At 57.0% G+C, this 51917-nt stretch carries 75 protein-coding genes, 3 tRNA genes and 1 pseudogene (1 of these 79 only partly in view); 34 read left to right on the top strand and 45 right to left on the bottom strand.

Annotated elements, in window-relative coordinates; all coding sequences use genetic code 11:
* The 20 genes from CEW89_RS08440 to CEW89_RS08535 all read right to left on the bottom strand — a co-directional run.
* Window positions 1-15 carry the 5' end (the start) of a head-tail connector protein gene (locus tag CEW89_RS08440; RefSeq protein WP_096805585.1) on the bottom strand. Its footprint begins 561 nt before the window's first position, so only the first 15 of its 576 coding nucleotides appear in the window; the start codon lies at window positions 13-15; its stop codon lies beyond the left edge, outside the window.
* Window positions 15-197 (bottom strand): hypothetical protein, encoded by a 183-nt coding sequence (locus CEW89_RS08445; RefSeq protein ID WP_096805586.1) that lies wholly within the window; start codon window positions 195-197, stop codon window positions 15-17. Before CEW89_RS08445 ends, CEW89_RS08440 begins: the two co-directional genes overlap by 1 nt.
* Before the next feature lie 54 nt (window positions 198-251).
* On the bottom strand, window positions 252-704 hold the full coding sequence (locus CEW89_RS08450; RefSeq protein ID WP_096805587.1) for a hypothetical protein: 453 nt from the start codon (window positions 702-704) through the stop codon (window positions 252-254).
* 70 nt (window positions 705-774) lie between these two features.
* Window positions 775-2061 carry a phage major capsid protein gene (locus CEW89_RS08455; RefSeq protein WP_096805588.1) on the bottom strand — a complete coding sequence of 429 codons (1287 nt, stop codon included), beginning with the start codon at window positions 2059-2061 and terminating at the stop codon, window positions 775-777.
* Between the two features lie 91 nt (window positions 2062-2152).
* A complete protein-coding gene (locus CEW89_RS08460; protein ID WP_096805589.1) occupies window positions 2153-3058 on the bottom strand; it encodes a S49 family peptidase in 906 nt (301 codons plus the stop codon).
* Window positions 3048-4373 (bottom strand): phage portal protein, encoded by a 1326-nt coding sequence (locus CEW89_RS08465; protein WP_096805590.1) that lies wholly within the window; start codon window positions 4371-4373, stop codon window positions 3048-3050. Before CEW89_RS08465 ends, CEW89_RS08460 begins: the two co-directional genes overlap by 11 nt.
* On the bottom strand, window positions 4373-5998 hold the full coding sequence (locus CEW89_RS08470) for a terminase large subunit (protein ID WP_244906175.1): 1626 nt from the start codon (window positions 5996-5998) through the stop codon (window positions 4373-4375). The genes CEW89_RS08465 and CEW89_RS08470 overlap by 1 nt, the downstream gene beginning before the upstream one ends.
* 97 nt (window positions 5999-6095) lie before the next feature.
* Window positions 6096-6641: a helix-turn-helix domain containing protein gene (locus CEW89_RS08475; protein WP_096805592.1), complete on the bottom strand. Its 546-nt coding sequence runs from the start codon at window positions 6639-6641 to the stop codon at window positions 6096-6098.
* An 84-nt stretch (window positions 6642-6725) separates the two neighbouring features.
* Complete coding sequence (locus CEW89_RS08480; protein WP_198403519.1) at window positions 6726-7085, bottom strand: HNH endonuclease; 360 nt, start codon at window positions 7083-7085, stop codon at window positions 6726-6728.
* Window positions 7086-7328: 243 nt separating this feature from the next.
* Window positions 7329-7913 (bottom strand): transcription termination/antitermination NusG family protein, encoded by a 585-nt coding sequence (locus CEW89_RS08485; protein ID WP_157779794.1) that lies wholly within the window; start codon window positions 7911-7913, stop codon window positions 7329-7331.
* Window positions 7914-7966: 53 nt separating this feature from the next.
* Window positions 7967-8569, bottom strand: coding sequence for a hypothetical protein (locus CEW89_RS08490; RefSeq protein ID WP_096805594.1), 603 nt, complete (start codon window positions 8567-8569; stop codon window positions 7967-7969).
* Window positions 8570-8740: 171 nt separating this feature from the next.
* The gene (locus CEW89_RS08495) at window positions 8741-9370 is read right to left on the bottom strand and encodes a hypothetical protein (protein WP_244906176.1); all 630 of its coding nucleotides are present in this window, start codon (window positions 9368-9370) and stop codon (window positions 8741-8743) included.
* Window positions 9358-9783 (bottom strand): hypothetical protein, encoded by a 426-nt coding sequence (locus CEW89_RS08500; RefSeq protein WP_096805595.1) that lies wholly within the window; start codon window positions 9781-9783, stop codon window positions 9358-9360. Before CEW89_RS08500 ends, CEW89_RS08495 begins: the two co-directional genes overlap by 13 nt.
* The gene (locus CEW89_RS08505) at window positions 9780-10238 is read right to left on the bottom strand and encodes a hypothetical protein (protein WP_096805596.1); all 459 of its coding nucleotides are present in this window, start codon (window positions 10236-10238) and stop codon (window positions 9780-9782) included. The genes CEW89_RS08500 and CEW89_RS08505 overlap by 4 nt, the downstream gene beginning before the upstream one ends.
* On the bottom strand, window positions 10235-10543 hold the full coding sequence (locus CEW89_RS08510; RefSeq protein WP_096805597.1) for a hypothetical protein: 309 nt from the start codon (window positions 10541-10543) through the stop codon (window positions 10235-10237). Before CEW89_RS08510 ends, CEW89_RS08505 begins: the two co-directional genes overlap by 4 nt.
* Entirely contained in the window at window positions 10540-11316 is a 777-nt protein-coding gene (locus tag CEW89_RS08515) for a DNA-methyltransferase (RefSeq protein WP_096805598.1), read from the bottom strand. Before CEW89_RS08515 ends, CEW89_RS08510 begins: the two co-directional genes overlap by 4 nt.
* The gene (locus tag CEW89_RS08520; RefSeq protein ID WP_096805599.1) at window positions 11316-11771 is read right to left on the bottom strand and encodes a hypothetical protein; all 456 of its coding nucleotides are present in this window, start codon (window positions 11769-11771) and stop codon (window positions 11316-11318) included. The genes CEW89_RS08515 and CEW89_RS08520 overlap by 1 nt, the downstream gene beginning before the upstream one ends.
* A gap of 286 nt (window positions 11772-12057) precedes the next feature.
* The gene (locus CEW89_RS08525) at window positions 12058-12528 is read right to left on the bottom strand and encodes a hypothetical protein (RefSeq protein WP_096807173.1); all 471 of its coding nucleotides are present in this window, start codon (window positions 12526-12528) and stop codon (window positions 12058-12060) included.
* A gap of 222 nt (window positions 12529-12750) precedes the next feature.
* Complete coding sequence (locus CEW89_RS20750) at window positions 12751-13305, bottom strand: hypothetical protein (RefSeq protein WP_157779795.1); 555 nt, start codon at window positions 13303-13305, stop codon at window positions 12751-12753.
* On the bottom strand, window positions 13302-13550 hold the full coding sequence (locus CEW89_RS08535; protein WP_157779796.1) for a ferredoxin reductase domain-containing protein: 249 nt from the start codon (window positions 13548-13550) through the stop codon (window positions 13302-13304). The genes CEW89_RS20750 and CEW89_RS08535 overlap by 4 nt, the downstream gene beginning before the upstream one ends.
* 23 nt (window positions 13551-13573) lie before the next feature.
* Here CEW89_RS08535 and CEW89_RS08540 point away from each other — a divergent pair, with 23 nt between their 5' ends.
* The 22 genes from CEW89_RS08540 (at window position 13574) to CEW89_RS08630 (ending at window position 21799) form a co-directional block, all read left to right on the top strand.
* Window positions 13574-13957, top strand: coding sequence for a helix-turn-helix domain-containing protein (locus CEW89_RS08540; RefSeq protein ID WP_244906177.1), 384 nt, complete (start codon window positions 13574-13576; stop codon window positions 13955-13957).
* Window positions 13958-14213: 256 nt separating this feature from the next.
* Window positions 14214-14480 (top strand): hypothetical protein, encoded by a 267-nt coding sequence (locus CEW89_RS08545; protein WP_096805602.1) that lies wholly within the window; start codon window positions 14214-14216, stop codon window positions 14478-14480.
* Entirely contained in the window at window positions 14477-14728 is a 252-nt protein-coding gene (locus CEW89_RS08550) for a hypothetical protein (RefSeq protein WP_096805603.1), read from the top strand. The genes CEW89_RS08545 and CEW89_RS08550 overlap by 4 nt, the downstream gene beginning before the upstream one ends.
* The gene (locus tag CEW89_RS08555; protein ID WP_096805604.1) at window positions 14725-15276 is read left to right on the top strand and encodes a hypothetical protein; all 552 of its coding nucleotides are present in this window, start codon (window positions 14725-14727) and stop codon (window positions 15274-15276) included. Before CEW89_RS08550 ends, CEW89_RS08555 begins: the two co-directional genes overlap by 4 nt.
* On the top strand, window positions 15276-15434 hold the full coding sequence (locus CEW89_RS20755) for a hypothetical protein (RefSeq protein ID WP_157779797.1): 159 nt from the start codon (window positions 15276-15278) through the stop codon (window positions 15432-15434). The genes CEW89_RS08555 and CEW89_RS20755 overlap by 1 nt, the downstream gene beginning before the upstream one ends.
* A gap of 1 nt (window position 15435) precedes the next feature.
* Entirely contained in the window at window positions 15436-15651 is a 216-nt protein-coding gene (locus CEW89_RS08560) for a hypothetical protein (protein WP_096805605.1), read from the top strand.
* Window positions 15648-15908: a hypothetical protein gene (locus tag CEW89_RS08565; protein WP_244906178.1), complete on the top strand. Its 261-nt coding sequence runs from the start codon at window positions 15648-15650 to the stop codon at window positions 15906-15908. The genes CEW89_RS08560 and CEW89_RS08565 overlap by 4 nt, the downstream gene beginning before the upstream one ends.
* A gap of 12 nt (window positions 15909-15920) precedes the next feature.
* Complete coding sequence (locus tag CEW89_RS08570; RefSeq protein WP_244906202.1) at window positions 15921-16217, top strand: DUF2312 domain-containing protein; 297 nt, start codon at window positions 15921-15923, stop codon at window positions 16215-16217.
* A 330-nt stretch (window positions 16218-16547) separates the two neighbouring features.
* On the top strand, window positions 16548-16784 hold the full coding sequence (locus CEW89_RS08575; RefSeq protein WP_096805607.1) for a hypothetical protein: 237 nt from the start codon (window positions 16548-16550) through the stop codon (window positions 16782-16784).
* A gap of 61 nt (window positions 16785-16845) precedes the next feature.
* Entirely contained in the window at window positions 16846-17187 is a 342-nt protein-coding gene (locus CEW89_RS08580) for a hypothetical protein (protein WP_096805608.1), read from the top strand.
* A 200-nt stretch (window positions 17188-17387) separates the two neighbouring features.
* Window positions 17388-17708, top strand: a complete 321-nt coding sequence (locus CEW89_RS08585; RefSeq protein ID WP_157779798.1) for a hypothetical protein — start codon at window positions 17388-17390, stop codon at window positions 17706-17708.
* Between the two features lie 13 nt (window positions 17709-17721).
* Window positions 17722-17892: a hypothetical protein gene (locus tag CEW89_RS20760; RefSeq protein ID WP_157779799.1), complete on the top strand. Its 171-nt coding sequence runs from the start codon at window positions 17722-17724 to the stop codon at window positions 17890-17892.
* Window positions 17893-17909: 17 nt separating this feature from the next.
* Window positions 17910-18152 (top strand): hypothetical protein, encoded by a 243-nt coding sequence (locus CEW89_RS08590; RefSeq protein WP_096805610.1) that lies wholly within the window; start codon window positions 17910-17912, stop codon window positions 18150-18152.
* A 12-nt stretch (window positions 18153-18164) separates the two neighbouring features.
* The gene (locus CEW89_RS08595) at window positions 18165-18380 is read left to right on the top strand and encodes a hypothetical protein (RefSeq protein WP_096805611.1); all 216 of its coding nucleotides are present in this window, start codon (window positions 18165-18167) and stop codon (window positions 18378-18380) included.
* Between the two features lie 19 nt (window positions 18381-18399).
* Window positions 18400-18804, top strand: coding sequence for a hypothetical protein (locus tag CEW89_RS08600; protein WP_157779800.1), 405 nt, complete (start codon window positions 18400-18402; stop codon window positions 18802-18804).
* The gene (locus CEW89_RS08605; protein ID WP_096805613.1) at window positions 18801-19118 is read left to right on the top strand and encodes a hypothetical protein; all 318 of its coding nucleotides are present in this window, start codon (window positions 18801-18803) and stop codon (window positions 19116-19118) included. Before CEW89_RS08600 ends, CEW89_RS08605 begins: the two co-directional genes overlap by 4 nt.
* Complete coding sequence (locus tag CEW89_RS08610; protein ID WP_096805614.1) at window positions 19115-19768, top strand: hypothetical protein; 654 nt, start codon at window positions 19115-19117, stop codon at window positions 19766-19768. Before CEW89_RS08605 ends, CEW89_RS08610 begins: the two co-directional genes overlap by 4 nt.
* A gap of 273 nt (window positions 19769-20041) precedes the next feature.
* The gene (locus CEW89_RS20765; RefSeq protein ID WP_157779801.1) at window positions 20042-20206 is read left to right on the top strand and encodes a hypothetical protein; all 165 of its coding nucleotides are present in this window, start codon (window positions 20042-20044) and stop codon (window positions 20204-20206) included.
* Window positions 20207-20208: 2 nt separating this feature from the next.
* Entirely contained in the window at window positions 20209-20391 is a 183-nt protein-coding gene (locus CEW89_RS08615; protein ID WP_096805615.1) for a hypothetical protein, read from the top strand.
* A 29-nt stretch (window positions 20392-20420) separates the two neighbouring features.
* Window positions 20421-21425, top strand: a complete 1005-nt coding sequence (locus tag CEW89_RS08620; RefSeq protein WP_096805616.1) for a tyrosine-type recombinase/integrase — start codon at window positions 20421-20423, stop codon at window positions 21423-21425.
* A gap of 8 nt (window positions 21426-21433) precedes the next feature.
* On the top strand, window positions 21434-21625 hold the full coding sequence (locus CEW89_RS08625) for a hypothetical protein (RefSeq protein WP_096805617.1): 192 nt from the start codon (window positions 21434-21436) through the stop codon (window positions 21623-21625).
* Window positions 21626-21725: 100 nt separating this feature from the next.
* Window positions 21726-21799 (top strand) — tRNA-Cys (locus tag CEW89_RS08630).
* A gap of 62 nt (window positions 21800-21861) precedes the next feature.
* On the opposite strand, the gene CEW89_RS08635 is transcribed toward CEW89_RS08630, so the two are convergent.
* From CEW89_RS08635 to CEW89_RS08645, 3 genes are read right to left on the bottom strand one after another with little or no spacing between them, the layout of a single operon-like run.
* Complete coding sequence (locus CEW89_RS08635) at window positions 21862-22947, bottom strand: tyrosine-type recombinase/integrase (RefSeq protein ID WP_244906179.1); 1086 nt, start codon at window positions 22945-22947, stop codon at window positions 21862-21864.
* Window positions 22934-23179, bottom strand: a complete 246-nt coding sequence (locus tag CEW89_RS08640; RefSeq protein ID WP_096805619.1) for a hypothetical protein — start codon at window positions 23177-23179, stop codon at window positions 22934-22936. The genes CEW89_RS08635 and CEW89_RS08640 overlap by 14 nt, the downstream gene beginning before the upstream one ends.
* The gene (locus CEW89_RS08645) at window positions 23172-23393 is read right to left on the bottom strand and encodes a hypothetical protein (protein WP_096805620.1); all 222 of its coding nucleotides are present in this window, start codon (window positions 23391-23393) and stop codon (window positions 23172-23174) included. The genes CEW89_RS08640 and CEW89_RS08645 overlap by 8 nt, the downstream gene beginning before the upstream one ends.
* 136 nt (window positions 23394-23529) lie before the next feature.
* Between CEW89_RS08645 and CEW89_RS08650 the strand changes: the two genes are divergently transcribed.
* Complete coding sequence (locus CEW89_RS08650) at window positions 23530-24189, top strand: helix-turn-helix domain-containing protein (RefSeq protein WP_096805621.1); 660 nt, start codon at window positions 23530-23532, stop codon at window positions 24187-24189.
* A gap of 58 nt (window positions 24190-24247) precedes the next feature.
* Here CEW89_RS08650 and CEW89_RS08655 read toward each other — a convergent pair whose 3' ends face one another.
* The 7 genes from CEW89_RS08655 to CEW89_RS08685 form a co-directional block, all read right to left on the bottom strand.
* Entirely contained in the window at window positions 24248-27382 is a 3135-nt protein-coding gene (locus CEW89_RS08655; protein ID WP_096805622.1) for a type I restriction endonuclease subunit R, read from the bottom strand.
* Complete coding sequence (locus CEW89_RS08660; protein WP_096805623.1) at window positions 27375-28553, bottom strand: ATP-binding protein; 1179 nt, start codon at window positions 28551-28553, stop codon at window positions 27375-27377. Before CEW89_RS08660 ends, CEW89_RS08655 begins: the two co-directional genes overlap by 8 nt.
* Window positions 28554-29753 (bottom strand): restriction endonuclease subunit S, encoded by a 1200-nt coding sequence (locus CEW89_RS08665; RefSeq protein ID WP_096805624.1) that lies wholly within the window; start codon window positions 29751-29753, stop codon window positions 28554-28556.
* A complete protein-coding gene (locus CEW89_RS08670; RefSeq protein WP_096805625.1) occupies window positions 29750-31297 on the bottom strand; it encodes a type I restriction-modification system subunit M in 1548 nt (515 codons plus the stop codon). Before CEW89_RS08670 ends, CEW89_RS08665 begins: the two co-directional genes overlap by 4 nt.
* Window positions 31294-31488, bottom strand: coding sequence for a helix-turn-helix domain-containing protein (locus CEW89_RS08675; RefSeq protein ID WP_096805626.1), 195 nt, complete (start codon window positions 31486-31488; stop codon window positions 31294-31296). The genes CEW89_RS08670 and CEW89_RS08675 overlap by 4 nt, the downstream gene beginning before the upstream one ends.
* A gap of 81 nt (window positions 31489-31569) precedes the next feature.
* Window positions 31570-31797: a helix-turn-helix domain-containing protein gene (locus CEW89_RS08680; protein WP_096805627.1), complete on the bottom strand. Its 228-nt coding sequence runs from the start codon at window positions 31795-31797 to the stop codon at window positions 31570-31572.
* Window positions 31769-32020, bottom strand: coding sequence for a helix-turn-helix domain-containing protein (locus CEW89_RS08685; RefSeq protein WP_425321026.1), 252 nt, complete (start codon window positions 32018-32020; stop codon window positions 31769-31771). The genes CEW89_RS08680 and CEW89_RS08685 overlap by 29 nt, the downstream gene beginning before the upstream one ends.
* A gap of 124 nt (window positions 32021-32144) precedes the next feature.
* Here CEW89_RS08685 and CEW89_RS08690 point away from each other — a divergent pair, with 124 nt between their 5' ends.
* The 3 genes from CEW89_RS08690 to CEW89_RS08700 all read left to right on the top strand — a co-directional run bounded on the left by CEW89_RS08690 (window position 32145) and on the right by CEW89_RS08700 (window position 33708).
* The gene (locus CEW89_RS08690; protein ID WP_157779802.1) at window positions 32145-32972 is read left to right on the top strand and encodes a hypothetical protein; all 828 of its coding nucleotides are present in this window, start codon (window positions 32145-32147) and stop codon (window positions 32970-32972) included.
* Window positions 32973-33263: 291 nt separating this feature from the next.
* Window positions 33264-33443 (top strand): hypothetical protein, encoded by a 180-nt coding sequence (locus CEW89_RS08695; protein WP_096805629.1) that lies wholly within the window; start codon window positions 33264-33266, stop codon window positions 33441-33443.
* Between the two features lie 49 nt (window positions 33444-33492).
* On the top strand, window positions 33493-33708 hold the full coding sequence (locus tag CEW89_RS08700) for a hypothetical protein (protein ID WP_096805630.1): 216 nt from the start codon (window positions 33493-33495) through the stop codon (window positions 33706-33708).
* Between the two features lie 65 nt (window positions 33709-33773).
* On the opposite strand, the gene CEW89_RS08705 is transcribed toward CEW89_RS08700, so the two are convergent.
* The 6 genes from CEW89_RS08705 to CEW89_RS08735 all read right to left on the bottom strand — a co-directional run bounded on the left by CEW89_RS08705 (window position 33774) and on the right by CEW89_RS08735 (window position 39630).
* Complete coding sequence (locus CEW89_RS08705) at window positions 33774-35063, bottom strand: type II toxin-antitoxin system HipA family toxin (RefSeq protein WP_096805631.1); 1290 nt, start codon at window positions 35061-35063, stop codon at window positions 33774-33776.
* Complete coding sequence (locus CEW89_RS08710; RefSeq protein ID WP_096805632.1) at window positions 35063-35308, bottom strand: helix-turn-helix domain-containing protein; 246 nt, start codon at window positions 35306-35308, stop codon at window positions 35063-35065. The genes CEW89_RS08705 and CEW89_RS08710 overlap by 1 nt, the downstream gene beginning before the upstream one ends.
* A 100-nt stretch (window positions 35309-35408) precedes the next feature.
* Window positions 35409-36431, bottom strand: a complete 1023-nt coding sequence (locus CEW89_RS08715; protein ID WP_198403520.1) for a hypothetical protein — start codon at window positions 36429-36431, stop codon at window positions 35409-35411.
* A 55-nt stretch (window positions 36432-36486) separates the two neighbouring features.
* A complete protein-coding gene (locus tag CEW89_RS08720) occupies window positions 36487-37143 on the bottom strand; it encodes a hypothetical protein (protein WP_096805633.1) in 657 nt (218 codons plus the stop codon).
* Window positions 37140-38480: a plasmid recombination protein gene (locus CEW89_RS08725; RefSeq protein WP_157779803.1), complete on the bottom strand. Its 1341-nt coding sequence runs from the start codon at window positions 38478-38480 to the stop codon at window positions 37140-37142. Before CEW89_RS08725 ends, CEW89_RS08720 begins: the two co-directional genes overlap by 4 nt.
* Window positions 38481-38832: 352 nt before the next feature.
* The gene (locus CEW89_RS08735; RefSeq protein WP_096805636.1) at window positions 38833-39630 is read right to left on the bottom strand and encodes a helix-turn-helix domain-containing protein; all 798 of its coding nucleotides are present in this window, start codon (window positions 39628-39630) and stop codon (window positions 38833-38835) included.
* A gap of 93 nt (window positions 39631-39723) precedes the next feature.
* Here CEW89_RS08735 and CEW89_RS20770 point away from each other — a divergent pair.
* From CEW89_RS20770 to CEW89_RS21015, 3 genes are all read left to right on the top strand, one after another.
* Window positions 39724-39788, top strand: a tRNA-OTHER gene (locus CEW89_RS20770).
* A 65-nt stretch (window positions 39789-39853) separates the two neighbouring features.
* On the top strand, window positions 39854-40459 hold the full coding sequence (locus CEW89_RS21010) for a hypothetical protein (protein WP_198403521.1): 606 nt from the start codon (window positions 39854-39856) through the stop codon (window positions 40457-40459).
* Complete coding sequence (locus CEW89_RS21015) at window positions 40452-41318, top strand: site-specific integrase (protein WP_198403522.1); 867 nt, start codon at window positions 40452-40454, stop codon at window positions 41316-41318. The genes CEW89_RS21010 and CEW89_RS21015 overlap by 8 nt, the downstream gene beginning before the upstream one ends.
* A 128-nt stretch (window positions 41319-41446) precedes the next feature.
* Here CEW89_RS21015 and CEW89_RS08745 read toward each other — a convergent pair whose 3' ends face one another.
* The 5 genes from CEW89_RS08745 to CEW89_RS08760 all read right to left on the bottom strand — a co-directional run bounded on the left by CEW89_RS08745 (window position 41447) and on the right by CEW89_RS08760 (window position 45475).
* Window positions 41447-41761, bottom strand: a complete 315-nt coding sequence (locus tag CEW89_RS08745) for a hypothetical protein (protein ID WP_096805637.1) — start codon at window positions 41759-41761, stop codon at window positions 41447-41449.
* A gap of 168 nt (window positions 41762-41929) precedes the next feature.
* On the bottom strand, window positions 41930-42880 hold the full coding sequence (locus tag CEW89_RS08750; RefSeq protein ID WP_096805638.1) for a hypothetical protein: 951 nt from the start codon (window positions 42878-42880) through the stop codon (window positions 41930-41932).
* Window positions 42881-42886: 6 nt separating this feature from the next.
* Window positions 42887-42982: transfer RNA gene (locus CEW89_RS20775), tRNA-OTHER, on the bottom strand.
* 120 nt (window positions 42983-43102) lie between these two features.
* Window positions 43103-44143 carry a hypothetical protein gene (locus CEW89_RS08755; RefSeq protein WP_157779804.1) on the bottom strand — a complete coding sequence of 347 codons (1041 nt, stop codon included), beginning with the start codon at window positions 44141-44143 and terminating at the stop codon, window positions 43103-43105.
* Window positions 44144-44953: 810 nt separating this feature from the next.
* Entirely contained in the window at window positions 44954-45475 is a 522-nt protein-coding gene (locus CEW89_RS08760) for a tyrosine-type recombinase/integrase (protein ID WP_244906180.1), read from the bottom strand.
* A 39-nt stretch (window positions 45476-45514) separates the two neighbouring features.
* On the opposite strand from CEW89_RS08760, the gene CEW89_RS08765 reads away from it, so the two are divergent.
* Window positions 45515-45997: a hypothetical protein gene (locus CEW89_RS08765; RefSeq protein WP_198403572.1), complete on the top strand. Its 483-nt coding sequence runs from the start codon at window positions 45515-45517 to the stop codon at window positions 45995-45997.
* A gap of 3 nt (window positions 45998-46000) precedes the next feature.
* Window positions 46001-46435, top strand: a pseudogene (locus CEW89_RS08770) (restriction endonuclease); the annotation flags it as partial.
* Between the two features lie 211 nt (window positions 46436-46646).
* Here the strand turns inward: CEW89_RS08770 and CEW89_RS08775 are convergent.
* From CEW89_RS08775 to CEW89_RS08785, 3 genes are all read right to left on the bottom strand, one after another.
* Entirely contained in the window at window positions 46647-46937 is a 291-nt protein-coding gene (locus tag CEW89_RS08775) for a HipA N-terminal domain-containing protein (RefSeq protein ID WP_244906181.1), read from the bottom strand.
* Window positions 46937-47182: a helix-turn-helix domain-containing protein gene (locus CEW89_RS08780; protein ID WP_096805632.1), complete on the bottom strand. Its 246-nt coding sequence runs from the start codon at window positions 47180-47182 to the stop codon at window positions 46937-46939. The genes CEW89_RS08775 and CEW89_RS08780 overlap by 1 nt, the downstream gene beginning before the upstream one ends.
* 131 nt (window positions 47183-47313) lie before the next feature.
* Complete coding sequence (locus CEW89_RS08785; protein WP_096805640.1) at window positions 47314-47970, bottom strand: hypothetical protein; 657 nt, start codon at window positions 47968-47970, stop codon at window positions 47314-47316.
* Window positions 47971-48083: 113 nt separating this feature from the next.
* Between CEW89_RS08785 and CEW89_RS08790 the strand changes: the two genes are divergently transcribed.
* From CEW89_RS08790 to CEW89_RS08800, 3 genes are read left to right on the top strand one after another with little or no spacing between them, the layout of a single operon-like run.
* Complete coding sequence (locus tag CEW89_RS08790) at window positions 48084-48533, top strand: hypothetical protein (protein WP_157779805.1); 450 nt, start codon at window positions 48084-48086, stop codon at window positions 48531-48533.
* Window positions 48534-48593: 60 nt separating this feature from the next.
* A complete protein-coding gene (locus tag CEW89_RS08795) occupies window positions 48594-50030 on the top strand; it encodes a UbiA family prenyltransferase (protein WP_244906182.1) in 1437 nt (478 codons plus the stop codon).
* Entirely contained in the window at window positions 50027-50449 is a 423-nt protein-coding gene (locus CEW89_RS08800; protein ID WP_096805642.1) for a GtrA family protein, read from the top strand. The genes CEW89_RS08795 and CEW89_RS08800 overlap by 4 nt, the downstream gene beginning before the upstream one ends.
* A 3-nt stretch (window positions 50450-50452) precedes the next feature.
* Here CEW89_RS08800 and CEW89_RS08805 read toward each other — a convergent pair whose 3' ends face one another.
* The gene (locus tag CEW89_RS08805) at window positions 50453-51856 is read right to left on the bottom strand and encodes a dihydrolipoyl dehydrogenase (protein WP_096805643.1); all 1404 of its coding nucleotides are present in this window, start codon (window positions 51854-51856) and stop codon (window positions 50453-50455) included.
* Between the last annotated feature and the right edge of the window lie 61 nt (window positions 51857-51917).

The following is a 51917-nucleotide window of genomic DNA, read 5'->3' on the forward strand; positions in this document are numbered from 1 at the left end:
GACAGAAAGCGACATCAGGCACCCGTCTTATCGGAACCAGAAACATACTCCGCCACGCCACGCGTCACGAAATGCTGTGCCGAGCGTTCCTCGAACGCCTTCGTCAAACCGGCCTCATAGACCGTTGCCTTGTCAGTTCCGGCATGTTCGTCCTGCACCTCGTGGTGCTTGACGAACTTGATTTTCACATTTGCCATTGTGGCCTCCATTCATGAGACCGTGCCACACGAGCACGATCTCAATTTTGATGATCAGAGCGTGACGATTTCGGCGACGGTGCTCAGATCATTGTTCGACGCGGGCTGATAACGGGCATAGTGGCCCATCACGACAGCGCCAGCATCGCAGGCGGCGGTGCTGACCGTGAGGCTGAGACGGGCATAGGCGAAATCGTTTGCAAGATCGAGGTCTTCCGCCCACAGGTCGATGATCGCCTGTTTATTGTCGTCGCTCCCGGCCTTCGTCAGCTGCGTGATGGCCGCATCGGTGACGTCTTTGGCACCCGTGCCGGACGCATCCGTAGCCTGTTCGATTTTTGCGTCGATGGTCGCAGACGCGCCCAGATCACCGGCAAGGACAATGGCTTGAATGGCCTGAAAATCGGACATCGAAATCCAGCCCGTCGTGTAGGTGCCAGCGGCATAAGCGTCCGCGTCGATCACACCGACCACAGCGGCCAGCGCAGAAGGGTTCAGAGTTTTCATCGGTTTATCTCCGTTGATGGGGATGAACCGTGGCGGAAAGAACCTCCGCCACGGAAATCATGCGTCAGGATCAGGCGCGTTCGGCCAGCGTCACGAAATGCGACAGCGTCGTTGCACCATTTTTCGGGGTCACCGGCTTGGAGAGATGCGGCTGACCGCCATAGCGGAACTGCCAGCGGAAGGCCTGCAAGCCGCGATCGAAATAGAGATGGATCGACGAGGCAAACTTGACGCCGGAGGTCCGGCGCACACCGTAGTAACCCTTCGGCGAAATCAGCTGGATATCCCCTTTGTCACCGAGGGTTTCAGCGAACGGGCTGAACCGGACAGGAAGCCCGAGAAGGAAACCACCGGGCGCATCCGCAAGACCGTTCGGCGGCATCCAGATCGGCTTGTCGCCGATGGTCATGAACATGAGTTCCGGCAAACAGTTCTGATTGATCAGCCAGAACGGCTTGTCGCCCGGAATGCGTTGCAGGCGCGCATACATGTTGACGATGTTCTTGGCCACGACGGTATCGGCGGTCTGACCGCTTTCCTTGGCAACCGTGATGATCGCGCTGGACTTCATCCAGCCAAGCGGCTGACCAACCCCGGTGCCTTCGACGATGGCAAGGTTCTTTTTCCACGCAATCGCCATGGCAGCTTTGGTGCCGAGGCGATTGTTGAGACGCGGTGCATCTTCGAGAAGCTCTTCGGTCGCAATCGCCAGCGTGTAAAGCTCATGCAACGGAACGCTGCGGCCCTCGTCGGAAAGCTGGCTCGCGGTCATCTGGGACTCCTCAGCGCGCCAGTACGCCTTGATACCTGCGGTGCCCCACGGCGTCGTCTCATCGGCGGAAAGCTTCACTTCACGCTTTTCGGTCGGCTCTTCGTCGATCAGCCCGCCGAATTCGTCGAAATCATTCACAAGCTCCCACACCGAGTCGCGATAGGCCGGCGGAAGTGCATAGCCCTCACCGGCATCACCGCCGCCGGTGTGAACCCCATCGACCGCCACAAGACGGTCGTCGATGGTCCCGCCACGCATACCTGCCCGCACAGCCCCGTGAACGGCGACGGCGAATTCACCGATATCCTTGAAGCCGCCGGTGGTTTCCGGGTTCAGATCGTTGACAGTGTTTTGCCCAGCGGGAGTGAGCGCGGTCGAACCCTTCATCGAGCGCCGACGCTCATCGAGCTTTTCACGCTCCTTGATGTCCTCTTCGACCTGCGCGATCTCGCTTTCGATCGCTGCGAATTTGGTCTCCTGATCTTCGGTGAACGTGCCGCCTGCGGACTCTGCCGCATCGACCATTTTCATACCCTCGGCCTTCAGTTCGGCGAGGCGCTTTTTCAGTTCTGCAAGCGTCTTCATCAAGCTCGCTCCTATTTGCACCGGGCAAAAACTCTCCGTCGCGATGCGCCCGGCGCGCACCGCTTCGGCGACCAAAGGTCTGTGAAAAATGTCAGATGACGCTCAGGCGCGCCCGCGCCGTGCGCGGCGTCAGGCGGCCCCGTTGCAGCCGCGAAATCGTATCTTCCAGCGTTCCGATCCGATCCGCCATGCCGAGACGCACGGCCTCGCGCGCACGGTAAGCGCGCCCACCACCGAAATGCTCTTTGGCTTCCTCCGGGTCTGCGCGCACCACACTGAGATCGACACCGCGATTGCGTGCCACGGCTTTTGTGAACAGGTCGTAGATGTAACCGATTTCCTCTTCTCGGTGCTTCATCGCGGACTCATCGAGCGGCCCGATTGCACCTTCGGCTTTTCGCGGCCCCTTCTTCATGACCGTGCGACTGATCCCTTTCATTTTCAGCGCCTCGGAAAGATCGTCGTGCATCTGATAGACACCAACGGAGCCAACACGACCGGAAACCGTCACCACGATCTCGTCAGCGGCAGAGGCCAGCCAATAGGCGGCAGAGGCGCAAAGCGGGTTCGCGACGGCAACAATCGGTCGATCGGCGCGACGCGCCTTGAACATCCGTTCGGCAGCTTCCGGCACGAAATCGACAATCCCGCCGGGGCTGTCGATATCCATGACGATTGCCTGTGCAGACGCATCTGAGGCTGCCGCATCGAATGCCTTCATGAACTGGTCCAGTGACGCACCACCCGACATGCGCGACATCATGCCTGAACGCGGCATGACGGTCCCATGCAGTTGGAGAACGTGAATGGGGCCCTGACGCCCTTGCCGTGTCTCAGCCGCATAAACCGGCTTTGCCTCATCTGCGGCCCAATCAATGCCCTGACCGGTCGAGGCGCGCACGGCAAGGACATTCACGATCTCCTGCGCCTTGTCTTCGTCGATCAACCAGATATGGGAGGCGGCAGCTGCCAGAATGCGGTCAATTTCATGCGGCATCTTTTACAAGCTCCAATCTTGGACGTTTGCCACGCGGCGTTTTCACGCTCTCGCGCAGGAAGGAAATGGAATTGTCGATGGAAGCCCGCTGATCGCGCTGGCGCTGATCAGATCCGGTTCCGACAGGAACCATATTGAGTGGCTCGACATAGCGGTCACCTGACGGACCAATGCCGTTTCGGCGCTCCATGCGTAGAATGTCATTGACACTGAGCCAACCCCACTGGCGACCCCGTGAATAGGCTTCGTAGCGTGTCTTGATATCGCCACGCAGAAGGCTTTCGACATTGAACTCGAACTTCATGTCGCTTTCCGCGATCAGGAACTTGTCGACTGAGTCTTCGATCAACTCAAGGATCGGGCGAAGAGCATCCGTAACGAATTCGAGGCTCTGATGTTCGATGTTCGAAAACGTGGCCCGGTCAAGAATACCGACCTTGTGAGGCGGGACGTGAAACAGGCGACAAAGATCAAGCCACAATTCCTTGCGGGTCTCAAGGAACTGTGCCTCCTCAGAGGTCAGCCCGAGACGCTGTGGCTTCATACCATATTCGAGGATGGCCGGTCTGTGACGATTGCGACCAGAGACCCACCTGCTCCACGCCTGCAACCAGTTTTTCTTGCTCTCAGCATCCTTGAAATTGCTCTCCATCGAAAAGGCGTATGGCGGCGTCGCATCGTTGGCAAAAAGGATATTGGCATATCGCTGCAAGGCAATTGCAACGGCCACAGCCTCTTTCCCGTCATCAAGGATTGGAGACGTCCCCTTGATGTCGTCGACCAGCGGAGGAAGCGGGATGTGCCACACCTCATCCTCCAAAAGCACCCGTTCAATGCCCCAACGATCTGTGTGCCGGAAACGCTTTGTCCGATCTGGCAGTTCTTCGACCTGAGTACGACCAGGTTCAAGACGCCAAAGTTCCTCAATCGTATATCCATCATGAGCGAACTTTTTCTCCGCAAAGAAATCACCCTCGGAGTGCAGATCATCGACCATCTGATAGATGAAAGACGTTCCGGTATGGCGCGGATTCGGATTTGTCAGAAGAGTTGCGATCTGATGATTGTGGACACGCTCCACCGTGTCCTCATCCACTTGGCGAAAGACACCGCATTCCAGTCCTGACACCGACCCTGACAAGGTGTGAAGGCAATCTCTGATCACCGGCACCTTGCGTGCCCGCGCCACGCTTACCGTCACGTTGATCTCGCTGCGACGCGACGGGAGACTGTCGAAATAGCGATCATCTGTCGGGTCACGATCAAGGCCATCAGAGGCGATCATCCGAGATCCGAACATGTCAAAAAGACCCATCAGCCCACCACATAGTCAGAAGGAATAACAATCTCTCCGCCACTGCCTGCGACGGGGTTCCAGCTCATGAGCTGTACGGCGTTGAACATCGCCATGAGGGGGTCGATTTTGGCCGTCCCGCTCGCCTGTTTCGTCACGATTACCGCGTTGCCGCGCGCCTCTGCTTTCGCATTGCCGACACACCACGTCATGAGGCGCTGCCCGCAATGGATCATTTTTCCGCTCTTGAGCTTGTTCGGTGCGGTCTTGATCGCCCCGTTCAGCTTATAACCTTGGCTTACTGCCCGGATGTCAGTGATGGCAAACCCCACATCAACAAGAGCATCAATCAGTGCACCTACGCCTTCCGGGTCCATGCCGAGACCATCCGCCTCAGGAAGTTTTCCGGCCTCTCTGATAGAAAGAAATAACTCCGCCAAATCTGGGTAGGCTTCCTCTTCGAGATTGTCGACAAAGACCAGATCACCGATCTTTTCGAGTTCCAGAAGCTCCGGCGCAATGGACTGGCGAAGCGTCATAACATCGCGATCCGCCCAAGCCTTCGCCCAGCCCTGCCAAACCTTTGTTTCGCGGTGACGCCCAAGAATGTAGGCCCCAAGAAGGTCATCGAGGCCGCCACCGTCGACGCCTGCGACAACCACCTCTGACGTCTCAATGATCTCTTCGAGCGTCAGTTTCGGTCGCGCCGCTTTCTCCCAATAGTCGGCGCCAACCCAGCGCCCAGTTTTCAGACCAATACCAACCTGCACGTTGAGGTGCTGGGAGGCAAAAAGCGCCAGCGCCTCTGGTCCATCATTTTCCGCCGCGATCAGGTCATCGGCCAAATCCTGAGCATGGACAGAGCGCCCCAAGTTCGGGTTCACGAGTCCCCATGTTTCGCGGTCGCGCCACTTCTCCGCCTCTGCCATGTCTTCCGGCAACTCATAGAGAACGGCCAAAAGTGGCAAATTCAGATGCCCATCGCGCACGGCACGCGCCCGTTGCAGCTCCTTCTCAAACTGCCCTGTTGGGCGGTCCTTTGATTGCGTCGTAATCTGAAGGAGGAATCCTTCAGGACGTGATTTCAAACCACCACGAAGCTCTAGGAAGACGCCAGGTGCCTTAGCCTTGCTGCCGAGAACGTGGGTTTCATCAATGAGGATGAAACTGGCTTTCGACCCGGTGACCACGTCACCGTCAGCCGAAAGGATTTTAATTTCCGCATTGGTCGTCAGATGCGTGATGCGCTTCAAGTTTGTCTGCACTTTGAAGATTGCAGACAGATCAGGATCGAGGTCGATGATCCCAGACGCCTGTTTAAAGGCGATATGGGAGATTTCTTGTGTCGGCGCGATCAAAAGCAACTCTGCGCCTGGTCGTTCATTCAGAATGGCCGCCGTGACGATGATCGCCGCCGCGATGGCCGATTTCCCGTTCTTCTTTGGAACAAGGAGAAAAAACTCCTTGATCATCCGCCGCTTGGTCTCCGGGTCATAGCTTCCGAAGATCACACGGACGAAATCAAATACCCAATCGTCACAGACCTCGCCATAGGTCGGATTATCGATCAGGTCCGGGACTCTCAGCCGTTTAAAAATCCGAAGTGCCTTCTCAGCCACCTCATCGAAAAGCGGCAAGGTCGGCAAGAGCGACCTCTTGTTCAGAAGGCGAGATTTCCAATCAGGCACAGCCGTAGACCACGCCGGATCGCGCGCGGTCAAACCCGGATCGAGAACCTGCATGTCAGTTCGGGCGCGACTTAAAGCCCGGCGTTAGGTCACCACCCCATAGAGATTGATCACCACCACTTACGGCCTGTTCCGCCGCCGCCCGCGCCGCCTCTTTTTTGCCGAGCTTGGGCACTTTCTTCGCCTCATCTGCTTTCGTCTCTCCATCCCCTTTGAAGCGCATATCAGCCAGCATCGCGTCGTTCTGCTCAATGAGGTTTCCGAGGATACGCATTGCACCGACGTTGCCGTCTTCGGATTTCTCCATCGCCAGCATCAAACGACGCGCCATCAGCATATCGCGAGCAACCTCACGAACTTTCAGCTCGGATCTAAAATAGCGTTTCAAAGTCGGTGTTGAGATCGACTTTCCCGTTCTCGGATCAACAACGACAGACGCGATTCGGTCATTCGTCCATCCCATAGCCAGCAACATACTGACTTTGTTTGAGTTTTCTTTAGTCCACTCAAACGAAGGGCGACCGCGCTTGTCCTTGCGATCATAGACAGGATCGCCAAAGAGGTTGAAACCGATGACCTCGGCGGAATTTTCGTCTGTCATAGAAAAAAAATCTCCGCATGAGGGGGACACGGGTTTCCGGTCTGGAACCTTCCAGACTTTTCACCCCCCCCCTCCCCCCTGGGATCAGACCTCGCCGCGCTTCTCTTGTCCCTGCTTCACCTTGTCGTGCCATTCCTTCGACACCGCGCGAAGGTTGTTCACGTCGAAGAACAGATCACGATTGCCCCTGTGAGGAATGATATGATCCACGATTGCGCTATTGGGTTCCCACTTGCCACCAACCAACGCGACACCGGTCGCTTGACAGGTCCATGCGTCACGCTTCAACACCTCGCGCCGCAGCCTCTTCCACTCTGCCGTGTTATACCAATTGGTTGAGCGTCGATGCACATCGTCACCGCTCACCTCACGCCGCTTCGACACCAGACGGGACTTTGCCCCACCGATCCGAGACGGCAATGCGCGACCAGCCAAACGTCCCATGACAAACTCCAATCGACCCGATTACCCATAACCCAGAAACGCGAAAGCCCCGCACATTGGCGGGGCTTGTAGCTATGAAATCAAAGCGATTATCGTTCCTCAGATCGCAGTGCAGGCGTGTCAGACGTGGCGTTTCTTCAACCCGTCCTCGCCGCCCACCCTATCGGGTATCTGTCCGACCTGCGGAGAGCACACCGATCATGAGGCTATGCCGGGCAAGCTACACCCGACATTTCGAATGGGTCAATACCCTTTCTGACCAAGACCCACCAGATCGCACCCACGCGCCTCCACAAGCGCATCGTGCGAGAACAGCCTGAACCGCACCTTGACGCCACCTTTCGACGTGATCTCGACCACCTCACAATGATGGCCGACGAACGGTCCCGCCCGGAACATCGCCTCTGCCCCAACACGAACACGACGCGCCTGCAACGCCCGTCGCGCCCTCTCCTCCTGATCCGCCTCGCGCCTCTCATCTCGCACCCGCATCTCGTGCAGAGACGCCAGCCGCTTCGGCCCGAGCACACCCCACTCACCATTCGTCAAAGTCAAAGCACCGTGCAGGAACGGTGCGGCCAGCACCCGGTGACAGATCGGATCACCGCCGAAGCGCGCGAACACATACCCCGGCAAATATCGACGGTCATATTCGCGCTCGACACCGCGCACCTTGGACTTGCGTCTGGTGACCGGATGAAACGCATAGACCCCGCGCGCCGCCAACCACCGCTCCGCCTGCACCTCCTGTTGCGGTCGGCACAACAGCGCGTACCAGCGCTTTGCCCCCGGATGGAACAACGCACGATCATCCGAAACCGACTCCACAACGTCACCCACTTTCAAACCGAGGTATGACCCCACAACCGTTCCCATATGCATCACGCCGTCCCCTTTTCCGCAGCACCGTCGCCGCCCATGTTTCCGATCTCTTCACACTTTCGAATGACAGCCAGACGACGGTCGCGCCACGCCGCATCGCCAGACGAGACATCTAGCCCCTGCGACAAGCGTCGCTCAATCTCCCGCATTTTCCGCATCGGATCCTCCGCAGCCTTCTTGATCTGATCGACCTGGAAATTCCGGGGCCACGCCCGCTTTTTCATATTGCGCACCCCGGCAAGAAGCTCAGGAGCCCAACCCTCCGCAATCGCCTCACGCCCGAGACTATGCGCAAATATTGCCCGGATCAGAGGCGATGCACTGTCCTCCGGTTGCTGATACTTCAGAGCACACTCAAGGATTTTCTGCCCGATCGGGAAGCGGTCGTGGTCCTTGCCACCGGCCAAACCCGCCGCCTCTTCCTCAAGAGCCATGAGATTGTCAGCACTCATATAGGCCAGCTTCTGACACAGTTCGCGCTTCATCGCCTCGAACTGATCGACCTTGAGCGCCGTTGGCCTGCCAAACCCACGCCTCTCCAAAGGCTCTACCAAACACGCCATCACCAGCGCCTCACCCTTCGCCTGTTCCTGTGCATCCATCTCACTGGCCCTTTCTCAGCAAAATTCCGACTTATCCACAGCATGCACCGTTTGATCGTCCGGCGATTGCCAATGTCCTTTTCAATGTCTCTGTCTATGTCCCTGTCGTGCAGGACAGTCTGAGAATGTCCTAAGACTGTCATGAACTGTCTTTAGGACACTTTCGGACAGTTATTCTTGCCCGCGAAACCCGAGCTTTAGACGGTGATCAGCCCATGCCCTGATCCCCTTTTCAATCCATCTCGACGCGCGATAACCGATACCCTGCTCAAGGAGCCATTCATCGACCCATCGCACCGCCGCATCATTCTCCGCCATCTTGGCGTCATACCCTGCCATTGAAATCCTGAGACGCTGCAACCGCTTCGCCGCATTGGCCGCCTCGCTCTTTGCGCGATTGTCCTCGCGCCGCGCCATGGCGTCATTCAGCGTCCGCAACACCATCGGGTGAAACAGACGCACCTCGCCACCATCGCACTCGCAGCGTGACCAATTGTGCAATGGCCCGTAAGGCAGACGACACAGGGTCTCGAACCGGTCGCGATCCACCATGAGCATCTTTGCCAGCAACACGATGTCATCCGGCAAAGTCCCGATCGGCGATTGATCGTAGGAAATCCAGATCAGATCTAGGTAATGCGCCCGGCACTCCGCATCGCCCCTCAACCGCATGTCTGAATTGAGCCATCGCCTGCGCTCCCACGGCACGAAATGGTGGCTGTCGAGACGATCCTCGATTCCATAGGGATAGATGGGCAACCCATCCACCTCTTGACCTCCCACCACACTCAGCCCCTGCATCGCATTGCCTCCCCGGCCCGCTGCATCCGGTCGGCGAACCACTCGCTTTGCAGCCGGGTCACATAGCCCCGCGCCGCGTTCGAGATGGCCCGCAATTCCGGCGTGACCACCTCCATGCCAAACGCCCCGCGATAGCGGTCATGCTTCCCCATCCGCCACGCAAGAAGCGCGGGCGCGGCCTTCTGGCCCACGCGCCGAAACTCCTGTTCATCCGCCTTGCGACAGCCCTCGCAGCAATAGCGCTGCCACGGCCTTTGCGGCACGAATGTCGCGGAACAGGACGGATTGAAACAGACCCAGAGCGGCGCACGCCCCGGCACCTCGAAATCCGACCCCACGACCATGTGAAACGGCTCCGGGTCGAACCGAGCGCCGGAATGCGCCGCCGGTGCGTTTTCAAACACCATATTCATGATCCGATCCCCCGCCCGCCGGTCCAAACGGCCTCAGGCGGCATATTTTCGAGAGGGTGCGCAGACAGGCGCTCAAACTCCCCTTCGGGGAATTGCAAGTTTGTCAGATCGCGCATGTCGCGCATCACGCGGCACAAATCCTGCGCCACAAGGGCACTGCTGCCCGGTTCAAGCTCATGATCCAAAACCATGAACCCTCCCCAGCCAGTCAGGCCCCAATAGGCCGCCTCAGACGGGTATATCTTCACCCGCGCCGTGCCATAAATCAGATAGGATTTTCCCACCGCACAGGGCCGCACCTGGGCGGCGCAGAGATCGCGCGCATAGCGCACCATCTTCCCGTTATGCACCACAAAGGCCACGTCATGCCCCAGCATCGCCACCCGCGCGCATTTCAGCAACAGCGCGGCAGTCTGGCCCTTGATCGGATATTCCTCGAACCCGTGATCCCTCATGACACCACCTCGACCGGACGCGAGACAGGACGGGACGGCGCAGGCAGGGCCTCGACCATCTCGATCAGATCAAGCAACGCGCGTGGCTTGCGGATGCGGTAGCGGACAATCGCATCTCCCACCCGCCAATCTGGAAGAGACGCCCAAACAAATGCGCAACACATTCCCGGCGGCGGTGCATCACAGGCGTTTTGAATGCCCTCCTCCTCGCGCCCTGACAGGCTCACAACCGCCATATAGCAGCCCAAAAGCTCAGGACGTGGCGTCCCATCATGCTCAATCCACGGACCCCATTCCTCGCTCATAGCAAAGCCTCCTGCACCTGTGCGGTCAGTTGCGGACCAGTCGCACCGGCAGAGGCCACCGCCTTACGCACGCGCTGAACCGCCATTTCGAAATATTCCGGGTTCTTCTCGATCCCGATCACACGCCGCCCGGTCAAAGCCGCAGCCACCAGCGTCGTTCCGCTCCCCATGAACGGGTCAAGCACAAGACTGTCCGGGGCTGTAAAGTCCAAGATCAGGTCTCGCATCAACCGCCACGGCTTTTCGGTCGGATGCCCTCCATGCCGGTCAGGCGGGTTCGTCAGATGGGTGTAAACCCCACGCTTTCCGCCAGCATTCCAGCACGCATATCCAGACCCACACCACGCTACGACAAAACACTCTGCCCCTTGCGCCGGTCCCTGCCCGTTCAGCTGCGGGGTGCTGTCCGGCTTGATCCAGATGCAGCCCCGCTTGTATTTGATCGGCGACGGGTTGATCACGTCCGCCCACCGCGCAACGCCTTCGATGGTGCAAAACACAATCAACCATCCACGACAGATTTCTGCGGCCAATGCGGTGAATTCTCCGCGCACCTCGTCAATACCAGAGAAATCAAGAGAGCGGAGCTGAACGCCTCCGTCTGTGCGAAGGTTTCGATCCTTGAGACCGTTTTTGACGTCATGCAAAGACTGTTCATACGGCGGGTCCGACACGATATGATCCACCGGGCCAATCTCGCTCATGACCTCCAAAGCATTGCCAAGGATCAACCGACACGGCCCGATCTGCACGTCTTTGACGATCGCACTCATCACGCCCGCTCCACCCGTTCACAACCCGCCAGAACCTCGCGCCCCCGCGCCGTCATCGCGACGAACACACTGGCCCCAGACCCCTTGCTGCGCGTCACAAGCCCACGGGACTGCATATCCCCGGTACACCACATCACGGATTTGACCCGACCGCCCCCAAGCGCCTCGGCAATCTCACCGACCGTCAGACCCCCGACACGCCCGCCAAGCACCGCCAAAATCTGTGCCGCAAGACTGGCATGCTTCACATAATTGGTCGCGCCCGTGCGTGACACCGGAGCCAGACCGCGATGACCATCCGCCACAGCAGCCGCCACCATGCGCTCCCCGATCTCGCCCTCATACATCGAGGCCACACGCACCCATGCCCGCCCGACTTCGCGCCCCATCGAGGATTTCTGCGACACAGAAGCAAAAGGCCGTGCCACCACGGCTGACACCACATCGAAAGACATCACATCACCCTCCGAACCAGAGATCCGGGCACAGGTGCAGCAGCAGGAAGAGAAAGAACGACCGCCGCACCCGGCCCCGGAGTTGGGAAATGGGGAGCACGTTGTGCAGGCGACCACGCTCCCCCGGTATGGCCTGTTAGAGGACGAAAACCGACGCCCTTGCCTGCCCGTCTCGAATGAAAAGCGCCGGAGGCGCGAGCAGCAACCTCCGGCAAGTCACCGACGATCCCACGCGTCAGGTTTTCAGGCTCATATGAGATCGCGGTATGAGAAGTCTTGTGGGGCATCACCGCACCCCCGCCTTGCGCGACAGAACCGCCCGAAACGCCACCGCCGCCTCAATCAGTTCGTCAAGCTCGACCAACTGCGCCTGCGCCTCGCGGGCGGTGTAATCATGCGGATTCTGCGATGTCGACGAATGCGCCTCCGCATGCTTTGCCAACACGTCGGAAAACTCCCGCGTCAGCCGATGCACATCCGCAGACGTCACCCCCTTGAGATCGACCGGATGAAACACACCCCCTGCCAGATGTGCGAAATGCTCCGCGACCGGCACTGCCGCCTCAGGCGAAATCCGCCCCAACGTGTCGAGGTAATTGACACCAATCCCTCCGGGCCGGTGCTCGCTGCGCTCTGTCCCGTAGGACAGTGTCGACACCGCAACACCGAGATCGACCGAAGCCGATTCAAGCCCGCCGACCGCGCGATAGGCGGAATGAACGGCACTCTGAATGGAACCGGGACGATGGTCACGCATGACAAACCTCCGCGCCTGTCGCTGCACCCGCACAACCGAATGCTGCATGTGAAAATTCTTGCGCCGCTTTCACATGACCCTCGCGTCGCAAAATGCGACACAGAGCCGGGAAAGACGGCAGGCGGGCCGGGGTTCCGCCCCACCCGGCCCGCCCTGTGCCAGCCACGCCAACATGGGAGGAGAGAATGGCCGACAATTCGAATGTTTTGAGAGATGTTGACATCACACAGCTCCAACCAGACGATAGGCGGCGTGACGGGTCGCACCCCGCCACGCCAATCCACACGCGCCAAATCGCAAAGGAAAACGCGCATGGACAACTCGTTTGGACAGGGCCTCAACGGCCTTGCGACTGTCGTATCTCAGAAATGGTTTGCCGCCATGGGCCTCGCCGGAATGATCCTGTTCTTGACCACTCTGGTTATCCCCATCCCGTCCGATCCGGTTGTGGCCGGGTGCGTCGGGCTGATGATGATGGGATGGGGCTTCGGTCAGACGGAATGCAGAACATTCCGGAACGACTTCATTCCAAGATACAGGCTGATAATTCCCGCTTGGCGCTTGACCGTGACCGGAGCCATCATGTTCGTCATCTGCATCGGGGCCGCAATCCGGCTGGCGATTTATCTCTTGTAATTCGACCCACCAGCCAACCGGAAAAACAATACTCTCCCCGGCTTCAATGCGCCGCCGCAGATCATTCAATTCAGCCTCGTGCTGCGCCATGCTTTTGAAGTGATCGGCGACATAGACGATGAATTTGCGAAAGACGGTCATGCGGCACTCTCCCGCCCCGAAGACGACTTCAAGGAGGCATGTCGCGCAGCCAGACGGCACAGATCATCCGACGTAACAGCATCCGCACCATGCCTGCTTTTCGAGGCTTCGACGATATGCATGAAGTAGACGCCGCGAATGCTGTCAAGCTCATGCCACTTGTTCACCATTGCAAGCGTGACACCGACCTCAGCGGCACAATCCTTTCTGGACGGCCACGCCTCGATCACATCTTTGAAGGTCATGAATTTGGTCATTCCTCGACATAATGGACATTTCTTCCATTCGTCAAGATGGATATTTCTTCCATCGACGTTTCTTCTACGTCTGCAAGAATGCGGCCAAACAACAAAGTGAGGCGCCAATGAACCCACACAGCCCATTTAATCCGAAATCCGTCGGGCGACGCCTGGAAGCCTTGAGAGAGCACCACCACCTGAACAAAGCTGATTTTTCCGACTCGGTTGGAATTGACCGGTCGAGCTACATTAAAATCGAGCGAGGCGATAAGCCGCTCAAAGCTGAAATGGCATATGCCATATCTGAAAGATGGGGCGTTTCGATGGATTATCTTTATCGTGGCCGTCTGACAGAATTACCTGCACCTTTAGCCGACAGCCTCATGAGAAGCCTCACAAAAGGTGACCTGTAAGCAATGTCGATGGAAACACCGAAAGTTTCAGAGACCCAAAAAAGAATGCGTTCTTCCGAATCATAAGACATAAAATTCACACCCCCACCCATGCGTTTTTTGATCATGGGTCAACTCACCAAAATATTTCAATGGAAGTTTTTTCCATTTTATAAATTGACAATGGACATTTTTTCCATAGTCTGCACCTCCATCAGCCGCCGAAAGACGCACCCAGCCGGGCGCAGATCGCGGCACTTCACGATGGAGGCCACTTATGGCACATACCTTCACCACCGACACGCCAGATCCCCGCGCCGATCTACACGGCCACGGCCTGATCTACGGTCTGGACCCGCTCCGCGTCGATCACGCGAAAATCATTGCCGCCAATCCCGAAGATCACCCGGCCATGCGCCGTGCGCTGGCCTTTGCCACGCTCAAAACGGCACGCGGTGAAACCGTCGACCGCAAACGCATGATCGCCGCCGTCATGGCCGCCTCCGGCCTGTCCGTCGTGGATCGGATCGAGGTGTCGGCATGAAATCCGATCCGATCCAGCGCATCCTCAACCGCATTGATCCGCACACCACGCCCTTTGCGACCTGCCATGACGTGCTGATGAACGAGGCGATGGAGACCGGCGGCACTTACACCGTCGCAGACGACGGTCGCACCGTGATCGACATCCATCGCCTCCGCGTGACGAGCAGAAACGAAACCGACGCAATCCGCCTCTGGCTCCGTGCCGCCGCCACATCGCTCAGCCGCAAACAGGAGATCACATCATGATCGGCACCATCACCCACACGATCGCGGACCATGAGGCCAAAGGACAGATCATCCGGGCCGCTTTGTCGCGCGCACTGGCAGGTGAAATCATCCTGTCTGCCATGGAACATGCGCCGCCTCAGATGATCGAGGATCTGTTCACCACGGCTGGCGGTTCCATCCTCCAGGACGCGCCCGGCGCACCGGCAAGCGTCTTCCATCTTGGCATTGAGGAATACCACACCTCGCAGGCGCATCTGGCAATCTATCTCTGGGCCGAACGCGCCATCGAGATCTCCGAATACATGGAAATCGCCGATCCTCTGACGCTCTTTGTCGGGATGTGGATGGATGCGCCGCTGGACAAGCTCTCCGAAGCGATCCGCGCCTGTTGCGACGAGGGAATGGGAAACGTCAACACCCCGCCAGCCGGTCAAAACCGCACCGGCACCCACCTGTTCGAGATCGACTTTCTGGGCGTCAACGCCACCGGCTTTACCGAGATCGAAGCCGCCAAAAACTGGCGCACCGCCGCGATCTCCGTCGCAAGCGCAAAGGAGGCCGCGTGATGTTCTATGTCGCTGCTGTCCTCTCCGGCTTATGTGCCGTCTCCGCCATGGCAAATGGTCTTGTTTTCTTGAAATTAGGCATCCGGAACAACTTTCTTGCATTCATTTGCGCAAGCCTGATGGCCATTGGATTTGGCCTCTGGGCAGGAAGTTTTTGACATGACCGCCCTACCCCCATTCGCCCGCTTCTGGATGGTCGCCCGCAAACCCTCTGGCCCCGGATCGAAAACCGAGCCGCGCCAGCGCTACAGCACCGTCGAAGACGCCCGCGCCGCCGCCTCCGATCTGGCAAATGCCAATGACGCACCGTTCATCGTGCTCGAAGCCGTCGAAATCATCCGCCCCGGCGACACCGCAGAGGGGCGCTTGCTGTGACCCACCTTGCCGACATGCCCTTGCCGCAACAGGCCGGAATCCTCTGCAACGACCCGCGCTTTCAGAAATTCGCGGCCACACGCAGCGGATTTCCGGGCGGACAATTCACCGCTGAGGCCTCCGCCGAATACCTGCGCCACGTCTGTAACATCGAAAGCCGCCGTGAGCTTGCCACCAGCGAGATCGCCCAAACCAAATTCGCCGCCCTGCGCACCGAGTTCGACGCATGGACCGGCAAAATCGCAAACCAGAGGTGAGAAATGCTCGACATGACCGAAAGTCAGCCCCCGATGAAAGAGACCGATGCCGACCGCGAGGTGCGCGACAAAGCCTATCGCGTGACCGCCGACGAGTTGCGTCAGTTTGTCGAGCGTTTCGAACGGCTTGAGCTTGAGAAAAAGGACATCGCCGATCAGCAGAAAGAGGTGATGTTCGAGGCCAAAGGGCGCGGCTACGACACCGCCGCAATCCGCAAGCTGATCGCGCTCCGCAAGAAGTCTGCCGACGAGATCGCCGAGGAAGAAGCGATCCTTGACATGTATCGCGAAGCGCTTGGCATGCGCTAACCCACCACACCGCCCCGGGCGTCACCCCGCGCCCGCCCTCGAAAGCCGTGCCTCCCGTGTTGGGCAAGCGGGAGGCAACAAAATCAAAATCGGAATTCGAATGCTTCTTTTGCTGACCATCCTCATTGGGGCGCAACCGCCCCCGAACAGTCACCCAGCCTACGGTCTGCCCATCGACCGAGGCGCGATGCGGGACACGATGGGACGCGTTCTCAGGCGCAACAACCGGCAACCGCTTCGATGTATGGCCGAAGTATGGGGCCGCCTGAGAGGCATAGTTTCAAATCCCGCCCCACCGCATCGGGGCGGGTAGTTCAGAAGGAAAACGACGTGGCACAAAAAGACAAATCAGAGCGCTACAAGAGCTTCGACGTAATGCTTCCGCAAGGTGCGCGATCTCGCCACCTGAAAGCCGTTCAAGCCATGGAGTCCGCAGACGAGCTTGTCCCCATCGACGCCCTCGAAGGGACGTCTGCGGAACTGCGACAGGCGATCAAACATCTGCAATCCGCCACCGAAAACCTGTCCGAGCTGATGGCTTACAGAAAAATGATCGGCATCGACTGACCCACCGGTGCGGGCCGACAGAGCGCGGCCCCATCCCGTGTGACAGACACAGGAGAATGAGATGAATATTTCACAAGCCGCACTGGATGTTCTTGCCGAGCGCAAACGTCAGATCGAGGTCGAAGGTTGGACGCCGGAACACGACGACGAACACGATCTGTTCGAGTTGTCTCGCGCCGCTGCCTGCTACGCCATGCTGGCGGCAGGTTATCAGCCAGACAACGCCATGATCCGCAAACTGTGGCCGTTCTCGGATGAATGGTTGAAGCCAAGCGACACCAGACGCCGCGATCTGGTGAAAGCTACGGCAATGCTCATTGCGGACATCGAACGGATCGACCGGGCAGAAGGTGACAATGACGGCTGGCAAGACAACCGCGGCCGCATCCCGGATTGCGACTGATGAAATACCAGAGCGAAAGGAACGGTCGCGAGCCAGAGGGATACACGGGGAAACAAAGCGCCCGCACATGGTGCAGTTCTGAGTAGGCGATCCCGGCGCGTATCCGGGACGAGCGGGGTGGCCCGAGCGAAACAGGGCCAATGAGGGGAAGACACACCCCGCAGCCGGTGAAAGCCCGGTGATCAGATAGGAGAGAGACGATGGTGACAGTCATTAGCTCAGCAACCCACACCGCCAGAAAAGCGCACATGTGCGATAGCTGCCTGAGAAAGATCGAGGCCGGAACAACCTACCACAGATCGCGGTGCGTCGATGGCGGTGACGCTTGGACGTGGAAGTCGCATCCGGCATGCCAACGCGCCGGTGACATCCTTTGGGACATGGGCATCAGGGGAGAGGAAGACTGCCTGATCAACGTCATCGACATGGATCAGGAGGACCGCGAACTGGTCTACGCCAATGATCCCGAGACGTTCCGTCAAGTTTGGCCGGATCGCCCCGAACCGAAACAACCAACCTAACCCGGAGCCACACATGCATCTTTCAGAACTCATTTCTCAACTCGAAGACTTGCTCGACCAGAATGGAGACATGCTGGTGCAGTTGGACAGCGGCCAGCCGGTGCAAGAGGTGGATTTCGTCTATCCCATGGACCCCGGCATGAAGTCACCAGCCGTTCCTGCGGAAGCCGTCGTCATCAAGTAACCCTGAAAGGAAGACAAATGTCACAATCTATTCCGGTAGACGTTCTGGAAGGGGCAGCTCGCCGCATTGACTCCTATATGACCGACTATGGCGTGGTGTCCACTTGGGAAATCCACACGCTCGGGCTTCGTTTTGAAGCGCATTCAGGGGCGAACCGTACCAGCCTTCTTGTCGCATGGTCAGATTTGGCCTCAGCGCGCCTGCCCGGCGAGCTGATCCATAATACTGAAAAGGCCGCGCTTGCTGGCCTGTCCACCTAACCCGGAGCCCCCATGCACTACGTCGAAGAAATCACCATCACAGGCCGCGTGTCTCCGGCGATCTATGCCGAGGCACCGGTGATCAAAAATTGCCGGATTGCGAAGCCTGATAGCCTTGGCAACCGTGTGCATCACGGACCTGTCGAGATGAACCGAGGCCACGGCAACCTGACACTCAAACAGGCGCAGGAGCGGTATGGCTCCACGGGCCGCTTTACGAGGTGCTGAGATGATGGACCAACTATCCATGTTCGATCTGATGCGGACCCCTGCGACCATACTGCCTGTAGATCCATACGGAGAGGTAATACGTGGCCAGATAGACCACATCCTGACGCTTCCGCATCCGCGCATGGCGTGGCCGCTTGCGAGTATCGAGATCCACCAACACACGGACGAACGGTGGATGTGGGCCGTAAACATGGCTGGTGGCGGATACCGTGTTGGCGAGAAATGGGGAAAGTTCGCAGATAGCCGTGATGATGCGACCCACTACGCAGCAAAAGAGGTTCTGACGCAATGTGAGCGTGTCCAAGATCCGAATTCCATCGGCATATCAAAGGCGCAATTGCACCAGATTGAGGCGTGGGCGGAAGTTATCGCTTCGGACCCAGCCCGCGCACACCTCATGGAATTGGAGAACGTGGCATGACCGACGTGTCGAGAAAAATAGTCGATTCTTTCGCCAAAGCCATAGCCGATGCAGGCTGGTTTGAGGCTGCCGACTACATGAGAACCGGTTGGTTCCGTAACATCATCAAGTCTCACATGGATGCCGACGCAGAGCGCATCGCCGCGCTTGATGCCCGCGTGAAGGCGGCGGATGAACACCTTGTTGCGGCCCTTGAGGCGATCATCGAAGGCTATCCGCGATCCGACATCAGCCACGAGGACTTCCGCGTCCAAGTCACCCATTGGGCAGAGGACGCCATCGCCGAATACCGCAAGACGGAGGCGCCGTCATGACCGACAAACCGATCCGCTTTTCCGGGCCGATGATCCGCGCGCTTCTCGAAGGCCGTAAGTCGCAGACCAGAAGGATTTTGAAGCCGACAGCAGAGGCATTCGAGACGCCAAAATTCCGGCGTGGAGACCGACTTTGGGTGCGTGAGGCATGGCGCGTCGGCGCATGGCACTACAACAACGCCGAGATCGCAGTAGATTACGCCGACGGCCCACGCAAAGAGTGGCTTTACGTCGAAAACGGCGACATGCTCTATCGCCTAATTGACCAGTCGCGCGAAGACGCCAAGAAGGCAGGAGCGCCGCTGCGAGATAGCTATTACGAATATTCGTGGACACCGGGGCAAGGTCCGACGCGCTGGCGTCCATCAATCCACATGCCCCGCTGGGCCTCGCGTCTGACGCTGACCGTGACCGATGTGCGGGTACAGCGCTTGCAGGAGATCAGCGAGGCGGATGCGGTGGCTGAGGGCTGCAAAGGCTTTGTGTCCAGAGATGGAGAGGACGGGGAAGGCCCGCGTGAGGAGTTCCGCGCCCTCTGGGACAGCCTGAACGCAGATCGCGGCTTCGGCTGGTCCAAAAATCCGTGGTGCGCCGCCTACACCTTCACCGTCCACAAGTGCAACATCGACAAGATGGGCGGTGCAGCATGATCGACCCTTGGACAGCCGCATTTGCCCTCAACCGAGCAGAAAAGGAACGTCTCGACCGAGCCGTGCAGGAGCAGCGGGAAATCGCGAAGGAGATCGGGAAATGAACGAGTCGTGCGAAACATGCAAATTCGCTGTCATGATTGAACGTCTATTTGACGACAAGCCGGAGCGCGAGTGTCGAAGATACCCGCCGTCCGGGACGAGGCGTAAATTCCCCAAAATGCACGAAACTGAATGGTGCGGTGAATATGTTGAGGAGAAGGGGGGCGTGGAATGAAACGATCGGTAACGCTATCAAAAAAAGAGATCGACGAAGCTATTGCCGATTATGTTGAAAAGAATGCTGGTTTCAGGCCGAAACTGATCAGCCTTATGCATATTCCTGCTGATCGTCCTTTCGACTCTGAGACATGGCAAGCCGAAGCAATGGAGGGGTGATAATGGGTAAAATCACAACCACACCGGAGACCAAAGCCGCCCGACAACTCGCCGTTTACCTGAGCGCCGGGGTGAACATCCGCACCCGCATCAAGCCGGACGGGGAAATCATCCTTGAGCCAATCGACACAAACGTCAAATTGGACGAATCAGAAATCATTGATCTCACGGACTTCAAGCGGTGAAAAAAGAGCTTCCGAAATACGTCTACCGCATGGGGCGCGGGAACCATCCGCACTTTCGATGGCCGCGTGGATCAAAGCCGATCCGCATTAAGTCCGAGACCGGAACGGTGGAATTTCAGAAGGAATACACGCTCCTGCTTTCCGAGGCAAAACGAGGTATCGCCCAGGTAAGCGCCAAATACACGATGTCTGGGCTGATCGAGAGCTACCAGCAAAGCGAGCGCTGGAATGCACTCTCAGACCGAACGCAGAAGGATTATCAGAAGGTCTTGGACTTCTGGTCCGAAAAGACCGGTGCGCGTGACATTCGCAGGTTTGAGCGCAAGCACATCATCGCGGCGATGGACGCCAATAAGGATGCGGTGCGTTTTGCCAATTATGTGATGCAGGTGGCCCGCGTTCTGTTCGAGCATTCCATTGATCTCGGATGGCGCAAGGACAACCCGGCGCAAGGCGTCAAAAGCCTGAAAATGCCGAAGGCGAAGAGGCTGGACCGTGAGCCGTGGCCTGCGGAGAAGATCAAAGCTTTCCGTGCGCGCTATGCTTTCGAGACCCGTGAGCGCCTTCTGTTCGAGCTGTGCCTTGGATCAGGCCAGCGCATCGGGGATGTTCTGGAAATGAGATGGAGCGATATTGAGGGCGATGCGATCCGCGTCGTGCAGAACAAGACCGGCAAGGGGCTGTTGGTCCCGCTCACATCTGACCTCAGAAGCGCCCTCGTGTCTCACAGGTCGATCAACGCCGCATCTCGTCGGCAGAGCGTGTTCGTTCTGACCAACGCGCGCCGCTCCGGGCCTTGGAGCTATCGCGGGGCGTCACAGGCCATACGGAACGCCAGAGAGGCAGTTGGTGCCTTGAAATGGGATATTCACAGCCTTCGACACGCCGCTGCTACAGAGCTTTATGAGGTCGGGTGTGACATTCCTATGATCATGGCTGTGACCGGTATGTCTGAGAAGATGGTGCGGCACTACACAGCGCGCGCAAACCAGTTCACACTGGCGTCAAAAGCGCAGTTGAAGCGGGAGAAATAGGAGCGCCAATGAGCCGCATATTTCTCGTCATTGCATTCATGTTTTTCGGTCTTTCGACGGAGATTGTTCAAGCGTGGATCGTGGCCTTAACCGGTATAAATTATGAGCCATCACGCGACACTGGCGCCGCAACTAGCGCCGTCTTTTTCGTAGGACTGGCTATCTATTCAAAAATAGAAACCAATCAGAAAAATAGCTGAACAAAGGAACGGAACAAAAACAGAATGTTCAAACATCGGCTCTTGCACTGTTCAAACGCTTTGAGTAGAAGCGCGGAAAGCCACACGAAATAAGGCTCTTGGCGAGTTGGCGGAGTGGTGACGCAGCGGATTGCAAATCCGTCTACACCGGTTCGATTCCGGTACTCGCCTCCAAATCTTTTCAAGCACTTGTGTCATCATGGCCTCCTTGAGAGTGCGACCGTTTACAGGTCGGTTTACAGTTTTTTTCCATTTTTTGCCTTCCGGGCAGCTTCCAGCGCCCGATTCACTCGGTCGGTTTCGTCTTCGGAAATCACCGCATAATGCTCGATGACTTGGCTGGCATAGCGAATGCTCCAGCCCATGTATGACGCGATATCGTTCAGTCCCAGCCCCGCCTCCAGCAGCCGCGTTGCCGCCGTGCCGCGCGCGTCATAGAGCCGAAGATCGAACCCTTTGGCGTCAGGCGTCAGCTCTGGGATACGGTTGCGCCATCGGCTCACTGCCTTAGAGGCACTCTCTGCATCGAGCTTTTGTCCCTTGTCTCCCACGAGGATCAGCATCCGGTCGCTTGGCGTCGCATCCAAAAGCACCCCGAGCTTCTGTGACACCGGGATCGTAGCAATTTTGCTACGCTTGTTCGTACGCACTCGCAGCCTCCGACCATGCCGCGTTGCCTGAATGTGATCACGATTGAGGCCCGCCAGATCGCCAGGACGCAATCCCGTTTCGCAAGCGCAAATCAGTATGCGGCGAGCGTATTCGGGGGCAGCTTGGCAAAAGAGGTCAACGTCGGCGGGAGTCCAGACAATCTCTGCCCGATCTGCCTCATAGACCTTCGGCAACTTGTGGCAGAAGTGACGAGCAATCTTGCCGTTGTCCTCAGCCCAGTTCAGGAACCTCGTGACAACCGTTCCGCAATAGTCGAACTGCTTGGGGGAATGCGCCCATTGTTGCCGCCATTCAGATACCTCGCCCCGCGACTCTGGCTCGGCGAACATGGCGAATGGGTCATCAGCGAACTCTTGCTGAAATCGCAGCATCCATTTCTTGTAATCGCTCTGGGTACGAGGCTTTGTGCTTAGGAACTCGGCGGAATCGAGGAACTGATCAACGACAGACTTTGTCAGGTTGCGCGGTTCGGTTGGTCGCACTGCATGAGTCGAAAAGGCTGCGATGTATTCAACCCCATGTTTCGGAAAACTCAAGTCGCTTGACCAGAAGTAAGGACCGCCGCGCCAAGCATAATGCCGCTCTCGATACGTCCCATTCGCCAGCTTGCGCCTGACACGGTGTACGCCTTTCAACTCAATCCTTGCCACGACGCGCCCTCCTGATCGCGACAAAACTCTCTTTGGGAGGGTTGCCCATGTCCTGGCGGACCAGCCCTTGGGCTTCGTCTAATCGAGCACGGACCAACTTGGGGTCGTAAAACCCGCGTCGGCCAGGCACTGGGGTAATGCGCATTTGGCTACACCAATCCCGGAACGCGTTGTTCACGCCGGAATAACCGAGCGACTGGGCCAACTCCTCACCAGTGACCAACTCAATCATGGCCGCCCTCCTCTAAGGGAACAGCATCTGCTTCTGGCTGCAACAGCACTGCTAAATGCTTGGGATTCAAAAGCATTGCGCGGCCCAGTGACAGGTATTGTCCCGTTTCACGCGCCTTTGCCCGCAACGTTCGCGCCGAAACGTGCGCACCTTGCTGCCGCAGCATTGCGCACCACTCTTCCGGCGTTTTGGCTCCATCCACAACTGTCTGCATGTACGCCTCCTGAACTGCATATAACTACACGTTTTTGCGGCCAAGCATCACAAGTCCAGAATTGTCAGCGTGTCTTTTCAATCACGCTTAAAAACGGTAAAATACTGCCTATTTGCTAAAGGTATGGAAGTTCAACATGTCCTCCTCCCACCACCAAGGCTGGCACACGCGTCGGCAGCGCCAGAAGACTCGTCAGAAACAGAGGGAGATCTGGCAACAAGATGCCACTGAAGCCCGCAAGAAAGCCCGCCGAGGACTGGACCTTGCAGCGGGCCTAAAGGCATATCGTAAATTTTTAGGACTGACCCAAGCCCGGTTCGGGTGCGAGTTCGGTTACTCTGAAAAGTCGATACGAGATTACGAGGCCGGCATTCGTGATGTGCCCGGAGCCCTCATTTCCAAGATCCTGCTACGCGGTGACACTGAACTGCACTCGCTCTTCAACGTCAAACCCGACCCTGTCCCTCGACACATAAAATCGGCCATATTTCAACGCTTTCTCGAAGCGACCAAGTATTTTCAAAAGAAAAATCTATATGATCTGTTTGACGCACAGGAAGACATCATTGAGATCGGCTTCGAACTGCAGCACTTCGGCGCGATCCAAGACAGCGTTGTACGGGACCGTGTCGAACAGGCATGGCAAGGTATTGAGGCCATGTACGAGAACGGATGGCCTGGGTATGCAAACTTGGAATGGGAAGAGGAAGCCTTGGCGAAACAGATCGAGAGCGAAAGACGCCGCACACTCCGTCAGCGGCGCAAAAATAAAAAACGCACCTCTCAGAAATTTTAAGCTGTACAGTTTCCAGCTTGATCTGGCGCTCCTCTGAGCAATGCTCCCGAAAACGATCTCAGACCTGCCCGCCAACACCTTTGAATTTTTCAACAAAGGCAGCTACTTTCTCGAAGACGGCCGTCTTCTTGGTACGAAACTTCGGATTTAGCGGGCTCATTTTGGGAAGTATGGCATTGAGGTCAGCTCCGTTTTCACTCGCAAATTCTCGTTTTATGGAAGCAGAAATATAGCGTCTGGCTGCATCAGAATTTAGATCTTCCGATATGATAAGCTCTTCTACTTCCTTGCGTTGCTCTTCCTGAGCAAAAGAGAAAAATGCATCGATCACACCTGCCTTGTCATCGATCTGATCAAGATCAGTCTGATTGATAAAGTCCACAATCAGACTTTCTTTGGCACGATTTCCAAGGCTACCACGAATGACGCGGCGAGCATCCTCAATCAGATCCCTTTTGCTCTTCACCTTTTTGTTTTTCTCAAAGATGAGCTCGAGGATGTAGTCTAGGTTAATCTCCTGCGATTTCAGGAGATCCACTTCGAAAACGACGTCATCCCACTCGATATTGCTCTGTTCCTGCTCAGCCGACGACTTTTCCCGGCGCAGCCAGTCGCGAATGTCGTTGTATGTTGATCTATAGTCTTGAACTGCACGGTCTGAAGGCAGTTCTATCGCCTCAAGGTCGCGTAGATCCTCGTCGCTCAGGTAGTGCTTTTGCTTGAACTCTTCAACGGCAGCGGGATCTGCTAAATCCAACCCATGATAGGCTTTCAATGCAGAAAACTCATCGTAGTTCCTGAGCACATTCTCAACTCTCAGATACTCACCAAAGAGCTTCGCGAACTCTTTTTTATCTGCTTCTTTTACAATCTCATCCGGCTTTGGAAAGCGCTCGATCAACTCCTTCACAATATCAATGAACCCGCGCCGCGCCGCGCCGGTTTCCTGATCAACGAAACCATTCATGTACTCGTCGTAGCTCTTCTCAAGCACGACGTTCTTTGTGTTCTTATCACCGAACAGCGTGATCGCATCAACGGTCGCTTGCTCGAGGTCCCTGAACGCCACGATATTGCCGAACGTTTTAGTCGCATCATAGATCCGATTGGTTCTGGAGAACGCTTGCATCAAGCCATGAAAGCGAAGATTTTTGTCGACAAACAAGGTGTTAAGCGTTGGCGCGTCAAAGCCTGTAAGGAACATACCGACGACAATCAGTAAGTCGATTTCCCTCGAACGGACCCGACTGGCAAGATCGCGATAATAGTTTTGAAAACCACTGCTATCGACACTAAAATTCGTTTTAAAAAAGGAATTGTAATCTTTGACTGCGGCACCTAGAAACTCCTTGGCGCTGCTATTCATCGCTGACACGTCGAAGCTCTCGTCCTGAATGTCACCTATCGCATCTTGCTGTTCGTTGGCCGCAAACGAGAAGATCGTCGCGATCTTCAGCGGCTTTTCACTGCCCACCTGCAGAGCGTTCAAGGTTTCATAGTAGAGCTTCGCGGCATCTACACTGCTGACAGCAAACATTGCATTGAACCCGCTGCTGCCCGCTTGCAACCGGTGGGTTTTTTGACGGAAGTTGTTCAGTACATACTGAGAGACTTCCCGAATACGATCTGGATGCAGAAGCGCTTGTTTGTTTTCAGCCGCGCTTAGCTTTTTTTCGTCTTGTTCTGTCTCGATGGCTTTGAACCGGGGACGCACATCGTTGTAGTCGACCTTGAACTTCAAAACTTTTTCGTCGCGTATGGCATCGGTGATTACATAGGAATGTAGCTCACGCCCAAAAACACTCGCAGTCGTTTCAGCCCCTAGAGCATTTCCTTTCCGGATCATTTTGCCATCAACGATGTCATCTCCGAAAATCGGCGTTCCGGTGAAGCCGAACTGATAAAATCTTTTGAATTTCTTCTTCAGATTTTTCTGTGCCTCACCGAACTGACTCCGATGGCATTCATCGAAAATGAAGACCACCTGCTGGTCATACACCGGCAGGTCACTCTCAGATTTCATAAGGTTGTTCAGCTTTTGGATCGTCGTGACGATGATTTTGTTATCGTCCTTGCCCAAGTTGCGCTTCAACCCGGCCGTGCTGTCGGACCCATTGACACTATCAGGGGAAAACCTCTGGTATTCCTTCATGGTCTGGTAATCGAGGTCCTTGCGGTCCACGACAAAGAAGACTTTGTCGATGAAATCCAACTCCGTTGCCAACCGTGCCGCCTTGAAGCTCGTCAACGTTTTGCCAGAGCCTGTGGTGTGCCAAATGAAACCACCACTCTCCGGCTTTCTCCAGTTTTTGGCTTCATATGAGCTTTTGATCTTCCAAAGGATGCGTTCAGTCGCTGCAATCTGGTAAGGCCGCATGATCAGCAGAGTGTCGCTGACATCAAAAACGGAGTACTGCAACAGAACGTTCAGCAGCGTACGCTTCTGAAGGAAAGTTGCGGTGAAATCCTTGAGATCTTTGATCAGCTCATTGTCGGACTTCGCCCAGTTCATGGTGAAGTCGAAGCTGTTCTTGTTGCGTTTAGTCGTGTTGGCGAAATACCGGGTGTCGGTGCCATTCGAAATCACGAAGAGCTGCAGGAATTTGAAAAGGGAATGCTCGCTGTTGAAGCTTTCCTTGCTGTAGCGGTGAATCTGATTGAAGGCCTCCCGGATCGCCACGCCGCGCTTTTTCAGCTCGATCTGAACCAATGGCAAACCGTTGACCAGGATCGTCACGTCATAGCGATTGGCGTGCGTACCGACCTGTTCGAACTGCTTGATAACCTGCAGCTTATTGCGAGACATGTTCTTCTTGTCGAAGAGGTAAATGTTCTGGATGCGCCCGTCATCAAAGACGAAATCGTGGATATAGTCGTCGTGGATCTTACGGGTCTTGTCGACGATGCTGTCGCTTGGTTTGTCGAGGTAGGTCTCGACAAAACGCTTCCATTCATCATCTGAAAACATGACGTTGTTCAGCTGCTCCAGCTGCACCCGCGCATTGGCAAGCATGGAATCTGGAGTCGTCAAAACAGGCAGGAATTCATAGCCCTGATTGACCAGATCCTGCACCAATTCGCGTTCCAGATCATCTTCGCTCTGGTAGTGATCGGCGGCGTCCCACTCCTTGGTGTACTTGTCGAGGACGATGAAGTTCCTCGTTTCCGCGATGGTTTTTGTCTGCTCAACCATTTTGTTCGCCCTGCTTCCAATAACCGTAATTGTTAATCAAATTGTCCAGCAAGACCTCCACGTCTTCCTTTTGCTTCTCGGTCGGGTCTGCGACTTCTTCGAAGGCAAGCTCGCGGTGGCTATAGTGGTTTGTCAGCTTCTTGAGGTAATCAGCTCGACCTTCCGGCGCGGTCGAAAGAAGTTTTGTCCAATGCTCGTAACCCAGGAAATTTGCGGTCTTCTCATAGAGATTTCGTAGCAGATTGAAGTGGTACTTCTGGACACCGTCCTGATCGATGGCATCTCGAAGAATACTGATCAGATGATGATGGTATGAAAAACTCTTATTGGCCGCCCCGTTCTTCGGCTCAAGAAGGAATTGACCAGTCACGTTGCGCTTCAAGAGGTAGCGCGCTGCCCCGGTCAGTTCCTTACACAATACGTTAAAGAACAGCGGGTTGTGGGTGGTGACAATATACCGAACCCCATCGCCGTTCTCAAATCGGCTGGACGAGATCAAGCCTGCCAAGTCGATCGCCAGTTCGATCAAGTGATTTTCGTCAAGCGAACTGACCGGGTCATCAATAAACACATACTCCAGATCATCATATTCGTTGTCATCACGTTGAGAGGGATCAGGCTCTTTTCTGAGCGCAATAACCTCCTGCAACAACGTATAGAAAACGCTCCAGATAAGGTTGTTTTCCTCGCCCTTGGAAATCTTAACGTTGTTCTCAATGTTGTCCCCACCAGTGTACGCAAACCGAATTTCGGGGAAGGTCAAAACGTTGGTTCGTCTCCCCTCAATCTCTCTGACAACCGTCTCAGGGGGGAAGGATGGCGTGATACTGCGGCTGGTGTAATGTTGGAAGTTATTGATGATGTTTAACTCTTGCCCTCTATCCCTCAAAACCCAATCGACGAACGCATTTGGTTGAATGCGGATTTTTCGGTCTTCGTCGCCTTCGGTATCATTGTCCCAGACGAACAAATCCTCAGTGAAAGCACTGTAGTATAGAAACTTCCGCCTTGCCGGGGCTGGTTCATCATCCTCCGGATTCTTCGGGGCGATCTCGTTCTTCATAACGCGAGACAGGCGGGTCTTCCCCGTCCCATTGAAGGCGTAGATCAACTGCACCTTCTTATCGGCGGCGCGCAGCTGTTGTGCGATCTCCTCGAGGGTCTTGCTCATTTACGCGGCCTCCTCGGGTTTGGGGAAGCTCAAGAGCAGGTCGCGGTAGTATTCATACTGCTGCTGACGCAACTTGATCTCACGCGGCAGGCCCTCGCTGAGCGATGTGGTCAGCGTGTCGAACTTGTCGAGAATGTTGACGATCCGGGCCTGCTCTTTTGCCGATCTTTCAGGATCGCCAGGACACGGGATAGGAAATGGAGTGCCTTCTATCATTGGCTTCGTCAGCTGCGGAATTCCAGCCTCGGGAACCTTATAGCTATTCTCAATTGTTTTCATGAAATGGTATGCAAATCTGAGATTTATCCCAGTCTTCGGGGTCAAGACGATTAACCTAACTATTGGAAAAAATGGTTCTTCTCGGTGGCTTGTCCAGCCAATCGTGCCGCGAGCAGAGACAGTCAAGCTAGGCTTCTCCACCTTCGCCTTGTTGGTCCAACCATAGAGTGCTTTTTCGCCAATCCCGTTCGACAAGATTGGAATTGTATAATCCTCCGTAAGGACCTTAGACATTGAGCCCTTAGGCGCATCGCCTCCAGCAAAAATGTCAAAGACTTCCCCGAGTGATTTCCATTCCACGTCACCATCATCGAAACTCAGTAGCTGGTGACGGTAGTGGTTGTATTGCTGCTTGCGGGCCTTAAGTTCGGCTGTCAGCTCGGCTGTCAGCTCGGTGAAACTGTCCAAAATCCGAACAATCTCCGCTTGGATCGCCAGCGATTTTTCTGGGTCCTCAGGGCATGGGATGGGGACCGGATATTGAATAATCTGTGGCTTGCTTCCGCGAGGCATCTTTGCCCCTTTGGAATGCTGAATATTGTACTCAAAGAACTTTTCATCTGTGAGGACCTGATACAGATAGCGAGGGTTCACAACGTCGTCCGTTGGATGGATAACCAAAACGTCACCGTTGGTTCCGCCTGTCCGGTCGGCAAGCCAGATCTTCCTAAGGTAGGGGCGAATATTTCCGATTAGAATGTCACCCGCTCGAAACTCAGTCAGATTGCCAGAAGTGGGCACATAGTTTGAGTCCACCCTTCCAGCTCGATTCTGCAGAAGGTTGTCCACGCCCACATAGTTTGTCTTGTCGAGGTCCTCGGAACTGATCCGCGTCTTGGAATACTGCGCGATATCGCCCAATGGCTTCCACGCCACCGAGGCCCCATTCAGCAGCTTTTCTAGAAAGCCCCGATCGCTCATGCCTCGATCTCCGCGACGATGGCGTCGATGTCTGCGCGCAGCTGGTCGATCTTGGCGACAGTGGTCACCAGCTTCGCGTTCAACTCCTTGATATTGACAACTTCGCGGGTGTCCTTGGGTTCAACATAGGCACTGACCGACAGGTTATAGTCTTTCTCGACAATCGTATCATAGGGGACGGTTTCGGCCACATGAGGCACGTTCTCTTTGCTGTCGAACAGATCCATGATCCGCCCAATGTGCCGATCTTCCATAAAATTGTTGTTCGTGCCCTTGCGGAAGAAGGTATCCTCCTCGGTCGCATCGATGAACTGAACGGTCGTGTCTGTCTTGTTCTTGGCAAGCACCAGAATGTTCACCGCAATGGTCGTGCCGAAAAACAGGTTCGGCGCGAGCGCGATCACCGTTTCAACGTAGTTGTTGTCGACGAGATACTTACGGATCTTCTGCTCTGCGCCGCCACGGTAGAAGATACCGGGGAAGCAAACGATCGCGGCCCGCCCCTTGGCCGACAGGTAGTGCAGCGCATGAAGGACAAAGGCGAAATCCGCCTTCGACTTCGGGGCAAGCACACCGGCGGGGGCGAAACGCTCATCATTGATCAGGGTTGGATCGTCCGAACCCTTCCAGTTCACAGAATAGGGCGGGTTTGACACGATGGCATCAAAAGGCTTGTCATCGCCAAAGTGCGGCTCCATCAACGTGTTGCCGTGCTGGATGTTGAACTTGTCGTAGTTGATGTTGTGCAGGAACATGTTCATGCGGGCGAGGTTGTAGGTCGTGTAGTTGATTTCCTGCCCGAAGAAGCCGTCTTCGATGATGTGTTTCTCAAACTCGTCCTTGGCCTGCAAAAGCAGAGACCCTGACCCCGCCGCCGGATCGTAGATTTTGTTGACGCTGGTCTGCTTATGCATGGCCAGTTTGGCGATGAGTTTGGACACGTGGGTCGGCGTGAAGAACTCGCCGCCAGATTTGCCCGCGTTGGCCGCGTAGTTCGAGATCAGGAACTCATAGGCGTCACCGAACAAGTCGCCTTCGTTGTCGTCGAACTTCAACGGCAAGCCTGCCACGCCTTTGAGGACCTCAGCCAGTCTTTCGTTCTTCTGTTTGACCGTGCTGCCCAAGCGATTGCTTGTGGTGTCAAAATCGGCAAAGAGACCGTAAATATCCTGCTCGGACGGGTAGCCACTGGCCGAAGCCTCGATCGCCGAAAAGATCTCGGCAAGGTCAGTGTTCAAGCTGTCGTTCTTGTTCGCGGTTTTCACCACGTTTTGAAAGAGCTGGCTGGGATAGATGAAGTAGCCCTTGGTCTTAATCGCGTCGATTTTGGCTTCATCCGGGACGTCTGCGTCGGACATGCCTGGATAGTTGATGCCGTCGTCGCCACCTTCGATGTAGTTGGTGAAGTTTTCACTAATGAAGCGATAGAATAATGCACCCAAGACAAACTGCTTGAAGTCCCAGCCGTCAACCGCGCCACGCACTTTGTTGGCAATTTGCCAGATTTGCCGATGCAATGCTTCAACCTGTTGCTGACCTGTCATTTTTCCTGCCCTTCTTGTCTTTTTTCTTGCTCAGCAATCCAGCGATCGATCTCGCTTTTGCGAAACCGCCATGCGCTTCCCACCTTGAACCCGGGAACCTTGCCCTCTGAGGCAAAACGATAGGCTGTTTTTTCCGCTATTTTCAGGAATGCGGCGAGCTCCTTTACGGTCAAAACATCATCATCTTGCATCTTGGGGCCCTTCATTTGGGAAGCAGGCGGAAAATAGGGGAAAGGAGTGGAGCGGGCAAGAGAGGAGCGCAGGATCAATCCTTACTTGAACAACTCCGCCACAGGCACCCCGAGTGCCTCGGCGATCCTCAGGATCGTCTTAAGGCCCGGATTACGTTCCCCGCGCTCGATGCCGCCGATATAGGTGCGGTCAAGCTCCACGGTCAGGGCAAAGCCTTCCTGTGAATAGCCCTGTGCCTTGCGCAGCTCGCGCAGGCACTTCTCGAAATCCTCGATTGTATCATGCACCCAGCTCTGCACGTGCAACATCGTCTAGGATCATACGACCATCGCATCCAATCGCTCTCACGATCTGGACGAATTCGACGACCTCCACCTTCCGTTCACCGTTCTCGTATTTGGCTACGAAGGACTGAGGCCGTTCGAGGCGGTCTGCCAACTCGGTCTGTGTCAGCCCTGCGTTCAGTCGTGCCTGTTTCAGCGCCGCCATTAGCGCCAAGTGGCCCGGACTGCGCAAGGTTCTTCCCATCATTTGAACTCCGAATAAATCCGGAATTCGGATAATCCTTCTTGAGAATTATCCCATTTTGGGTTATTTTTCTGATTGCCCGCGCAGGCTGATGCGGGTTGCATATTTCTGTGGAGAATTTGAAAACGTGAAGAGATTTGTAGCCGCCGCCCTCACCGCATTCCTGCCCCTTTCCGCCCACGCCCAGGACCACCTGACCGAAACGCTCACACCCGAACCGCGCCCATACCCCTACGCCATCCTCGACATTCAGCCGGGGGCCGAGGCGATGGAGGCGAGCAGCATGTTCGGCGAACGGATGATGCTGGTCCTCGTGCCCGAACAGGTCGCTCTGCGGGTCGAGAATGGCGAGGGGCGCGCCTTTGCCCTGACCTTCGACCAGAAGCTGGTAACGCAAGGCGTGGGGCTGCACACCCGCATGGGCCGCGATCCCTATACCGAGATCACCGCCACGCTGGCGACCGAGGCCATGGGAGGGCGGGTGCTGCAAATCCGGCGCACGATGCGCGAGCCGAATGAGAACCTGCCAGAGCCTGCCGCGCTGATCGCGCAGTTGGAGGAGCGCTACGGCCCGCCGTCGCAACGCACGGCTTATGGTGCGACCTGGGCGTGGGGAGATGAGGGCTTTATTCCCGATCTTGACGGTCAGCCGCTGCACGAGATCACGACAGTTGACCGCTTTGGTTCCCGCAAGACGACGCAGTATCGGCCCTGTTCAGGCGGTTTCAGTGGCGATGCCGAGTACCGTTTCCGCCAGCACCGCGAAACGCAGATCATGCCGGGGTGCACGGCGCTGTTCTCGGTCAGCTTCAACGGCGGTGCGCAGACTTCAACTGTCAGCTTTTCGCTGACCGATTTCGACCTGATCCGCCAGCATGTGGCCGAAGTAGATCGTCAAATCATCGAGGCACTGACGGACGACGCGCCGGTCGCGCCCGCCGATATGGACCTGTGAGGCCATGACCGACACTGCATCTGAGACCCAGACCTGCCCGTTCGGGCAGACGTTTGCCCAAACTGTCTGGCCACCAAGGACACGACGCCCGAATGGGCCAAGCGCCTGAAGGTCTACTGGTCGGCTGCTGTCGTCATATTCATAGGGCTTGCGCTCACGTTCATAGACGGCAAGGGCATGAACTGGTGGGGAATACCTTTTGTGGGCGTGGGCGTCTTTTTCCTGCTCAAGGCCCGCAAGGTGGACGTCTCGGAGGTGGTTTGGCACCGCAAGGAATAGGATAGCCCTCTCATGGAAACTCATTGGATCGACAGCCCAAAACACCAAGCCGACCGCAAGGAACTGGCTGACCTTTGCGGTCGCCCCCGCACTCCGGCAGAAGACGCACGGCTTGCGGAGCTGGAGGAACGGGTGCGAAACTGGGCACATCTCAATCAGGCCGCAGAGGAGTTCGTGAACGGTGCGCCATGAGCGGCTGTGCTCGCTCTTCGAACTCCAGTTGTTGCCACGCAGGACCAATATGTCGAAAGCCACCTCCAACAAACCGTTCCGGGCGAAATGCACGCTCTGCAACACCATTGCGGAAAGCTGGCACTATGCAGCCAAAGCGCCGAAAGGGGCGACCAAGGGCATGGCGTCTTGCGAATGTGGCAACATCACCGTCGATAGCTTGGGCTACAAGAACCTCGGGCGGGTTTTCGAAAAGCAACCAGGCACGGCAGAAGGCGTGGAGTGATCCGCTATTCTCCGCATCTGGTGCGGAGAATAGGCCGTGTAATCTCCGCACCCTGCCCAACAGGGTCACAAGTCGAAACTGGCTACCCGCGCCTGAATGCCATTTGCGACAACATCGGTCAGCGCGGAGGGGAAGCCCTTGGGCAGCGCGGCCTGCGTTTCCGCTAGCGCACCCTCAACGCGCCCCGCCATCTCTGCCAACACCTCCTCCGCCAGCGCCACGCCGAACCCAGCCGCCTTTGCAGCTTGCAGGAAGTGACGGGGCACCACCTCGTTGATCCGGTAGTGCCCATCTACCGCCATGGCGAGGCGCATACGGTTCTGGCGGATCTGCCCCTCATCCACGGCCTTCTGCGCGCTCAGCACATCGTAGAGCGGCGTCATGCGAAAACCACCGGGGCGCAGCGCGATGCTGAAATTCTTGGCGTGGCCGTCCGTCGCGCCCAAAAGCCAGAACAGCACCTGTGTGCAGAAGAAGGCGCGTTGATCGGCCAGCGCATCATCGCTGCCTGCCAAAAGGCCGATGCCCTCGGTGATCCCCGGCCCGCCGTCCATCTGGTATTTCTGGCTGGGCGTCACAGAGAGGGCCTGACAAAAATCCTCTTGTGGCAGGCGGATCAAGCGCCCGTCAGCGGTCCAGCGCCGGTCAAACCGTGTGACCACAAGGCTGCGCACGTCTTCGAAATCGACGATCTCGACCTCGGCGACATCCGCGCCCATGGCGCGGCAGAAGCTCATACAGAAGAATTCGTTTTCAACGCTATCCGACAGGTTGATCCCGTTCGGCAGCACGCCAAGCTGGGTTTTCAGGATATGGGTTGTGGGCGTCAAGCCCGAGGGCCGGACCCATTCGCCGTTGTGGCGTAGCAGCGCAGTTTTCTCCTGCGCACCGGCAATGGAAATGCGGAAATCGTCGTCTTCATCGAGACCAAGCGGGGCGCTCGCCAGATTGCGCAGCAGGGCGGCAATCTGGGCATCCGTGACCGGCTCGCCCTCCAGCCCGTGCGCCTCGGGCACCTTACCCGAGACGAATTGCAACGCCCCCACACAGTCGCGCCCGATCTTCTCCAGCATGTGCCAGGCATCGGTGCCACCCGCGCGCACTCGTGCCGCCACACGCTCGCGGATTGCCTGATTGTCGGGCAGGAGGTTTTCCAGATAGGCGATGACCGGTGCGCCCTGATGCGCCTCTTCACGCAGGGGCAGCGACAGCGAGATCGGCATGGCATATTCCCATGCCAGCCAACCCGGATCATAGGCAAAGCTGATCGCGCCAGAGCTGGCAAGGCGCAGATGCCCGACCAGCCGCCCGTTCAAAAGCACCTGCATCGTGCCGCTTCGGCCTCGCTTCGCCATCAGAAGATATCCTCGATCTCGACCGAACCACCGCGAGGGGCGAGCCGGAACTCCAGCCCGAGCGCCGCCATGACGGCCAAGAGCGTCGCCAGCTTGGTACCCGCATCACCGTTTTCCAGCGACGAAATCGTCGCCACGCGCAGATTGGTGCGCGCGCTGATATCGCCCTGCGTCCAGCCGCGCGCCTTGCGCGTGCGCCGGATCGCTTCACCGATCTGTTCGGCAGTTCTCGCTGAGAGGTCCATGATGCGGCTCCTTTTACGGCAGAGCGTAAATCAAAACGAATTACGCCTCAACGTAAATTTTCAATATTTACTCCAAGGCGAAAATCGAGAGGCAAGCATTTCAAATCACCAGCCCGGGCTTTCCCCCGCCGCAGGCAGGACATTTGCGCTGAAAAATGTCCGATCCGTTCGCCCCATAGCTCAACCCACAACGCTCGCAAGCCAACTGATAGACCTGCTGATTGTGATCATTGCCCGGTTCACCCGTCGCCCGGATCACAATCTGGCCATTCCGGTTCCGGAAACCCGGCGCAGTTGTGGCAACGCCTGCCGCCTTGCGTGATTTCGGTGCGGCTTTCGCTGGAGCCGAGTCCATCACGCCCACGATCCAGCCTTCATATTGTGCCGCGCGCCTCAGATTTTCGGGGAGGTCAGGCTGAAAGGCAGAGGCCAACCGCCCGTCAAGGTCAGTGTCCCGCAGCCAGCTGGCGATACTGAAAGCGTCGTGCTGATCTCCGGTCATGCCCTCTTTGGGGTATTCAGGGCTGTAAAGCCGAGGATAGGCCTCGACCAGGCACGACGCCCCCGGCGGAACGCGCCAGCCGTCGAAGGGCCAAACGTGCAAATCCGACAGATCGCGCCTGATCGCCCGAAGAAACGGCAACCCCGCATGGGTCGAAGTTGCGACTTGCCCCGGCACATCGAAATGAAACACCGACTTCGCCGGACAGGGCTTTTCGGTTTCCCTCAACCACTTGGCATGCCCCGTTCGCGCCGTTCCGGTGGCTCTGGAACCGTGGCGGAGGAAGTCCACATAGGTGTGTGGCTTGTCTGTTGGCCAATGGTCGCAGAAGTCATCGAGAAAGCTATCCCAGTCCAGAGTCAGGCCGTGCCGCTTGAAATAGGCAGTGGGGAAAGAAAACGCATGGTCGACCCCCGCAATCGTGGGGACAGGCTCAGCCAGTCGCGCCAAAAGCCATTCTGCGAGCGCTCGGCGCGTCCAGTATTTCTTTGATCCAGGTGGCGGCCCAACCTCCGCCGCATCGCCACCGTTTTCGGTTACATAGACACGCAGCCCCTTGAGGCTCGAATCCGCCGTTTCTGCGCCGGAGTAGTCGATACCGATTGTTCTTTGAAACTGCATACTTGCCTCCCAATGTTCCGATGATCTGAAAGCAAGGCGGCAATGTCCAGCACTCTTAGTCAGCCCGCACCACCCGAAACATCCGCCCGTTGTAGCGGGCAAGATTCGACAGGCCGGGGGCACTCCAACGGGTGATGGTTTCGCCCTCAGGGACCACGATCACCACGCGATTACGATAAGGCACAAGATCGAACCCGATTTGTTGCCGCAGTTCCGCAAAGTGTTCCAGATCAGCGCGCGCGGCATCGCGGGCGGCACCAAGCTGCGCCAAATCGGCACCCATCGCCTCAATCTCGGCGGCCAGCACGGCCTCACGGCTTGCCAGCCGATCTGCGAGGGCTTGCAAGGCGGCTTCCCCTTCGGCGCGGGCCTCGGCAATCTCCTGGGAGTTCTCGGCGCGGATGCGAGCGGCCTCGGTTCGTGCTTCATCAACCATGCGGCTGGCAACCGCCCCGGTCAGTGCCAGAACCAAAGCCCCGACAAGGGCAATCAAAACGACACCAACAGTCACCCGGCGGCGAAGGGCCGCGATCCTTCGGCTATCGGCTGCGACGGTCTCAGATAGGGTTTGCTGGGCGGCATCCAGTTCCGTGAGCTTATTCTGGGCCGCCGCCAACCCCTCTTTCAACTGCGCAAAGTCATCCGCAGCCGTGGTGCGGGCTTCCGCTTTTTGTCTCCGTATCCTCGCAAGACGCTCATCAAGCTCATTCATGGCTGATTGCCCTGCTGTCGGTCTACCGCCGCCTTCACAGGCTCCGCAATCTGCTCAGAAGCTGCCGCTTGTTCCGAGGGCGACAACCGTTCTGAGAGCTGCGTCCAGGCGTCGTGCAGAACTTTCATCGTGTCTTTGATCAATTCGATCAGGTCGAGCCTCTTAGCCCGCTCCCGAAGATCATCATCGCGGATGATCCAAACTCTTGGGGCGGCGGGGTCTGGACGCACCGCCCCATCAAGCACCCCAAGAAATAGCTCCAGAACAACGCGCGCGGCCTCTTCCGCCGCATTGCGCAGCGCGTCAGCCCGATCTTGGTTGATCTGCGCCTGTGCATCACGCAGGCGGCGGGCTTCCTTTTCGGCCTCCAGCCGGGCGCGGTGCAGGTCGGCGCGTTCCGCTTCGCGCTGTTGCCGATGCAGAGCCTCAAGCGCTTCCTGCTTCTGATCAAGCTGCCGCTGGATACGCGCTTCAGCATTCTGGGCATCCCGCGCAGCCTGCTCGCGCAGACGCTTGGCCTCTGCACGATCCGCTTCCGCCTCTTCCAGCGACTGATCCGCCAGGTCGAGCTTTTCCGCGATCTCCTCAGCCTTAATGGCCAGTGATGCTTCTAACCCATCTTCGGCTTCGACCAAGGCATCTAGACGCGCCTCCATGTCTCGAAGGACTTTGGCTTCTCGCCGAGCCGCGTCCTTTTCGGTCTTCCATTGTTGTCGGCTTAACCGACGACGTTTCGGGCCTGTGCGTGTAAGGCCGCAGGGCAAGCCGACTTCCTCGAAGTAATCATCCTGAATTTCGCGCCCTTTGGCACGGTAAGCAGTGTTGCCCATTTTCAGGGCCACTTTGTCATCGTGCCCGTCGGCACGAGCTTTCTCCATAGCTTCTTCTTTAACACGCCACGCCGGATTCAGGCGGCGCGCCGAACACGTTGGGTCATTGAGCGGAAGAATATATGCGTGCAGATGGGGATATTCTTCGTCACTATGAGTGATGACACTGACGAGCTTATCCCCAAACTTAGCCTTGAGCCATTTCACGTTGCGGTTGCACCAACTCTCACAATCTTCTTGAGCTTCTGGGCTGGCACTCACCAACGCACTTGGAACTGGATAAGACGCGACAGCGGTGAGCAATGTATGCCGGTCTTTACGGATACCCCGACTCGCGGTCCGTCCATCCTTCAACGTGACCTGAACGCTACCAGAAGCAACCATCTCGTCATGTAAGCGCCGCACCTCTTCGACCGGTACACCGAATATGGTTTCGGGCGGAGTGGGTTTTTCAACATGGGTACTGAAGGCTGGCGCACGAGCAGCTTCTTCCAGCACCTGTTCCACCGATTGCCCTACGAGGTTTTTCTTGCGAGAGAACGTTTGAATATGAACAAATTGGGGACCAGACATCATAGCCCCACAGGTACGTGGCAAACACAATATTGACCGACTATTATGTTGGCGAGCAACATGTCGGGCAAGGCGCTGCGCCCCTGCACCCAGCTAACGGCTGCGCCGCCGGTCCCGTCCGGACCGAAGCCGCCTGTGGCGGCTGCAAACCTCTTCCTCCGCCAGCCGAGTGGAGGGCGCTTCGGAAGAGGTTTGCTGAGAGGCCTCATTGCCAGGAAGACCAGAACCCCAGTCACAGAAAACAAACCATCAGAGAAGCGAAACGCAGAGATCTCAATGACCGTAATCATGACGCCCTCCTCAGCTCGGGCGAGGAATTCGCGCGGATGGCCTCTTCCAGCTTCTCAGGCACTTCCCGACCTAACATTCGATAAATCTGAGAAAGCTGGGTGAACCAACTGAGGCTATCTCGCGGCTCCGGCCAGCTTCCGGGGAGCAGGTAGCAACTCCTGCCCTGCTCGTCGCGAACCTGTCGAAATAGCCGATCCAAGCGTTCAAGCCCGACCGCCTGAAACCTGTCATTCCATGTTCGCTCAAAGATGCCGCCGCCGCCAGGCACCAACCGAAGCGCAATGCGGGATTGCTCCTCATCAGGCAAATCCCGTGTCAGCGCTCTTTTTTCCTTTGTTTTTTCTTTCTCTTTTATTGGCGGACATTTTTGTCCGGGTTCGCGCGACATTTCTGTCCGGGTTCCGGGACAGGAATGTCCGCCTTTGGGGCCACGAAGGGGGACAATTTTGTCCGTCTTTCCCGCCTCCTCTTTTTCGCGTAACTCTTGGGCTGCCTGATGCGATGTTTTGGACGGCACGTATTCGGTAGACTGCTTTTGACCATTCCCGCGCCTGATCTCGAACCACTTGCCATCGAGTTCCTTGATCAGGCGCTGGATGGTCTTTTCGCTCTTCAGCCCAAGATCTTCACAGACTGTCGCATGTGACGGCCAAGCCTTGCCGAAAGTGTCGTTGTATCGGACGATGACAAGGTATGTGGCGAATTGTACGGCACGGGGACTAAGCGACGTGTCAGCGAGCAGAAGTCGGAGCCATTGAAGCTGAACCTCTTTGAACGGGCGCAAATCACTCATCGCACACCTCCTCTGGAGGCGTTTACAGTTTCCTTGTAAGTCCTTGATTTCCCGTCGTGAACAAAACGGGGGCGTTTACAGGAAAGTCCAATGAAGTCAGTGGTCTCAACCGGATTGCAAATCCGTGTACACCGGTTCGATTCCGGTACTCGCCTCCATTTCATTCTAAATCATAGGGTTAGCGGCTTAGTGGTCGAGTGTGACACAAAGTGGGACACACCCTATGAAGCTGTCATCTTATCTAAGCCGCTCAAGACATGGCGTTTTCTACTTCCGCTGGCCTATTCCTCCCAACAAAGAAGAAAAGCGGACCTCAGTTCGCGTCTCTTTGCGCACCCGCTGTCCAGATCGTGCTGGTGATTTAGCTCGCTATCTTGCATCCTGCGGACGAATACTGAGCGAGAACAATACATTGGCGGGACTGAGACAAAGCGCGATACGCGAGAAGGTGCAAGCCTACTTTAAGGCCCAACTGGACCAGTACCTTGACTGGCTGGACCGGCGCGGCTTGTCGAAAAACGCGCTGGAAGATGTTCGGTGCGAAATGTTGGACCATGAAAGCTATCTTGATATGGAGATGGAGAGCGACCAGTACCTACCGGTTAAACCGTTCTTGAGAAAATCCGGTTTGACCGCCCAAGATTGGCATGCCAGCTTTCCAATGATCCAGCGCGAGCTTCGGAAAGGCCGCCGAGACATGCTGAGACGCGTTCTGGAGGCCGCTGAGCGCCTTGAGCATTATTCCTATGCCGAATGCCCCGGCCATCGCACCCGCCTCTCCTGCGCCCTCTCTGCCCGCGTCTTCGCCCTTGGGTGCAGCAGTGGATGATTTCATTGCGGAACACTCACGACAATGGGCGGTCAAGACCATCGGTCAGAACCGGGCTTACCTGAATATCCTTGTCGAGTACTTTGGTCCTGATCGACTGCTTGCCACAATCACCAAGCAAAATGCGAGCGAAGTCAAAAAAGTATTACAGGCTCTTCCGGCCAGCCGAAACACCAAACCAAAACTAAAAACGATGCCGCTCATGCAGGTCATCAAGGAACCCGGACATAAAAAGATTTCCCCCAAGACGATCAACAGCCATATCCAAATGTTCAAAATGTTCTTCGACTGGGCAGAACGGCACGGACAGTCACCGCACACACTCTTTGAAGGCATGAAGGTCTCCAAAGCTAAGAATAGCAAGACAGAACGCAAGCCCTTCTCGCCCGAGCAAGCACAGTTGATCTACACTGAGTTGACACAAAACCCGTCAGGCCTAGTTCGAAAGGATAGCCACAAGTGGGGAATGCTACTCGGCCTGTTTACCGGGGCGCGTTTGAATGAAATCTGCCAACTCGACATTGCAGATGTACAGCAGGACGGCGAAACTTGGTTCCTCAATATCACTGACGAAGGCGACGAGAACAAAAGGGTGAAGTCGCAAGCAGGTAGGCGCAAAGTGCCCCTGCATTCTGAGTTGATCCAACTTGGCTTTCTCGACTTTGTGACAAGCCGCAACGCCAGCACACGTTTGTTTCCAGACTATAGCTATAGCACCAATGGTGGCTATGGTCGGAACTTGGGGCGCTGGTGCAACGAGAGCTTCTTGCCAAAGCTGGGCATCAAGCAACCGGGACTGGTGTTTCACAGCCTACGGCACACAGTCGTTATCTGTCTGTTTTCATTTCATGCAGCCTAGTTGTTATTGTTTGCGATCCATCTTCCAAAGTCAGTAGGTAGCATTCGATCCAAACTTGCCGTTAGGTACTCACCAGAAATGCTGCGAATGCAGCCTGACTCGCTGACATTCTTCCCAATGCAGCGTCGTTAGGAGATTTCGGTATTGTTGGCTTCGTACCATTCCCTAATGGTTCTTGTCAGCGTTGACAAAGCAAAGCCCCGGCTCATTCGCACATCAAGCATTGCAAAGCCTTCCGTGAACTTCACAGTGTCTTCCCCAATAGCCATAAATTCAAACTGCCCGGCAGAATACTCATCATCTGGATCATAGCCTACAACACGCCAAGCGCCGATGATCTCTCCGTCGCGAGTAATGACCTCGCCTTGCGACAGGCGCGGATCGTACCCACTGTACATCCACTCATCGTGGCCGACGAAGTTGATTGGATAAATTAGTTCCATCGTGCGAGACTGCGCGTAGATGCATTACAGTGCAAGTCGTCACACACAGTTCGAAGGCTTGCATCGGCCCAGAGCTTCCATTCGGCGCGCCTAAATGCTGCAATACAGCGCCCCTCAATCTAGTCGTTCATAGAGGGTATGCACCTTCAATAGAATGGAAATTTACCACTAATGAACTCCAATCTTCTTCGCAAAATCCTCAATATCGAGCCCTGCCATTCTCGGAATGAAATCCTCTGGAAGAGACGCCGAAACTGGTTTTTTTTGCTCCTTCGAAATACCTAGCTCGACCAATACTCGCTCCAAGTTCTTTTCACGACGCACAACATCGCCCTGCCACGCCTCCGCTACGGCCGCAGCGGGAGTCGGGTGGCGTCCTTTTGCGAGTTTATAGTGCTGCCCCACGAGGACCAAGGCAGCCTTCTCAAAATCAGTAGGAGTAGAAGCTACTCGGTTTATCGCCGCTTCGTCGACCCTTCTCGCAAGGTTTTGCGCTAGCGCGATCAACGACGTAGCTTCCTTAGGGACTGGCATTTTGCGAGCTGAGAAGTTCTTTAGGGCAAGATTGATGTCGAGATGGGAATAATTCTTGTAGAAGTAGTCGGACGACGAGGACAAAGCCTCTTCGGAGGCAATCGAGAGTCCACGTGAAGAATCGTCACGATCATGAACAACTAAGTTTCGCCATTTTGCGAAAAGTTCGACAGTGGCAGTGTCCAATGGACTTTCAATATTGAGTTCCTGAGAAATCTTCTCGAGCCTTTCCGACATCGAGTAGGCTTCTCCACCTTTCTTTGTCACAGATTTTGTTGCGATTTCTATGGTGCTTTGAGAGAACGACAGCCAATCCTCTCTAACGATGGCGCGAATAAACGAGTCAAAGCCGTCATAAGCGAACGCCACGGCTGCCGAGCACGCAAAAATCCTTGCTTGGTCCGCAACCTGCTTGGCCTTAGCTGGGCTCGGCTTACTCCAAGAAACGGGCAGATCTTCCGTCTTGTCCGCTCCGCCTGCTACTTGCTGAAGGCCGACTAAGATCGTGTTTAGGCGATAGGTGGCACTGCCGATTCTGGACTGTAAATTCCGAAAAGGACGTGTGCGAGTTAGGGTGTACGGCATGTTTTGAGGGACTGGCGGGATTCGAACCCGCGTTTCGCGATGTAGGGCGGACCGTGAGGCCCGAAGAAAGGCGCGCGTCTTAACCTGCTAAACGACAGCCCCTTTCTGTTATGCTAGGCCAAACATATGAGAAGCGCAATGATCCGCTTTTTGCTACAATATCACTAACGGCTTGCAATGCACTGTAGAGATCGTGTTTTATCTGGCTAAGCTCCACCGTCTTTACATATAAAAAGCTATCTGATCGAGCGTCAGTAATGCCTGCAACGCTCTCGACATGGTATATTGGTTACCAGCGACGCGACCATGACTTACAGCGTGGCGTGACCCTGCTTTTCCCTCGTCATTCGGGCTAAAGTCCGCGTAGGTATATTCTTTGAGGTACTTCCCAAATTCCACAGGGAAGAACAAGGTGTCCTTTCCGCCTGCTCTCCGCTCGGCCAACTCGATCATGAAGTCTGGAAGCCTGTTGGAACGGTACGGCCTTTCGCCATGAATCTCATAATAGGTATCTGACATTACTCCCTCAATTTCGCTTAAGATAATTTTTATGACGGTGACGGGTTCACTATTTTTGAATGCGTTGATCGCCGGCCTTAGGATCGTTTCGCGCTCTTTGAGATGCGCCCTCTCCATCCAGCGCGAAAACACTCGCTCCAGCCGGGTGTCATTGAAAGCGGAAATGAGGTCTTTTTCTGACCGATCCAGCGGCAAATCCGCTTTTATCGTAGCGAGAAGAGTTCCGATTTCTCCATCTCCCAACTCAAGGAAGGGGAACCAGCCAGCTACAACCATACTCTTGAACGTCGGCTCATGCGCTATAGACGCATATCGGTCTGCGTAGCGCATTTGTCGGAAGAGTGTACCAAGCGCACGTTTGGCCTTTTCGACCTCTAAGTCCCCATCAGGATTGAAATCGAAGTACAGCGCAAAGCGCCAGCCTTCACGGATAATGCAAAGGATTCGGTCTTCCGGCCCAACGTCTACGAGCGGGAACCACAGCCCTCTGACGTCTGCGATATCGTTTTCGAAAAGCACAGTCCCAGCGGCCATGGGGCCAGGTCGCTTAAGGGAATGGTAGGTACACATCGCAGCGCTATCGACCCATAATTCTCCTGAGTTATCCGGATGAAGCACGAGGAGAACGGTCTGTGCGCGGTTGAGGCTCGTATATTCCCCAACGGCTCGGGCCGCATGTTCGATAGTATCAGCGATGTTTCCAATTACTTTCTGGAATAGGTCTTGATCGGAGGTCAGAGCCATACTCGTCCATAGTCGGACTTTTTGACCAGGTAGAGCTGCTTCCGCACTTATCCCGGCCAAATTCAAGTTCTTGAGGAGGATGGGCTCACCAAGGTTGGCTATATCCCCGGCCTTCCGAGTAGAACCATCATTGGTCGCAAGTTCTCTCATTTTTCTGTCTCAAATTTCATAATTAGCACTGATGCCCCCTTTGCGTTGAGGCAGAAGTCCTAATCGGAGTTAATATGGCAAGAGCTACCAAGGTGATCTTGGCCCCGACACTGTGCGAGCGATACCGCATACCTGCACCCTCCCATGCTACAGCAAGGGCGCTTTTCGCCAAGCCTAAAGATCGTGCCGACGTAACGCTGCCGCACCTCTTTATGTCGGCTTGCTTCGGATTGCCGCGATGGTTGCGCTGCAGCACCGCATGTCGGCTTTCCGCCCAACATGCACAGTCCATTGGTCTTCAAATTTGTGACGCAATTTTTCGTGGCCCTATCCATAAATTGCACAGGCCAACTTCCCCCATACCAGCCACTGCACACAAGGCCCCCCCGTCCCCGGTCCGCAACTCGGACACACCATAGGAAAACGAAAACTGTAGGCGGCGTTCACCCGGCATATGAAAGATCGAACCTCAACTTGGGATAACACCCGGCGGTTGACAGAAACACAACTCAGACAGCATAAGTGTGACACGAAGTGCGACACACAACTCAACCTCGCACTCGATTATTTCGGCCTTCCAATGGCTTAGAGAAATGGTAGCGGGTCCGGTACTCGCCTCCATTTACTTTCAAGCACTTAACTTCCTCCGCATTTTCCCCGCTAGTGGGCGTTTACATTTGCGTTTACAGTTTTGCCCTCGCGACGCTGCTTCTCCCGGCCCAGAAGCTCCAAAACCTCGGCGCTTTCTGATGGTGAAACAGCGGCATAGTGCTCGATTACGGACGCCGCGTAACGTAGCGACCACCCCATATGATTGGCAATCTGATTGAGTGCCAAGCCGGCACGGAGAAGCCGCGTGGCGGCCGTTCCACGTGTATCTTGCAAACGAAGCGACGGATCACTCAGTTGTTGCTTGATGCGCTCACGATAACGAGCAATTGCACGACTGGCTGAAACGGCTTTCAAAGGGCTGCCTCGATCGTTCACAAGTAGCACAAACTGGTCAGAAGGCGTCGCGTCAATCAGCTTACGCAGCTCAGGCGTCACCGGGATGTGCGCGATCCGGCCACGCTTTTGTGTCCGCACCCTGAACCGTTCCAGACCATCAAACTGCTCCAGATTGCCGCGCGTGAGACGAACCAGGTCAGCTGGTCGCAGGCCGGTTTCGCAAGCCAGCGTCAAAACGCGCCCCACCCACTCTGGAGCAAGGACATCGACGAGATGAACGTGCCCGGCATGACCTTCCTCAAGGTGCAGATGAACACGGACCTTCTGACCGAGGATCTGAAGAAGAAGCGTGCAAGCAACGAGAGCTTCTGGCTGATGGGCCAGCCCGAGGTCGAGGTGCGCCAGCGCGGTGACGGGATGTGGGAGGTCGAGGTGCATGGCTTCGACTACTTCAACCCCAAGACCGGCGAGATCGAAGGCGGCGGCACCAAGCAGATCGCCATGTGGTCGCTGGATCAGGACTACGATCAGCGGTCCCTGATGCCGCATCAGGTGTTCTTCCCCATGGCCGATGCCAAGGGCGGCTGGAACCGGTTGAAGAAAACGATCCGGGCTGAGTTGGACGAGGACCTGCTGGAGCAGTTCCACGGCACAGTGTCGCTGCCGTTCGAGGCCGGTGACAACAAGCGGATCGCGGTGAAGATCGTGGATGATCGGGGGATCGAGCCCCTCAAGATCGTCGCGCTGGAGGGATAAGCCATGTCCCTGATCATCAACCGCCCGTGGGAGCGGCCAGAGCAGCATTGGGTCGAAGATAAAGGTGGCAAGCTAGAGATCAAGCCGGAGCGGCGGCCTGCCAGCTACGAAGTCTTCGACGCGCGCAACAACACTAAGCGCACCGAAGGGCTGGCCATGGTTAACACGATCCGCGACCGCGTGGATCAGTGGCGCGAGGCTGGCTATCCGGGCGTGACCATCGTGACGCGCAAGCTGCTGGAGCATTGGCATGATGAGGATGCGCGCCAGCACCCTTTCTATTTCTGCCAGTTGGAAGCCATCGAGACGCTGATCTGGTGGGTCGAGGGCGCGGAGGCCTACAAGCAGGGTATCCATGTGCCCGGCGACGGCGGCGCTTGGGAGCGGCTTTGTAACAAGATGGCCACCGGCGCGGGGAAGACGACGGTGATGGCGATGTTCGACGCGAACTGTCCGTCGATTGGTCGAGTGTTGAAACGCTGCCTCTTGATCCCGCCTCTACGCCTATCAGCGCAGACTTAGCCCCTGCTCTAGGTGGCGCAACGGACCTAGGCAACGTCTCCTCGATTGACTTGGAGAAGCTCCCGGACGGCTTCAGGCTTCAACGCCTCGTGTTTCAGGCAGCCCGAAAGGGGTTCGCAGGCTTGCATCATAGCTTTAAAGGGTCAGAAGACCTGCTTGCCGCGCAGCTTGCCGCCACACGCTCGCGGATTGCCTGATTGTCGGGCAGGAGGTTTTCCAGATAGGCGATGACCGGTGCGCCCTGATGCGCCTCTTCACGCAGGGGCAGCGACAGCGAGATCGGCATGGCATATTCCCATGCCAGCCAACCCGGATCATAGGCAAAACTGATCGCGCCAGAGCTGGCAAGGCGCAGATGCCCGACCAGCCGCCCGTTCAAAAGCACCTGCATCGTGCCGCTTCGGCCTCGCTTAGCCATCAGAAGATATCCTCGATCTCGACCGAACCACCGCGAGGGGCGAGCCGGAACTCCAGCCCGAGCGCCGCCATGACGGCCAAGAGCGTCGCCAGCTTGGTACCCGCATCACCGTTTTCCAGCGACGAAATCGTCGCCACGCGCAGATTGGTGCGCGCGCTGATATCGCCCTGCGTCCAGCCGCGCGCCTTGCGCGTGCGCCGGATCGCTTCACCGATCTGTTCGGCAGTTCTCGCTGAGAGGTCCATGATTTGGCTCCTTTTGCGGTGGAGCGTAAATCAAAAAAATTACGCCTCAACGTAAATTTTCGATATTTACGCCAAAGCGTAACTGTCCGATTGGATGAACGGCGAAGGCTATCCCGTCGCTCAACGCCCGTTTAATCTACCTGCACAACGCGAAACATCCGCCCATTGTAGCGGGCGAGATTCGACAGGCCGGGGGCGTTCCAGCGGGTGATGGTTTCGCCTTGCGGCACCACGATCACCACGCGGTTGCGGTAGGGGACCAAATCGAATCCTATTTGCCGTCGCAGCTCTGCAAAGTGTTCCAGATCGGCGCGTGCTGCATCGCGGTCGGCACCGAGCTGCGCCAAATCGGCACCTATTGCCTCGATCTCGGCGGTCAGCACGGTCTCACGGCTTGCCAAACGATCTGCGAGAGCCAGCAAAGCCGCTTCGCCTTCGGCGCGGGCCTCGGCGATCTCCTGGGTGTTCTCGGTGCGGATACGAACTGCCTCGGTTCGCGCTTCATCGACCATGCGGCTGGCAACCGCTCCGGTCAGTGCCAGAGCCAATGCCGCGACAAGGGCGACCAGAACCACACCCACAGTCACCCGGCGGCGAAGAGCCACGATTCTGCGGCTATCGGCTTCGACGGCCTCAGATAGGGTTTGCTGGGCGGCATCCAGTTCCGAGAGCTTATTCTGGGCCGCCGCCAACCCCTCTTTCAACTGCGCAAGATCATCCGCCGCTGTGGAGCGAGCTTCTGCTTTTTGCCGCCGTATCCTCGAAAGTCGTTCATCGAGTTCATTCATGGCTGATGACCCGGCTCTTGGCGAAACGCTGCTTTCACCGGCTCTGCAATTTGCTCAGATACCTCCTTCTGTTCGGGAGGCGACAGCCGTTCGCAGAGGTGTGTCCACGCATCATGCAGAACCTGCATCGTGTCTTTGACCAACTCAATAAGATTGAGCTTTTTCGCCCGCTCCCGAAGATCATCATCGCGGACGATCCAAACTCTCGGGTCGTCGGGGCGAGGACGCACCGAACCATCAAGCACCGCAAGAAACAGCTCGAGAACAACGTACGCGGCCTCTTTCGCCGCATTGCGCAGCGCGTCAGCCCGCTCTTGGTTGAACTGCGCCTGTGCATCCCGCAAGCGGCGGGCTTCCTGTTCGGCCTCCTGCCGGGCGCGGTGAAGGTCGGCGCGTTCCGCTTCGCGCTGTTGCCGATGCAGAGCCTCAAGCTCCTCCTGCTTTTGGTCAAGCTGCTGCTGAATACGCGCTTCGGCATTCTGGGCAGTCTAATGGGACTAATCCCCAGCATACCGCTTATCGCACGTCTCTCATCCGCCTCCGCGTCCCCGTTGCGGCATTGACATGCTTCCTCCCCGCCTTCAGTCTCGGCGCCAACTCCTCTCGTTGCCCGGAAAAGCTTTTTGGAACAAGCCCCTCAGCTCCCTATCCAGACCCTCGCCGTCGATCTCGACGGCACAGTTTTGCGCTCGGACATGCTGCATGAAACCTTCTGGTCCGGCTTTGCCCGGGACTGGACTTTGCCGTTTCGGGCGCTCGGGGCGCTCACCCAGGGCAAGGCGGCGCTCAAACGGATTCTGGCGGAGCGCTCCGATGTCGATGTCACGACCCTGCCCTATGACGAAACCGTCTTGCAGCGCCTGCGCGACTGGCGTGCACAGGGCGGGCGCACCGCGCTTGTGACCGCAAGCGATCAAAGGCTCGCGGACCGCATCGCGGAACACCTCGGGCTATTCGATCTGGTGATCGGGTCCGACGGCACCGACAACCTCAAAGGTCCGGACAAGGCGGAGCGTCTGATCTCGGAATTCGGCGCGGGCAATTTCATCTACATGGGCGATCATGCGGCGGACCTGCCGGTCTGGCAGGTGGCGGGCGGTGCGATCACGGTGAATGCCAGACCGGCACTACAGGCGGGCGTCGCCTGCAACGGGCCGGTCGAACATCTGACGCCCTACAACCGCGACCTGCGCCCCTATGCCAAGGCGATCCGCCCGCATCAGTGGCTCAAGAACCTGCTCGTCTTCGTGCCGATGCTGGCCGCACATGACCTGAGCTTCGGGATATTTTTCCTCGCCTGTGTCGCCTTCATCTCCTTCAGCCTCATCGCCTCATCGGTCTATGTGCTGAACGATCTTCTCGACCTGAAAGGCGACCGGGCGCATCCCCGCAAGCGGCTCCGGCCCTTTGCCGCAGGCACGATCCCCATCGCGCGCGGCACTGTGATGGCGGCCTCGCTGCTGATCGCGGGGCTGATCCCGGCAATCCTTCTTGGGCCGCATTTTCTCGCGATCATGATGGTCTATTACGTGCTGACCATGGCCTATTCGCTCTGGCTGAAACGACAATTGGTCATCGACATTTTCGCACTCGCCGGACTTTACACCCTCCGCATTCTCGCGGGCGGCACCAGCGCGAGCATTCCGATGTCGGTCTGGCTGCTGGCTTTCTCGATCTTCTTCTTTTTCTCTCTCGCCGCCGTGAAACGTCAGGCCGAGCTGGTCGACGGCCGCAATTCCGGCAAGCTCAAGGCCCATGGCCGCGGCTATCATGTCGAGGATGTGCCCATCGTGACGATGATGGCACTGGCCTCCGGCTATGTCTCCGTCCTCGTCATGGCGCTTTATATCAGCGCGCCGCGCGTGCTCGACATGTATCCGCAGCCGGGCTTTCTCTGGGGGGCCTGTCTGGTGTTTCTCTACTGGATCAGCCGCATGGTGATGACCACCCATCGCGGTCAGATGAACGACGATCCGGTGCTCTATGCCGCGAAAGACAAGGTCAGCCTGATCTGCTTTGGCCTCATCTTCGCGCTTGGCCTTGCCGGCACCTTGCTATGAGCGCGACACCGCTGCCCCTGCCCGCGCTGGCCCTGCGCTACGCGGCCTTCGCCACCTTTGCCACGCTGGCCAATCTCGGGGTGCAGCGGCTCGCGCTTGCGCTTTGGCCCGCCCCCGGCGCGCTGCTCGTAGCTTTGATCACAGGCACCGGCATCGGGCTTGTCGTGAAATACCTGCTCGACAAGCACTGGATCTTCTACGACCGCGAGGGCGGTGCACGGGCGCATGGTCGCAAATTCGGGCTTTATACCGCCATGGGGCTGATCACGACGGCGATTTTCTGGGGCATGGAGGCCGGGGCCTGGGCGCTCTGGCACAGCACGGCTGCCCGCGAGGCCGGTGCAATCCTCGGCCTCGCCATTGGCTATGTGATCAAGTTTCAGCTCGACCGGCGCTATGTGTTCCGGTCGAACCAATAAACCTTACGCAGGTGTCAGACCCGGCGGGTGCGGCAGTTTGTGGCCGCTGTTCGCCAGACAGCTCATTAGCGCATCCTGCAAGGTTTCTTCGAGCACCGGGTGATAGAACGGGCTTTCGAGACAGGCGTCCACCGTCAGCCCCTGTTCAATCGCCAGCGCCAGCCAATGCGCCATATGCTCGCCCGCGCCAATCGCCAGGGTCGCGCCCAGAAGCTTGAGCGAGCTCTTATCGGCATAGACCCGGATCGTGCCTGCCGTCTCGGCCTTGACCTTCGAACGCCCGTTGCCCTCCGCCGAGGCGACGCCGATGGCGATCTGCTCCGGATCGAGCGTATCGAAAGACGCACCGACCGTGGCGATCTGCGGACTTGTGAAGGCGACGCCCAAAGGCACGCGGCGGCGGAAGGGTTTGCGGCTGCCTGCGATAATATTGAGCGCGGCGATCTTGCCCTCGTCCTTGGCCTCATGCAGCAGCGGTCGGTCCGCGTTGGCATCCCCCGTCAGATAGACCGGCAGATCGCCGATCTGTAGCGTTTCGCGGTCGTAAGCGGGCATGCCGTGGCCGTCCAGCTCGACACCGAGCGCCTCAAGGCCCAGACCGGTGACATTGGGGCGTCGCCCGATGCTTGCGAGCACGCGCTCGACATTCACCGTCTTGCCGCCCGCCGTGATCGTCACAGTGCCATCGGCTTCGAGCTTCGGCTCGACGCTCGCGCCCAGGGTGATCGACATATCCCGCCCAAACCATTCGGCGGCGGCTTCGGCCACCACCGGGTCCTTGATCCCGGCAATCACCGGCGCAGCGTCAAAGCCGTGCACCTCGACACCCAGACGGCCCAGCGCCTGACCGATTTCGCAACCGATCACACCAAGTCCCACCACCGCGATGGATTTCGGCAAATCCGGTTGTTCGAAAAACGTATCCGTGGTGACCAACGCCTCGCCCAGCGCGCGAAACGGCGCGGGCAGAACCGGAGTCGATCCGGTCGCGATGAGGATCGCCCCGGCCTCAATCTCCTCGCCATTCACCTCGACACGGTTCGGGCCGAGGATCGTGGCGTGACCGTCGATGAACTGGGTCTCATCGAGATGTTTATGGGTGCGCGTGATGAAGCCGTTCACCAGCTTGTCGCGGATCGCCCGCACCCGCGCCATGACCGCAGGCCCGTCGACGGCAAGCGCCTCCGTACCACTCAGGCCGAACGCTTTCTGGCGCTCCCGGTCATGATAAAGCGTCGCCACCTCGATCAGCGCTTTCGACGGCATGCAACCGACGCGGGCGCAGGTGGTGCCTTCCGGCCCGGAGTTGATCAGAACGACGCTCTTGCCCGCCCTGAGCAAGGTGAAAAGTGCCGTCACACCGGCGCTGCCGGCCCCGAGAATGGCCACATCGACTTTGCGTGTCATGAATCATGTCCTTTATATGCTTCTGCGAAACCGCACAGAGACCCGGGGTCTCCGCACGGCT

Source organism: Celeribacter ethanolicus, assembly GCF_002407265.1.
Classification (GTDB): Bacteria; Pseudomonadota; Alphaproteobacteria; order Rhodobacterales; family Rhodobacteraceae; genus Celeribacter; species Celeribacter ethanolicus.

Bases quoted from the DNA above. Each gene is read 5' to 3' on its own strand.
- CEW89_RS08490 (WP_096805594.1), bottom strand. From the start codon at position 8,569: ATGGATGCACAGGAACAGGCGAAGGGTGAGGCGCTGGTGATGGCGTGT.
- CEW89_RS08450 (WP_096805587.1), bottom strand. From the start codon at position 704: ATGAAAACTCTGAACCCTTCTGCGCTGGCCGCTGTGGTCGGTGTGATC.
- CEW89_RS08650 (WP_096805621.1), top strand. From the start codon at position 23,530: ATGTCCTCCTCCCACCACCAAGGCTGGCACACGCGTCGGCAGCGCCAG.
- CEW89_RS08550 (WP_096805603.1), top strand. From the start codon at position 14,477: ATGAAATCCGATCCGATCCAGCGCATCCTCAACCGCATTGATCCGCAC.
- CEW89_RS08580 (WP_096805608.1), top strand. From the start codon at position 16,846: ATGAATATTTCACAAGCCGCACTGGATGTTCTTGCCGAGCGCAAACGT.
- CEW89_RS08645 (WP_096805620.1), bottom strand. From the start codon at position 23,393: ATGCAGACAGTTGTGGATGGAGCCAAAACGCCGGAAGAGTGGTGCGCA.
- CEW89_RS08620 (WP_096805616.1), top strand. From the start codon at position 20,421: ATGGGGCGCGGGAACCATCCGCACTTTCGATGGCCGCGTGGATCAAAG.
- CEW89_RS08790 (WP_157779805.1), top strand. From the start codon at position 48,084: ATGCAGAACCTGCATCGTGTCTTTGACCAACTCAATAAGATTGAGCTT.
- CEW89_RS08520 (WP_096805599.1), bottom strand. From the start codon at position 11,771: ATGTCTTTCGATGTGGTGTCAGCCGTGGTGGCACGGCCTTTTGCTTCT.
- CEW89_RS08505 (WP_096805596.1), bottom strand. From the start codon at position 10,238: ATGAGGGATCACGGGTTCGAGGAATATCCGATCAAGGGCCAGACTGCC.
- CEW89_RS08455 (WP_096805588.1), bottom strand. From the start codon at position 2,061: ATGAAGACGCTTGCAGAACTGAAAAAGCGCCTCGCCGAACTGAAGGCC.
- CEW89_RS08720 (WP_096805633.1), bottom strand. From the start codon at position 37,143: ATGAATGAGCTTGATGAGCGTCTTGCGAGGATACGGAGACAAAAAGCG.
- CEW89_RS08495 (WP_244906176.1), bottom strand. From the start codon at position 9,370: ATGCAGGGGCTGAGTGTGGTGGGAGGTCAAGAGGTGGATGGGTTGCCC.
- CEW89_RS08765 (WP_198403572.1), top strand. From the start codon at position 45,515: ATGAACGTGCCCGGCATGACCTTCCTCAAGGTGCAGATGAACACGGAC.
- CEW89_RS08780 (WP_096805632.1), bottom strand. From the start codon at position 47,182: ATGGACCTCTCAGCGAGAACTGCCGAACAGATCGGTGAAGCGATCCGG.
- CEW89_RS08625 (WP_096805617.1), top strand. From the start codon at position 21,434: ATGAGCCGCATATTTCTCGTCATTGCATTCATGTTTTTCGGTCTTTCG.
- CEW89_RS08590 (WP_096805610.1), top strand. From the start codon at position 17,910: ATGTCACAATCTATTCCGGTAGACGTTCTGGAAGGGGCAGCTCGCCGC.
- CEW89_RS08500 (WP_096805595.1), bottom strand. From the start codon at position 9,783: ATGAATATGGTGTTTGAAAACGCACCGGCGGCGCATTCCGGCGCTCGG.
- CEW89_RS08615 (WP_096805615.1), top strand. From the start codon at position 20,209: ATGGGTAAAATCACAACCACACCGGAGACCAAAGCCGCCCGACAACTC.
- CEW89_RS08570 (WP_244906202.1), top strand. From the start codon at position 15,921: ATGACCGAAAGTCAGCCCCCGATGAAAGAGACCGATGCCGACCGCGAG.
- CEW89_RS08660 (WP_096805623.1), bottom strand. From the start codon at position 28,553: ATGAGCAAGACCCTCGAGGAGATCGCACAACAGCTGCGCGCCGCCGAT.
- CEW89_RS08705 (WP_096805631.1), bottom strand. From the start codon at position 35,063: ATGGCGAAGCGAGGCCGAAGCGGCACGATGCAGGTGCTTTTGAACGGG.
- CEW89_RS08695 (WP_096805629.1), top strand. From the start codon at position 33,264: ATGGAAACTCATTGGATCGACAGCCCAAAACACCAAGCCGACCGCAAG.
- CEW89_RS20755 (WP_157779797.1), top strand. From the start codon at position 15,276: ATGTTCTATGTCGCTGCTGTCCTCTCCGGCTTATGTGCCGTCTCCGCC.
- CEW89_RS08675 (WP_096805626.1), bottom strand. From the start codon at position 31,488: ATGCAAGATGATGATGTTTTGACCGTAAAGGAGCTCGCCGCATTCCTG.
- CEW89_RS08560 (WP_096805605.1), top strand. From the start codon at position 15,436: ATGACCGCCCTACCCCCATTCGCCCGCTTCTGGATGGTCGCCCGCAAA.
- CEW89_RS08465 (WP_096805590.1), bottom strand. From the start codon at position 4,373: ATGGGTCTTTTTGACATGTTCGGATCTCGGATGATCGCCTCTGATGGC.
- CEW89_RS08475 (WP_096805592.1), bottom strand. From the start codon at position 6,641: ATGACAGACGAAAATTCCGCCGAGGTCATCGGTTTCAACCTCTTTGGC.
- CEW89_RS08515 (WP_096805598.1), bottom strand. From the start codon at position 11,316: ATGAGTGCGATCGTCAAAGACGTGCAGATCGGGCCGTGTCGGTTGATC.
- CEW89_RS08600 (WP_157779800.1), top strand. From the start codon at position 18,400: ATGTTCGATCTGATGCGGACCCCTGCGACCATACTGCCTGTAGATCCA.
- CEW89_RS08700 (WP_096805630.1), top strand. From the start codon at position 33,493: ATGTCGAAAGCCACCTCCAACAAACCGTTCCGGGCGAAATGCACGCTC.
- CEW89_RS08605 (WP_096805613.1), top strand. From the start codon at position 18,801: ATGACCGACGTGTCGAGAAAAATAGTCGATTCTTTCGCCAAAGCCATA.
- CEW89_RS21010 (WP_198403521.1), top strand. From the start codon at position 39,854: ATGAAGCTGTCATCTTATCTAAGCCGCTCAAGACATGGCGTTTTCTAC.
- CEW89_RS08595 (WP_096805611.1), top strand. From the start codon at position 18,165: ATGCACTACGTCGAAGAAATCACCATCACAGGCCGCGTGTCTCCGGCG.
- CEW89_RS08715 (WP_198403520.1), bottom strand. From the start codon at position 36,431: ATGCAGTTTCAAAGAACAATCGGTATCGACTACTCCGGCGCAGAAACG.
- CEW89_RS20750 (WP_157779795.1), bottom strand. From the start codon at position 13,305: ATGACCGTCTTTCGCAAATTCATCGTCTATGTCGCCGATCACTTCAAA.
- CEW89_RS08685 (WP_425321026.1), bottom strand. From the start codon at position 32,020: ATGATGGGAAGAACCTTGCGCAGTCCGGGCCACTTGGCGCTAATGGCG.
- CEW89_RS08640 (WP_096805619.1), bottom strand. From the start codon at position 23,179: ATGATTGAGTTGGTCACTGGTGAGGAGTTGGCCCAGTCGCTCGGTTAT.
- CEW89_RS08445 (WP_096805586.1), bottom strand. From the start codon at position 197: ATGGCAAATGTGAAAATCAAGTTCGTCAAGCACCACGAGGTGCAGGAC.
- CEW89_RS08735 (WP_096805636.1), bottom strand. From the start codon at position 39,630: ATGAGTGATTTGCGCCCGTTCAAAGAGGTTCAGCTTCAATGGCTCCGA.
- CEW89_RS08670 (WP_096805625.1), bottom strand. From the start codon at position 31,297: ATGACAGGTCAGCAACAGGTTGAAGCATTGCATCGGCAAATCTGGCAA.
- CEW89_RS08535 (WP_157779796.1), bottom strand. From the start codon at position 13,550: ATGACCTTCAAAGATGTGATCGAGGCGTGGCCGTCCAGAAAGGATTGT.
- CEW89_RS08805 (WP_096805643.1), bottom strand. From the start codon at position 51,856: ATGACACGCAAAGTCGATGTGGCCATTCTCGGGGCCGGCAGCGCCGGT.
- CEW89_RS08540 (WP_244906177.1), top strand. From the start codon at position 13,574: ATGGACATTTCTTCCATTCGTCAAGATGGATATTTCTTCCATCGACGT.
- CEW89_RS08785 (WP_096805640.1), bottom strand. From the start codon at position 47,970: ATGAATGAACTCGATGAACGACTTTCGAGGATACGGCGGCAAAAAGCA.
- CEW89_RS20760 (WP_157779799.1), top strand. From the start codon at position 17,722: ATGCATCTTTCAGAACTCATTTCTCAACTCGAAGACTTGCTCGACCAG.
- CEW89_RS08525 (WP_096807173.1), bottom strand. From the start codon at position 12,528: ATGCGTGACCATCGTCCCGGTTCCATTCAGAGTGCCGTTCATTCCGCC.
- CEW89_RS08775 (WP_244906181.1), bottom strand. From the start codon at position 46,937: ATGGCTAAGCGAGGCCGAAGCGGCACGATGCAGGTGCTTTTGAACGGG.
- CEW89_RS08665 (WP_096805624.1), bottom strand. From the start codon at position 29,753: ATGAGCGATCGGGGCTTTCTAGAAAAGCTGCTGAATGGGGCCTCGGTG.
- CEW89_RS08480 (WP_198403519.1), bottom strand. From the start codon at position 7,085: ATGGGACGTTTGGCTGGTCGCGCATTGCCGTCTCGGATCGGTGGGGCA.
- CEW89_RS08755 (WP_157779804.1), bottom strand. From the start codon at position 44,143: ATGGCTCTGACCTCCGATCAAGACCTATTCCAGAAAGTAATTGGAAAC.
- CEW89_RS08545 (WP_096805602.1), top strand. From the start codon at position 14,214: ATGGCACATACCTTCACCACCGACACGCCAGATCCCCGCGCCGATCTA.
- CEW89_RS08610 (WP_096805614.1), top strand. From the start codon at position 19,115: ATGACCGACAAACCGATCCGCTTTTCCGGGCCGATGATCCGCGCGCTT.
- CEW89_RS08460 (WP_096805589.1), bottom strand. From the start codon at position 3,058: ATGCCGCATGAAATTGACCGCATTCTGGCAGCTGCCGCCTCCCATATC.
- CEW89_RS08585 (WP_157779798.1), top strand. From the start codon at position 17,388: ATGGTGACAGTCATTAGCTCAGCAACCCACACCGCCAGAAAAGCGCAC.
- CEW89_RS08510 (WP_096805597.1), bottom strand. From the start codon at position 10,543: ATGAGCGAGGAATGGGGTCCGTGGATTGAGCATGATGGGACGCCACGT.
- CEW89_RS08680 (WP_096805627.1), bottom strand. From the start codon at position 31,797: ATGTTGCACGTGCAGAGCTGGGTGCATGATACAATCGAGGATTTCGAG.
- CEW89_RS08750 (WP_096805638.1), bottom strand. From the start codon at position 42,880: ATGCCGTACACCCTAACTCGCACACGTCCTTTTCGGAATTTACAGTCC.
- CEW89_RS08710 (WP_096805632.1), bottom strand. From the start codon at position 35,308: ATGGACCTCTCAGCGAGAACTGCCGAACAGATCGGTGAAGCGATCCGG.
- CEW89_RS08555 (WP_096805604.1), top strand. From the start codon at position 14,725: ATGATCGGCACCATCACCCACACGATCGCGGACCATGAGGCCAAAGGA.
- CEW89_RS08800 (WP_096805642.1), top strand. From the start codon at position 50,027: ATGAGCGCGACACCGCTGCCCCTGCCCGCGCTGGCCCTGCGCTACGCG.
- CEW89_RS08655 (WP_096805622.1), bottom strand. From the start codon at position 27,382: ATGGTTGAGCAGACAAAAACCATCGCGGAAACGAGGAACTTCATCGTC.
- CEW89_RS20765 (WP_157779801.1), top strand. From the start codon at position 20,042: ATGAAACGATCGGTAACGCTATCAAAAAAAGAGATCGACGAAGCTATT.
- CEW89_RS08745 (WP_096805637.1), bottom strand. From the start codon at position 41,761: ATGGAACTAATTTATCCAATCAACTTCGTCGGCCACGATGAGTGGATG.